Source organism: Pseudonocardia kongjuensis (assembly GCF_039526905.1).
GTDB lineage: Bacteria > Actinomycetota > Actinomycetes > Mycobacteriales > Pseudonocardiaceae > Pseudonocardia > Pseudonocardia kongjuensis.
Genome location: NZ_BAAAJK010000001.1, coordinates 276,902 through 332,190 on the forward strand (window position 1 = coordinate 276,902; position 55,289 = coordinate 332,190).

58 protein-coding genes (2 of these 58 running past the window's edge) are annotated in these 55,289 nt (G+C 75.9%); 34 read left to right on the forward strand and 24 right to left on the reverse strand.

Features of this window, described 5'->3' with window-relative positions; all coding sequences use genetic code 11:
• Positions 1–942, forward strand: the 3' portion of a protein-coding gene (locus ABD160_RS01290; RefSeq protein WP_425563562.1) for an FAD-dependent oxidoreductase. 663 nt of this gene lie to the left of the window's left edge; only the last 942 of its 1,605 coding nucleotides appear in the window; the start codon falls outside the window, past its left edge; it ends in the stop codon at positions 940–942.
• A gap of 20 nt (positions 943–962) precedes the next feature.
• Positions 963–1,985: a Rieske (2Fe-2S) protein gene (locus tag ABD160_RS01295; RefSeq protein ID WP_344017661.1), complete on the forward strand. Its 1,023-nt coding sequence runs from the start codon at positions 963–965 to the stop codon at positions 1,983–1,985.
• Between the two features lie 7 nt (positions 1,986–1,992).
• Here ABD160_RS01295 and ABD160_RS01300 read toward each other — a convergent pair whose 3' ends face one another.
• On the reverse strand, positions 1,993–3,006 hold the full coding sequence (locus tag ABD160_RS01300) for an AraC family transcriptional regulator (protein WP_344017662.1): 1,014 nt from the start codon (positions 3,004–3,006) through the stop codon (positions 1,993–1,995).
• 119 nt (positions 3,007–3,125) lie between these two features.
• Here ABD160_RS01300 and ABD160_RS01305 point away from each other — a divergent pair, with 119 nt between their 5' ends.
• From ABD160_RS01305 to ABD160_RS01315, 3 genes are read left to right on the forward strand one after another with little or no spacing between them, the layout of a single operon-like run.
• Complete coding sequence (locus ABD160_RS01305) at positions 3,126–4,688, forward strand: flavin-containing monooxygenase (protein WP_344017663.1); 1,563 nt, start codon at positions 3,126–3,128, stop codon at positions 4,686–4,688.
• Positions 4,685–5,548, forward strand: coding sequence for an SDR family NAD(P)-dependent oxidoreductase (locus ABD160_RS01310; protein ID WP_344017664.1), 864 nt, complete (start codon positions 4,685–4,687; stop codon positions 5,546–5,548). Before ABD160_RS01305 ends, ABD160_RS01310 begins: the two co-directional genes overlap by 4 nt.
• Positions 5,545–6,423, forward strand: a complete 879-nt coding sequence (locus ABD160_RS01315; RefSeq protein ID WP_344017665.1) for an alpha/beta fold hydrolase — start codon at positions 5,545–5,547, stop codon at positions 6,421–6,423. Before ABD160_RS01310 ends, ABD160_RS01315 begins: the two co-directional genes overlap by 4 nt.
• Here ABD160_RS01315 and ABD160_RS01320 read toward each other — a convergent pair.
• Complete coding sequence (locus tag ABD160_RS01320) at positions 6,369–6,761, reverse strand: SRPBCC family protein (RefSeq protein WP_344017666.1); 393 nt, start codon at positions 6,759–6,761, stop codon at positions 6,369–6,371. The two genes, ABD160_RS01315 and ABD160_RS01320, sit on opposite strands and share 55 nt — an antisense overlap.
• Positions 6,762–6,826: 65 nt before the next feature.
• On the opposite strand from ABD160_RS01320, the gene ABD160_RS01325 reads away from it, so the two are divergent.
• Both ABD160_RS01325 and mtnA read left to right on the forward strand, forming a co-directional pair.
• Positions 6,827–8,188: a PQQ-dependent sugar dehydrogenase gene (locus tag ABD160_RS01325; RefSeq protein ID WP_344017667.1), complete on the forward strand. Its 1,362-nt coding sequence runs from the start codon at positions 6,827–6,829 to the stop codon at positions 8,186–8,188.
• Positions 8,189–8,292: 104 nt separating this feature from the next.
• On the forward strand, positions 8,293–9,396 hold the full coding sequence (gene mtnA / locus ABD160_RS01330; protein ID WP_344017668.1) for an S-methyl-5-thioribose-1-phosphate isomerase: 1,104 nt from the start codon (positions 8,293–8,295) through the stop codon (positions 9,394–9,396).
• Here the strand turns inward: mtnA and ABD160_RS01335 are convergent.
• Positions 9,326–9,985, reverse strand: a complete 660-nt coding sequence (locus ABD160_RS01335; protein ID WP_344017669.1) for a class II aldolase/adducin family protein — start codon at positions 9,983–9,985, stop codon at positions 9,326–9,328. The two genes, mtnA and ABD160_RS01335, sit on opposite strands and share 71 nt — an antisense overlap.
• A 48-nt stretch (positions 9,986–10,033) precedes the next feature.
• Here ABD160_RS01335 and ABD160_RS01340 point away from each other — a divergent pair, with 48 nt between their 5' ends.
• Together ABD160_RS01340 and ABD160_RS01345 are read left to right on the forward strand one after the other, a co-directional pair.
• A complete protein-coding gene (locus ABD160_RS01340) occupies positions 10,034–11,701 on the forward strand; it encodes an FAD-binding dehydrogenase (RefSeq protein ID WP_344017670.1) in 1,668 nt (555 codons plus the stop codon).
• Between the two features lie 180 nt (positions 11,702–11,881).
• Positions 11,882–12,196, forward strand: a complete 315-nt coding sequence (locus tag ABD160_RS01345; RefSeq protein WP_344017671.1) for a hypothetical protein — start codon at positions 11,882–11,884, stop codon at positions 12,194–12,196.
• Between the two features lies 1 nt (position 12,197).
• On the opposite strand, the gene ABD160_RS01350 is transcribed toward ABD160_RS01345, so the two are convergent.
• The gene (locus ABD160_RS01350; RefSeq protein WP_344017672.1) at positions 12,198–13,046 is read right to left on the reverse strand and encodes a CBS domain-containing protein; all 849 of its coding nucleotides are present in this window, start codon (positions 13,044–13,046) and stop codon (positions 12,198–12,200) included.
• 47 nt (positions 13,047–13,093) lie between these two features.
• Positions 13,094–13,771: a maleylpyruvate isomerase N-terminal domain-containing protein gene (locus tag ABD160_RS01355; protein ID WP_344017673.1), complete on the reverse strand. Its 678-nt coding sequence runs from the start codon at positions 13,769–13,771 to the stop codon at positions 13,094–13,096.
• Between the two features lie 173 nt (positions 13,772–13,944).
• Between ABD160_RS01355 and ABD160_RS01360 the strand changes: the two genes are divergently transcribed.
• Complete coding sequence (locus tag ABD160_RS01360; protein WP_344017674.1) at positions 13,945–14,673, forward strand: DUF4190 domain-containing protein; 729 nt, start codon at positions 13,945–13,947, stop codon at positions 14,671–14,673.
• A 55-nt stretch (positions 14,674–14,728) separates the two neighbouring features.
• Positions 14,729–15,463, forward strand: a complete 735-nt coding sequence (locus tag ABD160_RS01365; protein WP_344017676.1) for a PIG-L deacetylase family protein — start codon at positions 14,729–14,731, stop codon at positions 15,461–15,463.
• A gap of 42 nt (positions 15,464–15,505) precedes the next feature.
• Here ABD160_RS01365 and ABD160_RS01370 read toward each other — a convergent pair whose 3' ends face one another.
• Positions 15,506–16,417: an MEDS domain-containing protein gene (locus ABD160_RS01370; protein WP_344017677.1), complete on the reverse strand. Its 912-nt coding sequence runs from the start codon at positions 16,415–16,417 to the stop codon at positions 15,506–15,508.
• Between the two features lie 237 nt (positions 16,418–16,654).
• Here ABD160_RS01370 and ABD160_RS01375 point away from each other — a divergent pair, with 237 nt between their 5' ends.
• Entirely contained in the window at positions 16,655–16,879 is a 225-nt protein-coding gene (locus ABD160_RS01375; protein WP_344017678.1) for a hypothetical protein, read from the forward strand.
• A 34-nt stretch (positions 16,880–16,913) separates the two neighbouring features.
• On the opposite strand, the gene ABD160_RS01380 is transcribed toward ABD160_RS01375, so the two are convergent.
• The gene (locus tag ABD160_RS01380; RefSeq protein ID WP_344017679.1) at positions 16,914–17,153 is read right to left on the reverse strand and encodes a hypothetical protein; all 240 of its coding nucleotides are present in this window, start codon (positions 17,151–17,153) and stop codon (positions 16,914–16,916) included.
• Between the two features lie 79 nt (positions 17,154–17,232).
• On the opposite strand from ABD160_RS01380, the gene ABD160_RS01385 reads away from it, so the two are divergent.
• A complete protein-coding gene (locus ABD160_RS01385; RefSeq protein WP_344017681.1) occupies positions 17,233–17,856 on the forward strand; it encodes a PadR family transcriptional regulator in 624 nt (207 codons plus the stop codon).
• A 12-nt stretch (positions 17,857–17,868) separates the two neighbouring features.
• Here the strand turns inward: ABD160_RS01385 and ABD160_RS01390 are convergent, their stop codons facing one another.
• Genes ABD160_RS01390 through ABD160_RS01400 form a run of 3 tightly spaced genes read right to left on the reverse strand, consistent with a single transcriptional unit; the run spans position 17,869 to position 22,762 of the window.
• Complete coding sequence (locus ABD160_RS01390; RefSeq protein ID WP_344017682.1) at positions 17,869–20,601, reverse strand: molybdopterin-dependent oxidoreductase; 2,733 nt, start codon at positions 20,599–20,601, stop codon at positions 17,869–17,871.
• Positions 20,598–21,404, reverse strand: coding sequence for an FAD binding domain-containing protein (locus ABD160_RS01395; RefSeq protein ID WP_344017683.1), 807 nt, complete (start codon positions 21,402–21,404; stop codon positions 20,598–20,600). The genes ABD160_RS01390 and ABD160_RS01395 overlap by 4 nt, the downstream gene beginning before the upstream one ends.
• A 5-nt stretch (positions 21,405–21,409) precedes the next feature.
• Positions 21,410–22,762 (reverse strand): 8-oxoguanine deaminase, encoded by a 1,353-nt coding sequence (locus ABD160_RS01400; protein ID WP_344017684.1) that lies wholly within the window; start codon positions 22,760–22,762, stop codon positions 21,410–21,412.
• A gap of 93 nt (positions 22,763–22,855) precedes the next feature.
• Between ABD160_RS01400 and ABD160_RS01405 the strand changes: the two genes are divergently transcribed.
• Entirely contained in the window at positions 22,856–24,496 is a 1,641-nt protein-coding gene (locus tag ABD160_RS01405) for a PucR family transcriptional regulator (RefSeq protein WP_344017686.1), read from the forward strand.
• Here ABD160_RS01405 and yidC read toward each other — a convergent pair.
• Complete coding sequence (gene yidC / locus ABD160_RS01410; RefSeq protein ID WP_344017687.1) at positions 24,429–25,367, reverse strand: membrane protein insertase YidC; 939 nt, start codon at positions 25,365–25,367, stop codon at positions 24,429–24,431. The genes ABD160_RS01405 and yidC overlap by 68 nt on opposite strands.
• A gap of 71 nt (positions 25,368–25,438) precedes the next feature.
• A complete protein-coding gene (locus tag ABD160_RS01415; RefSeq protein WP_344017688.1) occupies positions 25,439–25,768 on the reverse strand; it encodes a DUF6412 domain-containing protein in 330 nt (109 codons plus the stop codon).
• Between the two features lie 120 nt (positions 25,769–25,888).
• Between ABD160_RS01415 and ABD160_RS01420 the strand changes: the two genes are divergently transcribed.
• Genes ABD160_RS01420 through ABD160_RS01445 form a run of 6 tightly spaced genes read left to right on the forward strand, consistent with a single transcriptional unit; the run spans position 25,889 to position 30,506 of the window.
• A complete protein-coding gene (locus tag ABD160_RS01420) occupies positions 25,889–26,191 on the forward strand; it encodes an urease subunit gamma (RefSeq protein WP_344017690.1) in 303 nt (100 codons plus the stop codon).
• Positions 26,188–26,535: an urease subunit beta gene (locus ABD160_RS01425; RefSeq protein ID WP_344017692.1), complete on the forward strand. Its 348-nt coding sequence runs from the start codon at positions 26,188–26,190 to the stop codon at positions 26,533–26,535. The genes ABD160_RS01420 and ABD160_RS01425 overlap by 4 nt, the downstream gene beginning before the upstream one ends.
• Positions 26,532–28,250 (forward strand): urease subunit alpha, encoded by a 1,719-nt coding sequence (locus tag ABD160_RS01430; RefSeq protein WP_344017693.1) that lies wholly within the window; start codon positions 26,532–26,534, stop codon positions 28,248–28,250. Before ABD160_RS01425 ends, ABD160_RS01430 begins: the two co-directional genes overlap by 4 nt.
• Complete coding sequence (locus ABD160_RS01435; protein ID WP_344017694.1) at positions 28,250–28,978, forward strand: urease accessory protein UreF; 729 nt, start codon at positions 28,250–28,252, stop codon at positions 28,976–28,978. The genes ABD160_RS01430 and ABD160_RS01435 overlap by 1 nt, the downstream gene beginning before the upstream one ends.
• Complete coding sequence (gene ureG, locus ABD160_RS01440) at positions 28,968–29,696, forward strand: urease accessory protein UreG (RefSeq protein ID WP_344017695.1); 729 nt, start codon at positions 28,968–28,970, stop codon at positions 29,694–29,696. Before ABD160_RS01435 ends, ureG begins: the two co-directional genes overlap by 11 nt.
• Positions 29,697–30,506 (forward strand): urease accessory protein UreD, encoded by an 810-nt coding sequence (locus ABD160_RS01445; RefSeq protein ID WP_344017697.1) that lies wholly within the window; start codon positions 29,697–29,699, stop codon positions 30,504–30,506.
• On the opposite strand, the gene ABD160_RS01450 is transcribed toward ABD160_RS01445, so the two are convergent.
• Positions 30,443–31,219, reverse strand: a complete 777-nt coding sequence (locus ABD160_RS01450) for a GNAT family N-acetyltransferase (RefSeq protein WP_344017698.1) — start codon at positions 31,217–31,219, stop codon at positions 30,443–30,445. The two genes, ABD160_RS01445 and ABD160_RS01450, sit on opposite strands and share 64 nt — an antisense overlap.
• A 151-nt stretch (positions 31,220–31,370) precedes the next feature.
• Between ABD160_RS01450 and uraD the strand changes: the two genes are divergently transcribed.
• Genes uraD through pucL form a run of 3 tightly spaced genes read left to right on the forward strand, consistent with a single transcriptional unit; the run spans position 31,371 to position 33,089 of the window.
• A complete protein-coding gene (gene uraD, locus ABD160_RS01455) occupies positions 31,371–31,883 on the forward strand; it encodes a 2-oxo-4-hydroxy-4-carboxy-5-ureidoimidazoline decarboxylase (protein WP_344017699.1) in 513 nt (170 codons plus the stop codon).
• Positions 31,880–32,200: a hydroxyisourate hydrolase gene (gene uraH, locus ABD160_RS01460; protein ID WP_344017700.1), complete on the forward strand. Its 321-nt coding sequence runs from the start codon at positions 31,880–31,882 to the stop codon at positions 32,198–32,200. The genes uraD and uraH overlap by 4 nt, the downstream gene beginning before the upstream one ends.
• Before the next feature lie 4 nt (positions 32,201–32,204).
• Complete coding sequence (pucL, locus tag ABD160_RS01465) at positions 32,205–33,089, forward strand: factor-independent urate hydroxylase (RefSeq protein WP_344017702.1); 885 nt, start codon at positions 32,205–32,207, stop codon at positions 33,087–33,089.
• Positions 33,090–33,147: 58 nt separating this feature from the next.
• Here the strand turns inward: pucL and ABD160_RS01470 are convergent, their stop codons facing one another.
• A complete protein-coding gene (locus ABD160_RS01470) occupies positions 33,148–33,936 on the reverse strand; it encodes an IclR family transcriptional regulator (protein WP_344017703.1) in 789 nt (262 codons plus the stop codon).
• Between the two features lie 10 nt (positions 33,937–33,946).
• Complete coding sequence (gene allB, locus ABD160_RS01475) at positions 33,947–35,293, reverse strand: allantoinase AllB (RefSeq protein WP_344017704.1); 1,347 nt, start codon at positions 35,291–35,293, stop codon at positions 33,947–33,949.
• Positions 35,294–35,461: 168 nt separating this feature from the next.
• Here allB and ABD160_RS01480 point away from each other — a divergent pair, with 168 nt between their 5' ends.
• The 3 genes from ABD160_RS01480 to alc are packed head-to-tail and all read left to right on the forward strand — an operon-like array spanning position 35,462 to position 37,695.
• Complete coding sequence (locus ABD160_RS01480; protein WP_344017705.1) at positions 35,462–35,854, forward strand: allophanate hydrolase-related protein; 393 nt, start codon at positions 35,462–35,464, stop codon at positions 35,852–35,854.
• 3 nt (positions 35,855–35,857) lie between these two features.
• Positions 35,858–36,691, forward strand: coding sequence for a hydroxypyruvate isomerase family protein (locus ABD160_RS01485; protein ID WP_344017706.1), 834 nt, complete (start codon positions 35,858–35,860; stop codon positions 36,689–36,691).
• Positions 36,688–37,695: an allantoicase gene (alc, locus tag ABD160_RS01490; RefSeq protein WP_344017707.1), complete on the forward strand. Its 1,008-nt coding sequence runs from the start codon at positions 36,688–36,690 to the stop codon at positions 37,693–37,695. The genes ABD160_RS01485 and alc overlap by 4 nt, the downstream gene beginning before the upstream one ends.
• 33 nt (positions 37,696–37,728) lie before the next feature.
• Here the strand turns inward: alc and ABD160_RS01495 are convergent, their stop codons facing one another.
• The 3 genes from ABD160_RS01495 to ABD160_RS01505 all read right to left on the reverse strand — a co-directional run bounded on the left by ABD160_RS01495 (position 37,729) and on the right by ABD160_RS01505 (position 40,079).
• Positions 37,729–38,205: an STAS domain-containing protein gene (locus tag ABD160_RS01495; RefSeq protein WP_344017708.1), complete on the reverse strand. Its 477-nt coding sequence runs from the start codon at positions 38,203–38,205 to the stop codon at positions 37,729–37,731.
• A gap of 351 nt (positions 38,206–38,556) precedes the next feature.
• Complete coding sequence (locus tag ABD160_RS01500) at positions 38,557–39,006, reverse strand: DUF2795 domain-containing protein (protein WP_344017709.1); 450 nt, start codon at positions 39,004–39,006, stop codon at positions 38,557–38,559.
• Positions 39,007–39,188: 182 nt separating this feature from the next.
• Positions 39,189–40,079 (reverse strand): isocitrate lyase/PEP mutase family protein, encoded by an 891-nt coding sequence (locus tag ABD160_RS01505; RefSeq protein WP_344017711.1) that lies wholly within the window; start codon positions 40,077–40,079, stop codon positions 39,189–39,191.
• Positions 40,080–40,204: 125 nt separating this feature from the next.
• On the opposite strand from ABD160_RS01505, the gene ABD160_RS01510 reads away from it, so the two are divergent.
• Positions 40,205–40,909, forward strand: coding sequence for a GntR family transcriptional regulator (locus ABD160_RS01510; RefSeq protein WP_344017712.1), 705 nt, complete (start codon positions 40,205–40,207; stop codon positions 40,907–40,909).
• Positions 40,906–41,856, forward strand: a complete 951-nt coding sequence (locus ABD160_RS01515) for an acyl-CoA desaturase (protein WP_425563563.1) — start codon at positions 40,906–40,908, stop codon at positions 41,854–41,856. Before ABD160_RS01510 ends, ABD160_RS01515 begins: the two co-directional genes overlap by 4 nt.
• 64 nt (positions 41,857–41,920) lie before the next feature.
• Here ABD160_RS01515 and ABD160_RS01520 read toward each other — a convergent pair whose 3' ends face one another.
• From ABD160_RS01520 to ABD160_RS01530, 3 genes are all read right to left on the reverse strand, one after another.
• Positions 41,921–42,979: an ABC transporter ATP-binding protein gene (locus tag ABD160_RS01520; protein WP_344017713.1), complete on the reverse strand. Its 1,059-nt coding sequence runs from the start codon at positions 42,977–42,979 to the stop codon at positions 41,921–41,923.
• A gap of 13 nt (positions 42,980–42,992) precedes the next feature.
• Positions 42,993–44,543, reverse strand: coding sequence for an ABC transporter permease (locus ABD160_RS01525; protein ID WP_344017715.1), 1,551 nt, complete (start codon positions 44,541–44,543; stop codon positions 42,993–42,995).
• A gap of 185 nt (positions 44,544–44,728) precedes the next feature.
• A complete protein-coding gene (locus ABD160_RS01530) occupies positions 44,729–45,760 on the reverse strand; it encodes an iron ABC transporter substrate-binding protein (protein WP_344017716.1) in 1,032 nt (343 codons plus the stop codon).
• A 134-nt stretch (positions 45,761–45,894) separates the two neighbouring features.
• Between ABD160_RS01530 and ABD160_RS01535 the strand changes: the two genes are divergently transcribed.
• The 4 genes from ABD160_RS01535 (at position 45,895) to ABD160_RS01550 (ending at position 50,352) form a co-directional block, all read left to right on the forward strand.
• The gene (locus tag ABD160_RS01535; protein WP_344017717.1) at positions 45,895–46,527 is read left to right on the forward strand and encodes a response regulator transcription factor; all 633 of its coding nucleotides are present in this window, start codon (positions 45,895–45,897) and stop codon (positions 46,525–46,527) included.
• Complete coding sequence (locus ABD160_RS01540) at positions 46,524–47,774, forward strand: sensor histidine kinase (protein ID WP_344017718.1); 1,251 nt, start codon at positions 46,524–46,526, stop codon at positions 47,772–47,774. Before ABD160_RS01535 ends, ABD160_RS01540 begins: the two co-directional genes overlap by 4 nt.
• A gap of 75 nt (positions 47,775–47,849) precedes the next feature.
• Positions 47,850–49,736: an MDR family MFS transporter gene (locus ABD160_RS01545; RefSeq protein WP_344017719.1), complete on the forward strand. Its 1,887-nt coding sequence runs from the start codon at positions 47,850–47,852 to the stop codon at positions 49,734–49,736.
• Positions 49,729–50,352: a TetR/AcrR family transcriptional regulator gene (locus ABD160_RS01550; RefSeq protein WP_344017720.1), complete on the forward strand. Its 624-nt coding sequence runs from the start codon at positions 49,729–49,731 to the stop codon at positions 50,350–50,352. The genes ABD160_RS01545 and ABD160_RS01550 overlap by 8 nt, the downstream gene beginning before the upstream one ends.
• Positions 50,353–50,417: 65 nt before the next feature.
• Here the strand turns inward: ABD160_RS01550 and ABD160_RS01555 are convergent, their stop codons facing one another.
• Together ABD160_RS01555 and ABD160_RS01560 are read right to left on the reverse strand one after the other, a co-directional pair.
• Positions 50,418–52,448, reverse strand: a complete 2,031-nt coding sequence (locus ABD160_RS01555; protein WP_344017721.1) for a serine/threonine-protein kinase — start codon at positions 52,446–52,448, stop codon at positions 50,418–50,420.
• A gap of 138 nt (positions 52,449–52,586) precedes the next feature.
• Entirely contained in the window at positions 52,587–53,093 is a 507-nt protein-coding gene (locus ABD160_RS01560) for a MarR family winged helix-turn-helix transcriptional regulator (RefSeq protein ID WP_344017722.1), read from the reverse strand.
• 219 nt (positions 53,094–53,312) lie between these two features.
• On the opposite strand from ABD160_RS01560, the gene ABD160_RS01565 reads away from it, so the two are divergent.
• Complete coding sequence (locus ABD160_RS01565) at positions 53,313–54,143, forward strand: DUF427 domain-containing protein (protein WP_344017723.1); 831 nt, start codon at positions 53,313–53,315, stop codon at positions 54,141–54,143.
• A 32-nt stretch (positions 54,144–54,175) separates the two neighbouring features.
• On the opposite strand, the gene ABD160_RS01570 is transcribed toward ABD160_RS01565, so the two are convergent.
• Positions 54,176–54,646 (reverse strand): MarR family winged helix-turn-helix transcriptional regulator, encoded by a 471-nt coding sequence (locus ABD160_RS01570; RefSeq protein ID WP_344017724.1) that lies wholly within the window; start codon positions 54,644–54,646, stop codon positions 54,176–54,178.
• 85 nt (positions 54,647–54,731) lie between these two features.
• Here ABD160_RS01570 and ABD160_RS01575 point away from each other — a divergent pair, with 85 nt between their 5' ends.
• On the forward strand, positions 54,732–55,289 hold the 5' portion of the coding sequence (locus ABD160_RS01575; protein ID WP_344017725.1) for a M20/M25/M40 family metallo-hydrolase. It continues 528 nt past the right edge of the window; the window shows 558 of its 1,086 coding nt (coding positions 1–558); its start codon is at positions 54,732–54,734; its stop codon lies beyond the right edge, outside the window.

Sequence of the window (55,289 nt, forward strand, 5' to 3'; positions counted from 1 at the left end):
ATGTTCCACATCTACTTCCTCGGCTCGTCCGAGGGGCTGATGTTCGACGTGCCCGACGACGGGTTCGACACCGCCCTGTGGGAGCCGCTGCGGCACTACCTGACCGCCCGCGGCGTCGGCTTCCGGACCGGCACCCGGGTGTCGTCGGTCCAGCGCGATGTCGCGAGTGGACGGTTCCACGTGAATCATTCGTCCGGCGGTACCGAGGTCGACGCGGTCGTCCTCGCCGCGGACGTGCCCGGGCTGCGGGACATCGTCGCCGGGTCCGATCTCGGCCCCGGCGACGGCCCGCCCGCCGTGCCCGCCGGGCCGGACGCGCTGCCCGCCTGGCGGGAGGACGTCGCCGCGCTGGGCAGCGCGCCGCCGTTCCTGGTGTACCGGCTGTGGCTGGACCGCCCGGTGCGCGAGGACCGGCCGCCGTTCCTGGGCACCGGCGGACTGGACCCGCTGGACAACATCTCGGTGCTGGACCGCTACGAGCGCGACGCGGCGACCTGGGCGGCCCGCACCGGCGGCTCGGTCGTCGAGCTGCACGCCTACTCCGCGGCCGTCCCCGCCGGGACCGACGAGGAGGCCTGGACCGCCGAGCTGCGCAGCCGCTGCCTGGCCCGGCTGCACGCGATCTACCCGGAGACCGCGGGCGCCCGCGCCGTCGGCGAGCTGGTGCAGTGGCGCCGGGACTGCCCGATGTTCGGGATCGGTGACTTCGCCCGCCGGCCGGGCGTCGTCACCCCGGTCGACGGCCTGGTGCTGGCCGGCGACGGCATCCGGATCGACCTGCCGGTCGCGCTGATGGAACGGGCCGCGAGCACCGGCTGGCTGGCCGCGAACCGGCTGCTCGCCGGCTGGGGGCTGGCCGGCCATCCGCTGGAGACCGTCCCCACCCGTGGCCGGTTCGGCCCGCTGCGCCGGGCCGCCGAGTACGCGATGCGTTCCCGCTGACCCGTGAGAAGGAAACCGTCATGAGCCTGCTGTCCCGGATCTCGAGCCGCTGGCCGGCGAGCTGGCCGCTGCAGCCGCTGCCGCCATCGGACTGGGCCCGCCAGCGCCCCACCTACGCCGGGGCGGACCCCAAGCTGATCTCCGCCGCGCTGGAGCGGGCCCAGGCCCGGCCGTCCGGGAACTGGTTCGTGCTCGCCTCCTCCCGGCAGGTCCGGGCGGACCGGCCGTTCGGCACCCGGGTCGGCGGGACCGAGCTGGTCGCCTGGCGGGACACCACCGGGACGGTGCGGGTCGGCCCGGGCGCCTGCCCGCACCTGGGTGCCCCGATGGCGCTCGCCGCCGTCGACTGCGGGGAGCTGGTGTGCCGCTGGCACGGGCTGCGCCTGGGCACCCGCTCCGGGCCGGGCTGGGTCCCGTTCCCGGCGCACGACGACGGCGTGCTGGTCTGGGTCCGGCTCGACGAGCTCGGCGGCGAGGACCCGACCGACGCGCCCGTCGTCCCGGCCCGCCCGGCCGGCCGCACCCTGGACGCGGTGACCACGCTGACCGGCGTCTGCGAGCCGGAGGACATCGTCGCCAACCGGCTCGACCCCTGGCACGGGGCCTGGTTCCACCCGTACTCCTTCCAGCGGCTCGACGTCGTGTCCGCGCCGCAGGTCACCGACGTCGGCGAGATCGAGGAGGACGACGACCGGTTCCTGGTGACGGTCACCTTCAAGGTCGGGCCGCGGGTCGGGGTGCCGGTGCAGGCCGAGTTCGTCTGCCCGGAGCCGCGCACCGTGGTCATGCGGATCGTGGACGGCGAGGGCGTCGGCAGCGTCGTCGAGACGCACGCGACGCCGCGCGGCCCGGGCCGCGACGGCCGGCCGCGGACGTCGGTGGTCGAGGCGGTCGTCGCCGGATCGGACCGGCCCGGGTTCGCGATCGCGTCCCGGCTCGCCCCGGCCATCCGGCCGGCGATGGCGGCCGCCGCGACGAAGCTGTGGCGCGACGACCTGGACTACGCCGAGCGGCGCTACGAGATGCGCACCCGGACCGGCTGAGCGCCGGTCACGCCCGCCGGCGCAGCTCCCGCGGCGGCGCGCCGAACCAGCGCCGCGCCGAGCGGGTCAGCGCCGACTGCTCCGCCAGCCCCACCATGCCCGCGACCTGGGTGAACGGCAGGTCCGTGCGGGTGATCAGGCGCTCGGCCAGGTCGCGGCGCGCCTGGTCGACGATCTGCTCGAAGGTGGTGCCCTCGCCCGCCAGGTGCCGTTGCAGGGTGCGCGGGTGCACCCGCAGCAGCCGGGCGACCGCGCCGACCCGGACCGGTCCGCTGCCCAGCGACCGGTCGACGGCGGTCCGGACCCGGTCGGCGACCGTCCGGCCGGGGCGGTCGAAGTGGGTCTCCAGGTAGTCGATCGCGATCGCCCGCACGATCTCGTCGCCGCCCCCGGCCAGCGGCCGCCGGACCAGGTCGGCCGGGACCCGCAGCACCGCCGCCGGCCGGTCGAACCGGACGTCGGCGTCGAAGAAGTCGCGGTAGCGGTCCAGCGCGGCCAGCGGCGGATGCGGCAGGTGCACCGACCGCAGGCCGTAGGCGCCGCCGGCGAGCAGCCGCACGATCCGGTGCAGCACCCCGATCCCCAGGTCGGCGACCTGCGGCGGCATCGGTTCGGTGCTGCCGTACTCCAGCCCGGTCACCCCCGGCGCGGCCTCCGGGTCCGGCACCGTGCCGACCGTCAGCACCGGGCTGTGCACGTACAGGTAGCGCGAGGCGCAGTCCAGCGCGTCGCCGAAGGTCGCCGAGCTCTGCACGGCGACCGCCAGCGGCCCGAGGATCTCCGGGCCCTGCCGCTCGGCCAGCCGCAGCCCCAGGTCCGGGCAGGACAGCTCGCCGGCGGCGGTCTCCAGCACCCGGCCCAGCGAGCGGGTCGGGACCAGCGCGTCCGGATCGGCCCCGTCCACGGCGGCGACCGGGATCCGGAACCGGGCGAACAGCGCGGGCCCGTCGCCCCCCAGCTCACCGACGAGCTCGGGCAGGCCGCGCAGCGCTCTCGCCCGGGTGAGGGATCCCGTCTCCATGGCGCCCGAGGTTAAGTTGTTGTCGCACGAGGTCAAGTTACCCGCGGTAGGTTTCAGGCAGTATCGACGTCGAACAGCACGGCCAGTCAGCGCAGACGACCACGACAGGGAGGCCGCCCGTGACTTCCGGGACACAGCCCAGCAACCCCGCCGGGACCGAGCACCGGGACGTGATCATCGTCGGTGCCGGCCTGTCCGGCATCGGCGCCGCGTGCCGCCTGCAGCAGGAGCTGCCCGGCAAGGACTACGCGATCCTGGAGGGCCGGGCCGACCTCGGCGGCACCTGGGACCTCTTCCGCTATCCGGGCATCCGCTCGGACTCGGACATGTTCACCCTCGCCTACCCGTTCCGGCCGTGGCGCGAGCCCAAGTCGATCGCCGACGGCGCCGACATCCGCCGCTACATCGGCGAGACCGCCGACCAGTACGGCGTCCGCGACCACATCCGGTTCGGCACCAAGGTCGTCGGCGCCTCCTGGGACTCGGCCACCGCCCGCTGGACCGTCGACACCGAGACCGCCGACGGGCCCCGCCGCTACACCTGCGCGTTCCTGTTCATGTGCTCCGGCTACTACGACTACGACCGCGGCTACCAGCCCGAGTTCCCCGGCCGGGAGGACTTCACCGGCACCTGGGTGCACCCGCAGTTCTGGCCCGAGGACCTCGACTGCACCGGCAAGCGGGTCGTCGTCATCGGGTCCGGGGCGACCGCCGTCACGCTGATCCCGTCGCTCGCAGAGCAGGCCGAGCACGTCACGATGCTGCAGCGCTCGCCGTCGTACCTGACCGTGCTGCCCAGCCGCGACCCGGTCGCCGACCGGCTCCGCCGGATCCTGCCCGCGAAGCTCGCGCACACCATCCTGCGCTACCAGTACGTCGCGCTCACCCAGAGCTTCTACCAGCTCGCCCGGCGCCGCCCGGAGCGGGTGAAGAAGGTGCTGCGCGGGCTCGCCCTGCGGTTCCTCAAGGACGAGTCCTACGTGGACCAGCACTTCACGCCGTCCTACGAGCCGTGGGACCAGCGGCTGTGCGTGGTCCCCGAGGGCGACTTCTTCCGGTCGATCCGCGCCGGTGACGCCTCGGTCGTCACCGACCACATCGACCGGATCACCGAGCGCGGCATCCGGCTGCGCTCCGGCGAGGAGCTCCCGGCCGACGTGATCGTCTCCGCCACCGGGCTGTCGCTCAAGCCGCTGGGCGGCATGACGATCCGGGTCGACGGCGAGCAGGTCGACATCGGCAAGACGGTCACCTACCGCGGCCTGATGCTCTCCGGCGTGCCGAACCTGGCGTTCTGCATCGGCTACGTCAACGCGTCCTGGACGCTGCGCGCCGACCTGGTCGCCCGCTACGTGCCGCGGCTGCTCGCGCACATGGACCGGCGGGGCATCGCAGTCGCGACGCCGGCGCCGACCGTGTCGCCGGACCGGCCGCTGCTCGATCTCGCCTCCGGCTACGTCAAGCGTTCCGAGCACCTGTTCCCGCGGCAGGGCCGCAAGGACCCGTGGCGGCTGCGGCAGAACTTCTTCCTCGACGCCATCGGCCTCGGCCGGGCCGACCTGGAGAAGGACATGCTGCTCACCCCGGCGTCCGCGGTCGGGCAGCGCTCGGCCGCCGTCACCGCGCCGTCCGAGGCCGGGATCGCCGCCGACACCCCGACCGAGAAGGAGCTCGCGTCATGAGCCGCACACCGTTCCGCTTCGCCGAGGGCACCGCCGTCGTCACCGGGGCGGCCGGCGGCATGGGCGCGCACATCGCCCGGCTGCTCGCCGAGCGCGGCAGCGATCTCGTGCTGGTCGACCGGGACGGCCCCGGGCTCGACGCGGTCGCCGGCACCGTCCGGGCCGCGCACCCCGGGCTGTCGGTGACCACCGAGACCGTCGACCTGGCCGACCGGGACGCGGTGGACGCGCTCGCCGGCCGGATCCGCGCCGGGCACCCGGAGATCCGGCTGCTGGTCAACAACGCCGGCGTCGCGCTGGGCGGCGACTTCGCCCGGCTCACCCTCGACGAGTTCGACTGGGTGCTGGACGTCAACTTCCGGGCCCCGGTGCGGCTCACGCACGCCCTGCTGCCCGCGCTGACCGCGCGCCCCGGCGGGCACGTCGTCAACGTCTCCAGCCTGTTCGGGCTGATCGCGCCGCCCGGCCAGTCGGCGTACTGCGCGTCGAAGTTCGCGCTGCGCGGCTTCTCCGAGGTGCTGCGCGGCGAGCTCGCCGCGTCCGGCACCACGGTGACCACCGTGCACCCGGGCGGCATCGCGACCGGGATCGCCGAGTCCGCCCGGGTCGGCGTCAACATCCCGGCCGACGAGGCCGCGAAGGGCAAGCGGGACTTCCAGAAGCTGCTGACGTTCCCGGCCGACCGGGCCGCCGAGCAGATCGTCGAGGCCATCGAGAAGCGCCGCCCGCGGCTGCTGATCGGGATCAGCGCGAAGGTCCCCGACGCGCTGGCCCGGCTCGCCCCGGTGAACGGCCTGAAGCTGCTCTCCCGGCTGCTCGGCTCGGCCGGGCGGGCACAGCGGACGGCGGCCGCCCGATGACCCGCTTCGTCGACGCCGGTGGCGCCCGGATCCGGGTCCGCGAGTCCGGCGACCCGGCGGGCGAGCCGGTGCTGCTGCTGCACGGCATCGGCCGCAGCCTGGAGGACTGGGACGACCAGCACGCCCTGCTGTCCGGCCATCGGGTGATCGCCGCGGACCTCGCCGGCTTCGGGTACTCCGGCCGCGCGGACGGGCCGGCCACCCTGGCCCGGCTCGCCGACACCGCGCTGGCCACCCTGGACGCGCTCGGCGAGACCCGGCCGGCGCACGTGATGGGCAACTCGCTCGGCGGCGCCGTCGCGCTGCTGCTCTCCACCCGGGCGCCGGACCGGGTCGCCACCCTGGTGCTGGCCGACCCGGCCGGGTTCGGCACCGAGGTGACGCCCGCGCTGCGGGTGCTCGGCGTGCCGCTGCTGGGCCGGTTCCTGCTCGGCCGGATGGACGAGCGCGCGATCCGGCGCACCGAGCGGTCGCTGTTCGTCGATCCGGCGCTGGTCACCGACGAGCGGGTCGCGCGGGCCATGGAGATCGCCGCCCGGCCCGAGTTCGCGCAGACCTTCCTGGAGATGATCACCGAGCTCGGCACCGTGCGCGGGGTGCGGGCCGGCTGGCGGTCCGCGCTGCTCGCCGCCGCGGCGAAGGCCCCGAAGCCGACCCTGGTCGTCTGGGGCGAGCGGGACCTGATCCTGCCGGTCTCCCAGCTGCGGACCGCCGCCCGCGCGCTGCCGCAGGTCACCACGCACGTGTTCGGCCGGGTCGGGCACATGCCGCAGATCGAGGTGCCGGAGCGGTTCGCCGCGCTCGCCCTGGAGCACATCGGTCAGGCCGGGCGCCGCACCAGCATCTCCAGCGACGCCCGCGCCGGCAGCGCGTAGCCCAGTACGGCGGCGGCCGGGCCCTCGATCGTCAGCCAGGTCCGGGTGCCGCCGCCGGACGGGCGCACGCCGTGGTCCAGCGACAGCCGGACCGGGCCGAGCGCCACGTCCCACGCCCAGGTGCCGAGCCGCTCGTCCAGCTCGGTCACCGTGAACCGCACCTGCGGCACCCCGAACGGGCCGCGCACCGCGCCGGTGGAGCCGGTGCGGATCCGGTCGTCGCGGCAGTCGACCCCGGTGATCAGCGGCGCCCACTCCGGCCAGCGGGCGGGGACCGCGTAGCGCTCCCACACCTCGTCGGCGGGCTGCGGGCCGCGGGCGTGCAGGGTCAGGCGCATCCACCGATCCTGCGCCCCCGCGGGCCGTCGCGCAGCCGGGCCGGGCGGCCCGTACCGTCCGGGTGATGCGGAGTGCACCGTTGCGTGGGGCGTGGATCGCCGCGCTGACCGTCCTGCCCCTGCTGGCGGCCTGCGGGGCCGGCCCGAACCCGGTGACGAACGCGGTCTCCGGGAACGAGGCGCCGGTCGCCGCGGCGGCCGCCGAGCTGGTGCCGGTCCCGCTGGACGTCCCGCCCGGGCTGGGGGACGCCCCGCTGGACCAGCCGCGGGAGGCGCTCGTCCCGCCGGGCTGGACGCTGTCGGTGTTCGCCAGGGTCCCGAACGCCCGGCTCGCCGTGTGGACGCCGGACCGGAACCTGCTCGTCTCGGTCCCGGACGACGGGCGGGTGCTCCTCCTGACCCCGGACGGCGCGCAGCGCAGCCTGCTCGACGGGCTCACCCAGCCGCACGGCCTGGCGTTCTCCCCGGACGGCTCGACGCTGCACGTCGCCGAGAGCAACCGGGTCGTGTCCTACGACTACGCCGGCGGTGCCGCGACCGGGCCGCGGGTCGTCGCCGACGGGCTGCCGGACGCCAACAGCCCGGACCTGCGCGGCGCCTACGGCCACGAGCTGAAGTCGGTCGCCGCCGGACCGGACGGCGCGCTCTACGTCTCGATCGGCTCCACCGGCAACATCTCGGTCGAGGATCTCGCCGCGACGCCACCGCGGGCCTCGATCCTGCGGATCCCGCCGGGCGGCGGGCCTGCCGAACCGTTCGCGGTCGGGGTCCGCAACGGCACCGGGCTGGCGGTCGCCCCGGACGGCGCCGTCTGGACCGCGGTGAACGGCCGCGACAACGTCCCCTATCCCTACGACCGGCCCTACGGCGACGCGTCCGGCTCGTCGTTCGGCGACGTGATCAACCAGTACGTGACCGCGCATCCCGCGGAACCCCTGGCCCGGCTCACCGCGGGCCGGAACCTGGGCTGGCCCTACTGCAATCCCGACCCGGACACCCAGCCCGGCGTGCAGGGCAGCCCGCAGGACCTCACCGACGTGCCGATGGTGCCCGACGCCGAGCTCAATCCCGGCGGGAGCGAGCTCGACTGCGCGACGCTCGCGCCGATGGAACAGGCGTTCCCGGCGCACTCCGCCCCGCTCGGCCTGGCGTTCACCGACGGGGAGCTGCCCGCCCCGTACACCGGTGGTGCGCTCGCCGGGGTGCACGGCTCGTGGAACGCCGATCCGCCGCGTGCCCCCGAGGTCTCCTACTTCCCCTACGCCGAGGGCCGGATGGGCCCGCAGCAGACGCTGGTCGGCGGGTTCCAGGACCCGTCCGGGGCGCGCTGGGGGCGGCCGGTCGCCGCGGTCCCCGGTCCGGACGGGGCCGTCTACATCACCGACGACGACGCCGGCGCCGTCTACCGCCTCGCCCCGCCCGCCTGAGCCCCGCTCGTCCGGCCGATGATCCACGATCGGGAACCGGGACGTCCGGCCGGCGACCGTTCCGGTTCCCGATCGTGGATCATCCGGCGGGTACCGTCGCCGGAATGCGGATCGTGGACTGGGCCGACGAGACCGAGGGCGGCCCGGCCGTCGTCCTGCTGGACCAGCGGGCGCTGCCGCAGCGCACCGAGCACCTGCACCTGACCACCGTCGACGGGGTGATCGACGCCGTCCGGTCGCTCGCCGTGCGCGGGGCGCCCTCACTCGGGATCACCGGCGCCTTCGGCGTCGCGCTCGCCGCGCACCGGCACGGCACCGGCACCCCCGGCGCCCGGGCCGCGGTGCGCGCGGACGCGGAGCGGATCGCGACCGCCCGGCCCACCGCGGTGCCGCTGTCGATCGGGGTCCGGCGCGCACTCGCGGTCCTCGACGGCAGCGCCGACAGCACCGCCAGCACCGCCAGCACCGACAGCGCACCCACCGGCAGCGCGCCCACCCCGGCCGCGGTGCTCGCCGTGGCCCGCGCCGTCGCCGCCGAGGCCGCCGCGGTCAACGCCGCGGCCACCCGGCGGGCCGCCGACCTGGTCCGCGCCCGCTGCCCGGAGCGGCCGCTGCGCGCGCTGACCGTCTGCAACACCGGCCCGCTGGCCGCCGGCCCGGGCGGCACCGCGCTCGGCGCGATCCTCACCCTGCACGCCGACGGGGCACTGGCCGAGGTGCTCGCCTGCGAGACCCGCCCGCTGCTGCAGGGGGCGCGGCTGACCGTGTGGGAGCTGGAGCGGGCCGGGGTGCCGCACCGGCTGTGCGTCGACTCGGCGGGCCCCGCGGCGATCGCCACCGGACTGGTCGACGTGGTGTTCGCCGGGGCCGACCGGATCGCCGCGAACGGCGACGTCGCCAACAAGATCGGCACCTACATGCTGGCCTGCGCGGCGGCCCGCTCCGGGATCCCGTTCGTGGTGGTCGCCCCGGAGGAGACGATCGACCCGCACACGCCGACCGGCGGCGACATCGTCGTCGAGCAGCGCGGTGCCGACGAGGTCCGCGAGCACGGCGGCACCCTCATGACGCTGCCCGGGACGCCCGTCTACAACCCGGCGTTCGACGTCACCCCGCACGAGCTGGTGACCGCGATCGTCACCGAGCACCGGGCGTGGAGTCCCGCACCGTCCGCTTCTGCGCCGCGAAGCGCTGCCCCGCCACGCTGATCTGCGCCTCCGTCAGCAGCCGCGGCTCGCCGACGGCGCGGGCCCGCAGCCACACGTCGCACAGCCATTCGAGCTGCCGGGCGCCGTCGTAGGCGGCGCCGAGGTGCTCGCCGAGCACCAGCGTCCCGTGGTTGCCGAGCACCACCGCGCTGCGGTCGCCGAGCGCGGCGACCGCGTTCGCGACCAGCTCGTCGCTGCCGAACGGGGCGTACCCGGCGACGCGCACCGAGCCGCCGAACATCGCGATCTGGTAGTGCACCGGCGGGACGTCGTCGCGCAGCAACGACAGCGCCACTGCCGCGGGCGAGTGCGTGTGCACCACCGCGGACGTGCCGGGGCGGGCCTGCGCGGCCAGGTGCAGGGCGAGCTCGCTGGTCGGGGCCCGGACCCCGTCGGCGACCGCACCGTCCGGGGTGACCAGCACGACGTCGTCGGCGGTCATCGTCTCGTAGTCCACACCGGACGGGGTGACCGCGATCAGCTCGCCGCAGCGCAGCGAGAGGTTCCCGGAGGTGCCGACGACCAGGCCGTCGCGCACCATCCGGCGGGACCAGGTGCAGAGCGTCTCGCGCGCGGCGTCCGGGTGCATGCGCAGCGACCCTACCCGTCGGTAGCGATGTCCGGCAGGATCGCCGCCATGGACGCCGATGTCATCGTGATCGGGGCCGGTCTCGCCGGGCTCGTCGCCGCAGCCGAGCTCGCCGACGCCGGACGCTCGGTGCTGGTGCTCGACCAGGAACCGGAGCAGAACCTGGGCGGGCAGGCGTTCTGGTCGCTCGGCGGGCTGTTCCTGGTCGACACCCCCGAGCAGCGGCGGACCGGGATCCGCGACTCGCCGGAGCTGGCGCTGTCGGACTGGCTGGGCTCGGCGGCCTTCGACCGGGGTGTCGACGACCCGGCGGGCGAGGACTTCTGGGCCCGCCAGTGGGCGACCGCGTACGTGCACTTCGCCGCCGGGGAGAAGCGGTCCTGGCTGCACGGGCAGGGGGTGCGCTGGCTGCCGGTGGTCGGCTGGGCCGAGCGCGGCGGGCACCTGGCCGACGGGCACGGCAACTCGGTGCCCCGCTTCCACCTCACCTGGGGCACCGGGCCGGGCGTGCTGGAGCCGTTCGTCCGCCGGGTCCGGGAGCACGCCGCCACCGGTGCGATCACGCTGCGCTTCCGGCACCGGGTGGACGGGCTCGCGGTCACCGGCGGCACCGTCGACGGCGTGCACGGCGCCGTGCTCGCCCCGGACACCGCCGAGCGCGGCGCACCGACCAACCGCCACGTCGTCGGCGACTTCACCTTCCGGGCCGGCGCGGTGCTGGTGACCTCCGGCGGGATCGGCGGCGACCACGACCTGGTCCGTGCGAACTGGCCGGACCGGCTCGGGACGCCGCCGCAGCACATGGTCACCGGTGTCCCCGCGTACGTCGACGGCCGGATGCTCGGCATCACCGGTGCGGCGGGCGGGCGGATCGTCAACCGGGACCGGATGTGGCACTACACCGAGGGCGTGCAGAACCACGCCCCGATCTGGCCGGGGCACGGCATCCGGATCATCCCGGGGCCGTCGTCGCTCTGGCTCGACGCCACCGGCCGGCGGCTGCCCGCGCCGAACTTCCCCGGCTTCGACACCCTCGGCACGCTCGCCGCGCTGCGCGCGACCGGGCACGAGCACTCCTGGTTCGTGCTCACCCAGAAGATCATCGAGAAGGAGTTCGCGCTCTCCGGGTCCGAGCAGAACCCGGACGTCACCGGCAAGGACGTCCGGGCCACCCTCGGCCGGGTCCGGCCCGGCGCGACCGCCCCGGTGGAGGCGTTCAAGGAACGCGGCGCGGACTTCGTCGTCGCCGACACCCTCGACGAGCTGGTCGCCGGGATGAACCGGCTGACCGGCGGCACCCCCGAGCTGGACGTCGAGGCGATCCGCCGCCAGGTCGTCGCCCGGGACCGGCAGCTCGGGAACGCCTTCGCGAAGGACCTGCAGGTGGTGGCGATCCACAACGCCCGGCGCACGCTCGGCGAGAAGCTGGCCCGCACCGCGCCGCCGCACGCGCTGCTCGATCCCGCGGCCGGTCCGCTGATCGCGGTCCGGCTGCACGTGCTGACCCGCAAGACCCTCGGCGGCCTGCAGACCGACCTGTCCGGCCGGGTGCTCGACGCCGGCGGCTCGCCGGTGCCCGGCCTGTTCGCCGCCGGCGAGGTGGCCGGGTTCGGCGGCGGGGGCGTGCACGGCTACCGCGCGCTGGAGGGGACGTTCCTCGGCGGCTGCCTGTTCTCCGGCCGGCAGGCGGGGCGGGCGATCGCGCTGGCCACCTGATCCGTCCCGGCGTCCAACCGGCCCCGGCCGGGTGTCACGCGTCCGGGGCACACCGCGCGCCGGCACCGGCCCGGCCGGTCAGGATCCGGGCACCGCGGACGACGCGGACGCCGGGGCACCGCTCCCCCGCGATGCGGCACATCCACGACCGCGCCGGACGGCGCAGGAAGCAGGATCATCGTGAGGACACTCGTGCGCGCCGCAGCCGTCGCCGCGGCCGGTCTCGTCGTCGTCGCGGCGGCGACCGGCACGGCCGCCGCCCAGCCCGCCCCGCCGCCGGAGCCGACCCCGGCCGACCAGGCCGCGCAGCTCGCCTGCGTGCAGGAGCACCTCGATCTCACGACGCTGCCGCAGCAGGCGTTGCAGGACCCGGTGGTGTTCTCCGCGCTGGTGGCCGACGCGGCGCAGAAGTGCGAGGACGTCCGGGCCCCCGCGGTCCCGGCGGCGCCGGCGGTACCCGCGGCACCGGCCGTGCCGGCCGTGCCCGCGGGCTGACCTACAGCAGGTCGCTGCGGCTGAGCACGCCGACCAGGACGTCGTCGGAGTCGACCACCGGCACCACCCGGAAGCCGCGCTCGGACAGCAGCTGCTCGGCGTCGGTGAGCGGATCGTCCGGGTGCACGCCCTCGACGTCGCGGGTCATCACGTTGTCGACGGTCCGGGCCCTGGTGCGGCGGCCGCCGTCCAGCGAGCCGTGCATCAGGTCGGCCTCGGAGAGGATCCCGAGCAGCCGGTCCCGGTCGTCGACCACCGGGACCGCGGTGAACCGGTAGGACAGCAGCACCTCGGCCGCCTCGTCGAGCGCCAGCGTCGGCGGGATCGCGACCAGCCCGCCGTCGGTCATCACGTCGGCGACCCGCAGCGAGGCGAGCGGCCGCCCGCCGACCCGGCCCGCTCCGCGCGGCATCATCGCCTCGGGGAGCGGGCCGATCAGGCCGGCGCCGCCGAACCGGCGGGCGGTCCGGCGGAGCAGGCCGCCGGCCAGCCGGTGCCGCAGCAGGTCGCTGCGGGTGATCACGCCGACCAGCACCCCGCGGTCGACGACCGGGACCAGCCGCAGCTCGCCGTAGACCCGCATCCGGTGCGCGATGATCGAGACGTTGGTGGTCGGCAGCATCGTGACGACCTGCTCGGTCATCGCGTCGCCGACGGTCGCCTCCGGATCGCCGCGGTGCCGCAGCACGTCGACCAGGCTGATGATCCCGACCAGCGAGAACCGCCGGTCCACCACCGGCAGCGCGGAGTAGCGGGACTCGGCCATCCGCTCCTGGGCCCGGGCGAGCGGCGCGTCCGCCCACACGGTGACGACGCGTTCGGTCATGACATCCCGCGCTCGCAGCACCATGCCCCGACGGTAGCCGCGCGACCGTACCGGTGTGGAACGGCCGGGGATCAGGACTCCGACAGCGGCGCGTCCGGCAACGGCCCGAGCAGGGCGAACCCGTCCAGGTAGGGCCCGATGTCGCCGCGCTCGGTCCAGGACCGGAGCTGGTCCGCCGAGCGCCGGGTCACCAGCGCCCTGGCCAGCTCGAAGTCGGTGGTCCGGACGACCACCGCGGCGCCGGCCTCGTCCCCGGAGGACACCCACCGCCAGCCGTCGCCGATCAGTGCGACCGGCGCCAGCCCGGCGACCCGGCCGGCGAAGCGGCCCGCGAACCGGTCCCGCAGCGCGTGCAGGCCCGGGGTGTGCTGGGCGCCCGGTGCGCCGAGCGCGCCGCGCAGGTCCTGCTCGTGGATCAGCACGTCGGCGAGCGGGCGGGTGGTGTGCGCGGCCATCCAGTCGCGCACCGGGCCGGTCAGCGACTCCCACTCGGCGACCAGGGTGGCGATGTCGTCGGCACGCCGCCGCTCGACCTGGCGCCCGGTCCACCCGGCGTCGTGGTCGTCCGGCTCGTCGCCGGCGACGACGTCCGCGCCGAGGCCGACCATGTGCGAGAACAGGTCGCGCACCGTCCAGTCCGGACAGGCGGGCACCCGGCGTCCCGACCGCTCCGCCGGGAGGTCCCGGACCAGGTCGATCACCCGGCGCTGGGCCCTGGCCCACTCCTCGATCTCGTCGATTCCGCTCACGGGCACCGATCCCACCACGCCCGGGCGCGGCCCGCAGTCGGGCGTCACACCTGCACCGACGGGCGTTTCACCTGGACCGGCGGCGGGCACGCCGGGATCATCGACGACGACAGCGTCAGCAGCACCATCCGCACCGGCCGGTCCCGGCCGGTGCGGATCGGGGAAGGACCAGCGTGAGCAGCCCACCGCCGTACCCGGGCCAGCCGGGGGACCCGCAGGACCCGGACCAGCAGGGCCGCCAGGCCCCGTATCCCGGGCAGCCCGGCAACGAGCAGCCCTACGGCGGCCAGCAGCCCGGGTACGGCCAGCAGCCCGGCTACGGTGAACAGCCCTACGGCGGGCAGCAGCCCGGGTACGGCCAGCAGCCCGGCTACGGTGAACAGCCCTACGGCGGGCAGCAGCCCGGGTACGGCCAGCAGCCGGGCTACGGCCAGCAGCCGGGCTACGGCGAGCAGCCCTACGGCGGCTACCCGCAGCGGCCCGACCAGTTCCCGGGCGGCCAGCCCGGCTACGGCGGACCGGGCGGAGCGCCGCCGCGCAACGGCGTCGGGATCGCCGCGCTGGTACTCGGCATCCTCGGGATCCTGACGTTCTGGCTGCTGATCGGCGGCCTGTTCGGCCTGGTCGCGATCGCGCTCGGGATCATCGGCATCGTCCGGGTCCGCAAGCGGATCGCGACCAACCAGGGCGTGGCGATCACCGGTCTGGTGCTGGGCGTGCTGTCCGTGCTCGCGGCGGTGGCGGCCGCGGTCTTCGCGATCGGGCTGTTCACCACGATCGGCGGGGCCGATCTCTACGAGTGCGTCGAGCAGGCGGGCGGCGACCAGGCGGCGATCCAGCAGTGCCAGCAGGACTGGCAGGACCGGCTGGAGGAGCAGGTCGGCACGCCGGACGCGAACTGAGCGCCGGGGCCCGGTGCCGGTCCGGCCGCGCGGACCGGCGGGAGATGATGTCGGCGTGACCGACGACGAGCACTCCCGCATCGAACGCGCGCTGGTGATCGCCGCGCATCCCGACGACATCGACTTCTCCTGCGCGGGCACGGTCGCGGTCTGGACCGACGCCGGGGTGGCGGTGACCTACTGCCTGGTCACCGACGGCGACGCCGGCGGCTTCGACCCGGCCGTGCCGCGCTCGGAGATCGGCGGCATCCGGCAGGCCGAGCAGCGGGCCGCGGCGGCCGTCGCCGGGGTCGAGGACCTGATCTTCCTGGGCCACCCGGACGGACGGCTGACGGTCACCCTGGAGCTGCGCCGCGATCTCGCCAGGGTGATCCGGCAGGTGCGCCCGGACCGGGTCGTCGTGCCGTCGCCGGTGCGCGACCTGGACAGCATGTACGGCAGCCATCCCGACCACACCGCCACCGGCGAGGCGGCGCTGTGCGCGGTCTACCCGGACGCGCGCAACCCGTGGGCGCATCCCGAGCTCGCCGAGGCCGGGTTCGCCGCGCACACCGTCGCCGAGGTCTGGGTGACCGGCGGCGCGCCGGGTGCCCCGGACACCGCCCGGCACGTCGACATCACCGGCACGTTCGACCGCAAGATCGCCGCGCTGCGGGCGCACCGCAGCCAGACCGCGCACATGACGGACCTGGACGGGCTGATCCGGGACTGGGCGCGGTCCCGGGCGAAGCTGGCCGGGCTGCCGGACGGGCGGCTCGCCGAGTCGTTCCGGGCGCTCGACACCCGCTGACCGGGTGCCGGCGCACGGCCGGACGGGCCCGCCGCGGCCCGGTCAGGACGGCCGTTCACCGGCGAGCGCGACCGCGTCGGCCACGCGCAGCGCCCGCGGTTCGCGCACCCGCACCTCCAGCTGCCCGGCGAACGGCGCACCGCAGCGGTCCAGCAGCCGGGCCACCGACGGCCGGACGTGGTCGAGCCGCAGCCGGAGGGTGACCGGCAGCGCGTCGGCGGCGTGGATGACGCTGACCGCGGCGGCGACGTCGCAGAACCGGAGCGACGCGAGATCGGCGACCACGGTGTCGGTGTCGGTGTCGCCGTGCGCGACCCGCTCCAGGAACCGCTCGACGGCCCGGCGGACCTGCGGCCGGTTGCCGTGGTCGACCTGGCCGGCGAGCCGGATGTGCGCCGGGCCGGTCCGGGTGATCCGGAGCAGGCTGTCGTCGTAGAGCGGGGAGCTCTGCTCCTCGTCCCGGTGCAGGGTGCGCATCACGTCGATGACGTCGTCCGGGTAGCGGAGGTGGTCGTAGACGCACAGGGCGTGCACCGGGCGCCCGCGGACCGCCCGGGCGAGGGTCCGGTCGTACTCCTCGAGCAGGTGCCCGCCGGGGCGGGTCAGGCCGTGGTTCATCTGCCCGGTGAACCGCAGCCCGGCCCAGCCGTCGTCCACTGCGGAGCGGACGGTGTGCTCGAGCAGCCCGTCCAGCTCGTCGAGCGGGGCGAGCAGCGCGGCGCGGGTGAACTCGCCGGGCACCAGCTGGAACTGGCCGGTGCGCAGCGGCCCGGTGACGTCGATGCCGTCGTCGTCGAGCCGGGCGAGCACCGCGTCGGCGGTGTCGTCGTCGAAGTAGGCGACCCGCTCCCCCGCGGCCAGGCCGCCGGCCAGGAAGGCGGCGACCGACTCGCAGAGCTGCTCGTCGCCGACCGGGACGGTGAGCACGTGGGTCGACGGATCGGGACCGGTCACCCGGTCGCCCCACACGTCACCGGTGCCGGTGGGCTCACTGGCTGCACGCGGACCCCCGTTCGGGTGGGCGTCACTCCACCCGTCGTGACGTATCGGACACGATATGTGTCCGGACGGCGGCAGGCGAGCCGGGCCCGGCGACCCTTTGCCCCCAGTCGCGCCGAGGAGTAGAGTTAGCCGGACCGAACTCGGGTGTTCGGGACGCGCTCATCGCGCGTCGATCTGGAGGTGGTCACCATGTTCCGAGCCGCCCCGGCACCGCGCCCGGTCGCACTCCGGCCGCTCGTCCTGGCCGGCCTGCTCATGGTGCTGCTCTCCGCCGCGACGATCGTCTCGGTGTCCGTCGCGCCGACCGCGGTGACCCTCCTGCTGGCCGCCGCCGCGCTGTCGGTCCGCCCGCTGGTCGTCCTGCACCACCGCCGCTCGATCGCCGCCGAGCGGTCCACCGCCGCGCGGAGCTGATCCCGGACGGTCCGGGCAGCCCGCGCGGCCCGGCTCAGCGGTCCTCCGCGCAGACCAGCCCGAACAGCGCCCCGGACGACCCGTTGGCGCAGCCCGCCTCCGCGGGCACCGGCTGCTGCCCGGACGCGGGATCGGCCGGGCTCATCGTCAGCAGCAGCGCGGCGCCCGCCACGAGCACGAACAGCAGCAGCGCGGCCAGCCCGAGGGTGCCCCCACCTCCGTCGGTGTCCCTGTCCCTGTCGCCGTCGCCGTCCCCGTCGTCACGCTCGCGCACCGCGCATCCCCCTCGCCCCCCGGAGCGTCCCATGCTCCCATGGGGAGCACTCCCCTGGGGAGTATGAAATGGTCCGGGCATGGTTCGAGGCCGATCGACGACCACGACGTCGTTCGCGATGCTGGGGATGCTCGCCGTGCAGCCGTGGAGCAGCTACGAGCTGACCACCCAGATCCGGCGCAGCCTGTCCCGGTTCTGGCCGCGGGCGGCCAGCAAGCTCTACGAGGAGCCGCGCAAGCTGGTCGAGCTCGGCCTGGCGACCGCCGAGACCCGGCTGCACGGCCGCAGGCGGCGCACCGTCTACACGATCACGCCGGAGGGCAGGCGGGTGCTGGCCCGCTGGCTGGCCGAGCCGGCCGCGCCGCCGGTGCTGGAGTCCGAGCAGCTGCTCAAGGTGTTCCTGGCCGATCACGGATCGCGCGCCGACCTGCTCGCCACCATCGCCTCGACCCGGGCCTGGGCCCGGGAGATGGCCGAGTTCGACGGCGGGATCGCCGAGGGCTACCTCGGCGACGAGCCGCCGTTCCCGCAGCGTGCGGCGCTGAACACGCTGGTCGGGCGGTACCTGTCGGACATCTCCGAGGCCACCGAGCGATGGGCCGACTGGGCGACGTCGGTGGTGGAGTCGTGGCCGGAGGACATGGCCGTCGCCGGGCCGGACCGGGAGGCGCTGCGGGTGGTCGCCGAGCGCGCCCGCCGCTGATCCCGGGCCGGCTCAGTCCCCGTCCACCAGCCGCCACACCCGGTCCCGGGAGAACGGCTGGTGGTAGGGCCGGACCCCGACGGCGCGCCGGATCGCGTTGCCGATCGCCGGCGCCACCGGGTTGTACGGGGCCTCGCTCATCGACTTCGCGCCGAACGGGCCGAGCGCGTCCGAGGTCGCCGCGAAGTGCACCTCCACCGGCGGCACGTCGGCCATCTGCGGCACCCGGTAGGTGCGGAACGCGGCGTTGAGCACCTCCCCGGACTCCCCGACGTGGACCTCCTCCAGCAGCGCGCTGCCGGTGCCCATCGCGACACCGCCCTCGATCTGGCCGCGCAGCTGCTCCGGGTTCAGCACGGTGCCCGCGTCGGCGGCGTGCACCGCGCGCAGCACCCGCACCTCGCCGGTGCCGACGTCCACCGCGACCCGCACGCCGTGCACGTTCGCGGTGATCGCCCGCTCCTCCCCCGGTTCGCTGCCCTCGCAGGTCAGCCCGTCCGGCAGGCCGGCGAGCAGCTCGGCGAAGGTGCGGTCGCCGTCCGGGGTGCGGACGCCGTCGGCGTGCAGCTCGGCGCCCGGCCCGGCCAGCGCGAGCAGCCGGTCGCGCAGCGCGAGCGCCGCCCGGTACAGCGCCTTGCCGGCCACCGTCGTCCCGGCCGAGGCGAACGCGCCGGTGTCGTAGCCGCAGGCGTCGGTGTCGCCGTGGTGCAGCACGATCCGGTCCGGGACCGTGCGCAGCACGGTCGCGACGATCTGCCGGTGTGTGGTGGTGGTGCCGTTGCCGAACTCGACGGTCCCGACGCCGAGCCGGTAGCGGCCGTCGGGCAGCGCGGTGACGGTGGCGGTGGCGGCGTGCCCGAACGGCGCCATCGTCGTCATCATGCTCAGCGCCATGCCCTCGCCGACCCGCCAGCGCGGCCCCGGTGGCGGGGGCGGGCCGGGATCGCGGGCCAGCGCGTCGCGCACCAGGTCCAGGCACTGGTCCATGCCGTAGCTGGTCCAGTGCAGGTCGTGCTCGGGCTCCGGGTGGTGTGCGACGTGCAGCGGGTCGCCGGGCCGGACCATGTTGATCCGGCGCAGCTCGTAGGGATCGACGCCGAGTACGAGCGCGAGCTCGTCCATGGCGGACTCGACGCCGAGCACGACCTGCCCGAGCCCGTACCCGCGGAACGCGCCGCTGGGCACGTTGTGGGTGTAGACGACCTCGGCGTCGAGGTGCTTGACCGGGCAGTTGTAGACGCTGACCGACTCGGCGACGGCGTGGAACAGCACCCCGCGGGAGTGGTTGCCGTAGGCGCCGGTGTCGGACAGCACGTCGAGCTTCATCGCGGTGAGCCGGCCGTCGGCGCCGGCGCCGAGGGTGACGCCGACCCGCATCGGGTGCCGCAGCGCGGTCCGGGTGAACTCGTCGGCCCGGGTGAACTCGTGCACGACGGTCCGCCCGGTGCGCAGCACCGCGAGCCCGACCAGGTCCTCGGCGAACATCTCCTGCTTGCCGCCGAAGCCGCCGCCGAGCCGCGCGGTGCGCACCCGCACCCGGCCGGGATCGAGGCCGAGCACCCGGGCGAGCTCGTCGCGGGTGAGGAACGGGACCTGGGTGCCGGAGCGGATGTCCAGCCGGCCGTCGTCGTCCAACCGGCCGATCGCGCCGTGGCACTCCAGCTGGGCGTGCGCGACGCGGGAGGTGCGCCAGGTGCCGGAGACCGTGACGTGCGAGGCGGCCAGCGCCGCGTCGACGTCGCCGCCGTGCCCGCCGTGCAGGGCCAGCACCACGTTGCGGGACGCGTCGTCGACCCGGTCGGCCGGGGTGCGGTCCGGGTGCACCAGCGGCGCGCCGGGGGCCCGGGCGGCCTCCGGGTCGAGGACGGCGGGCAGCACCTGGTAGTCGACCTCGATCAGCCGGCAGGCCGCCTCGGCCTGCGCCGGGGTCCCGGCGACGACGGCGGCGACCCGCTGGCCGACGTGCCGCACGACGTCGTCGAGCATCCGGGTGTCGTCCGGGTCGTCGGTGCGGTGCTCGTGCCGGGCGGTGGAGTAGCGGACGTCCGGCACGTCCCGGTGGGTGAGGACGAGTGCCACCCCGGGTGCCGCGAGCGCGGCGGCGGTGTCGATCGACCGGATCCGGGCGTGCGCGTGCGGGGAGGTGAGCACCCGCAGGTGCAGCGCCCCGGTCAGGTCGGTGTCGAAGGTGAACGGCTCGGCCCCGGTGACGATCCGCCCGGCGGCCGGTGCGGGCGCCGGCTCGCCGACCCAGCCGGTGCCGGCCGCGACAGGCCCGGCCGGCCCGGCGCAGGCCGGCCCGGTCCCGGCGGCCGCCCGGACGCCGGCCTCGATCGACTCGCGCACCGAGCGGTAGCCGGTGCACCGGCACAGGTTGCCCTTCATCCGGCGGGGCAGGTCGTCGAGATCGTCCGGGGTCAGCGCGGCGGCGGTGACGATCTGCCCGGCCGTGCAGAACCCGCACTGGAACCCGGCGTGCTCGACGAACGCGCGCTGCACCGGGTGCAGCACGTCGCCGTCGGCGAGCCCGGCGACGGTGGTGATCCGGGCGCCGTCCAGCCGCTGCGCGGGGATCAGGCAGGAGTGCACCGGGCGGTCGTCGAGCAGCACCGTGCAGGCACCGCAGTCGCCTGCGTCGCAGCCCTTCCGGACCTCCAGGTGGCCGTGCTCGCGCAGGAAGGTGCGGGTGCACTGGCCGGGCCGCGGCTCGCCCTCCAGCTCACGGTCGTTGATCCGGACCTTCATGCGGCGAGCTCGTCGTGGATCTCGGTGAGCAGCAGCGCGCTCACCTGCCGCCGCCAGTCGGCGCTGCCCAGCGGATCGGTGTAGTAGCCGGGCGCGGCGAGCACGTCGGCGCGCAGCCGGTCGGGCCCGGGCGGTCCGGGGTAGCGCAGCACGGTGGGCGCCGCGGTCGCCGCGGTCACCGTGAACACCGCGGCGCCGCCGTCGGCCTCGGTGTCGATCCGCCCGGTGAGCACCGCCCCGGAGCGGCCGAGATCGGCCAGCGCGATCTTCCGGAACGCGGTGCGGGCGCGCAGCGCGGGCCCGGGCAGCTCCAGCGCGCGCAGCACCTCGCCGGGGCGCAGCGCGTTCGTCCCGTTCCCGGTGACCAGCCGGGCCACCGGGATGCGGTACCGGCCGCCGTCCGGGGTCCACACCAGCGCCGTCCCGTCCAGCGCCGCGCACAGCGCGACCATCCCGGCGGCGGCGAAGGAGCGGCACACGTTCCCGCCGACGGTCGCGGTGTGCCAGATCTTCCAGGACGCGAGCAGCGCGTGCGCGCACTGCGCGAACAGCGGCCGCCCGGTCCGCTCGCCGAACTCCGCGAGATCGGCGATCGGGCAGGTCGCGGCGATCTCCAGGCCGCCGCCGGGGGTGCCGGTGATCGGCTCCCAGCCCATCGTCGTGAGATCGACCAGGCCGGTGACGTCCGGCTGCGGCTCGGAGAACAGCCAGGTGCCGCCGCCGAGCAGCCGCTCCCCCGGTGCCAGTGCCAGGTCGGCGCGCCGGCGCGCCCGGCGGAAGGTGCCGACGGTCTCGAGGTCCACCGGTCTCACCCTGCCTTCGCGACGAGATCGCGGTGCACCTCGGCGCAGCGGGCGGCGACCTCGTCGGTGTCGACGGTGCACATCCGCCCGTCCTCGACGACCGGGCGCCCGTCGACCAGCAGCAGCCGCAGCGGCGGCGGCGCGCCCAGGACGAGCGCGGCGACCGGATCGGCGACGTCGCCGTGGCCGAGCCCGTCGATCCGCCACAGCGCCAGATCGGCGAGCTTGCCCGGCTCGATCGACCCGATCTCGGCGTCCCGGCCGAGCACCCGGGCGCCGCCGAGGGTGCCCAGCCGGAGCGCCTCGCGGACGCCGAGCGCGCGCGGCCCGCCGACCGCGCGGGCGAACAGCACGGCGTGCTTGACCTCCTCGACCAGGCTGGTGCCCTCGTTGGAGGCGGCGCCGTCCACGCCGAGCCCGACCACGGCGCCGGCGTCGACGAGATCGCGCACCCGGGCGATCCCGGCGCCGAGCCGGCCGTTGGAGGTGGGGCAGTGCGCGATCCCGGTGCCGGTCGAGCCGATCGTCGCGACGGCGTCGTCGTCGAGGTGCACGGTGTGCGCGAACCAGACGTCCGGCCCGGTCCAGCCGAGGTCCGCGGCGTAGCGGGTCGGCGTGCAGCCGAACCGCTCGCGGCAGAAGTCCTCCTCGTCGGCGGTCTCGGCGAGGTGGGTGTGCAGCCGCACCCCGAGCTCCCGGGCCAGCCCGGCGGAGTCCCGCATGAGCTCGCCGGTGACCGAGAACGGCGAGCACGGGGCGAGCGCGATCCGGACCATCGCGTCCGGCGCCGGATCGTGCCAGTCCGCGACGGCCTTCGCGGACGCGGTGAGCACCGCGTCGTGGTCCTCGACGACCTCGTCCGGTGGCAGCCCGCCCGCGCTGCGGCCCAGGTTCATCGAGCCGCGGGTCGGGTGGAACCGCAGGCCCACCCGGGCCGCGGCCCGGATCTCGGCGCCGAGCAGGTCTCCACCCGCCCGCGGGAAGACGTAGTGGTGGTCGGTGGAGGTGGTGGCACCGGACAGCGCGAGGGTGGCGAGCGCGCCGGTCGCGCCGGTGTGCACGGCGTCCTCGTCGATCCCGGCCCACACCGGGTAGAGCGTGGTGAGCCACTCGAACAGGGTCGCGTCGACGGCCAGCCCGCGGGTGACCCACTGGTACAGGTGATGGTGGGTGTTGACCAGGCCCGGGGTGAGCAGGCAGCCGGCGGCGTCGATCCGGCGGTGCGGGCCGTCCTCGCGGGGCGCCGGGCCGGGCCCGACCGACGTGATCCGGTTCCCCTCGACGACGACGTGCCCGCCCGGGTGCTCCTGCCCGCTGACGGTGACGACATGGGCGCCGTCGATCACGATCCGATCCATGCCGCCCAGCGAACCCCGCCGGGATCACGGCGGGAAGGCGACGCCGTGACGAATCGCCGTCACACCCGGGTGAACGGGTTGTAGGTTCCTCCAATGCTGCTCGCAGAGCTGGTCGCCCACCGGGAGCTGCGGCTCCGCGTGCTGCACGAGGGCGACGGCCTGGACCGCCCGGTGCGCTGGACCTACACCACCGACCTGCCGGACCCGTCGCGCTATCTGGGCGGCGGCGAGCTCGTGCTGTCCGGGCTGGTGTGGCGGCGCGGCCCGGCGGACAGCGAGCGGTTCGTCGGCGCGGTCGCCCGCTCCGGCGCGGTGGCGCTCGCCGCGGGCGAGGCGGTGTTCGGCGAGATCCCGGCCGACGTCGTGGACGCCTGCCTGCGGCACGGGCTGACGCTGCTCGCCGTCCCGGTGGACGTGTCGTTCGGGACGCTCACCGAGACCGTCGTCGGCGCGCTGTCGGCGGCCCGCGGGGACCGGCTGGCGAACACCCTGGGCCGGCAGCGTCGGCTGCTCGCCGCCTTCGCCGACGGCGCCACGCTCACCGACCTGGCGGCGACGGTGTCCGCCGGGACCGGTCTGACCTGCCGGGTGCTGACGGCGGGCGGACTGCTCGTGGCCGGCCCGGCCCCCGGCGACGCCGAACGGGACGCCGTCGTCACCGCTTTCCTGACCGCCGGACGGCTGCCGGTGACCGCCGGCGGGCATCTGGTCGTGCCCGCGTCCCCCGGCTCGGCACGGGCGACCGGGCGGCTGGTGGCGGCCCGGCTGCCGGACGGGTGCGAGCCGGACACCGGCACCGTGGACGCGATCGGCGAGCTCGCCGCGATCGCCGCGCTGGACCGCTCCCGGGAACGGGAGGGCACCGCGGTGACCCGGCCGATCGCCGACGACGCGCTCGCCCGGGTCGCGGCCGGTGCCGGCGACCGGCCGGAGACCCTGGTGCGGCTGCGCCAGGCCGGGATGGAGCCGGACGGGACGGTGGTCGTGCTCGTGCTGCGCGCCGACGGGCCGCCCGATCCGGCCGGGACGGCGCACGCCCTGCTGACCGACGCCCTGGTCGGGGCGGGCCCGGCGGCGGTCGGGGTACACGACGGCGCGGCGGTCGCGGTGCTGGCGGTCCCGGGCGACCGCGACGGCGGCGCCCGGACCGGCCCGGGTCCGGGGGCCGCGGCCGGCACCGGCGCCACGGGTGCCGTGGGTGTCTCCGGTGCCGTGGGTGTCTCCGGTGCAGTGGGTGACGTCGGTGCCGACGGGCCGGTCACCGGGGTGCTGGCCGCGCTGCACCGGCTCGGGCCCGGACTGGGCGGATGGCGGCTGCACGGCGGCGTCTCCCGCCCGGCGTCGGCGGAGGCACTGTCCGGGGCGTTCGCCGAGGCCGTGCACGCGGCCGGGCCTGCCGCGAACCGCCCGGGCCCGGTGACGGTGCTCCGGTCCGCCGAGGTGACCTCGCACGTGCTGCTGCTGGCCGGGGTCCCCGACGACGTGCGGCGCGGGTTCGCCGACCGGGTGCTCGGCCCGGTGCACGAGCACGACGCCCGGTCCGGGTCCCGGCTGGCCGAGACCCTCGGCGTGTTCCTCGACGAGTCCGGATCGTGGAGCCGGACCGCGGCCCGGCTGCACCTGCACGTCAACACCGTCCGGTACCGGATCGGCCGGGTCGGGGAGCTCACCGGCCGCGATCTTTCCCGGTTCGCCGACCGCGTCGACCTCTACCTCGCCCTGCGGAGCGGGTGACAGGCCGTGCCCCCGGCCGCGGCGCCCGCACCGGCGGCGCGACCGGGACCGGCTCGGGCACCGACGGCGGCCGCCGGTCCAGCATCCGGCCCAGCACGACCTGCTGGACGAGGGTCGCCACGCCACCGGTCGTCCAGTACAGCAGCAGCGCGACCGGCACCGGGAACAGCAGCCCTCCGGCCAGCACCGCGGCCGGGGCGACCCAGGGCAGCACGGCCGTCACCCGCGCCACCCCGGCGGGCTGCCCGGTGACCTCGGCCCGGGCGAACCGCATGCTCAGGTGGGTGGCCAGCGCCGCGAGCACCGCCAGCGGCACGACGACGGCGGCCACCGCACCCGGGGTGACCACCGTCCCGCCGAACGACGCGAGCTGCTCGGCCGGCATCGCCGTCCAGGCCGACAGCGGCGCGCCGAACAGCCGCGCCTGCAGGAACGACGCGACCTGGTCGGGATCGAACGCGTAGTTGGCGATCATCGCGTTCTGCTCGAAGCTCAGGCCGGGCCGGTTGAACGAGCGCAGCACGTGCAGCAGCGCCACGAACACCGGGATCTGCAGCAGCGCGGTGCCCAGCCCGGCGACCGGGGACGAGCCGTGCCTGCGGTGCAGGTCGGTGGTCGCCGCGGCCAGTGCGCGCGGGTCGCTGCGGTGCCGCTCGCGCAGCGCGCTCAGCTGCGGGGCGAGGGCGCGGGTGATCCGGGCCGCCCGCATCCGGGTCCAGGCCGGGCGCAGCAGCAGCGCCCGGACGGTGAGCACCAGGAACACCACCGACAGCGCCCAGGCGACGCCGGAGGTGGGTCCGAGGAGGGCGGCGAACAGGTCGTGCCACAGCCGCATGACCAGGGACACGGGGTAGTACAGGACGTCGAGCATCGACGGGCTCCAGGGGTCGTCCGGACCGGGGCGGGCGGACGCCGGAGCAGGCGCGGCGGTGGAGCGGGGCCTCAGCCGCCGGCGGGCTCCGGCCGGAGCGCACCGGGGGCCCTGGAGCGGGGGCGGCCGTCGGCGTCCGGATCGCGCTGGCGGAGCACGCCGGCCCGGTGCGCGACCCGGCCGGCCTCGCGGGCCGGGGTCGTGGCGGCGCTGAGCACGGCCCGGACCGTGCCGGGATGGCCGCGCCCGGCCCAGGCCAGCACGACCAGCGCGACGACGGCGCCGAACAGCCCGGCGTCGCCGTCCGGCGGGAACAGCACCGGGGCCAGGACCGCGGCGAGCAGGAGCAGCGACGCGAGCAGGGCTGCGCCGCGGTACGGCCGCCGTGCTCCACCGGTCACCGTCGTCACGGTACCCGCGGGCACCGGTATCCGGTGGTCGGCGCGTCACCCACCGGCGGCGTCATCGTTCGCAACCCGGTGGAAACCGGGCGGAAACCCGGCTCCGGAGAGAATGCGGCCATGCACCTCAGCCCTCAGGAGCGGGACAAGCTGCTCGTCCACGTGGCGGCCGACGTCGCGCGCCGCCGTCGTGACCGGGGGCTACGGCTCAACCACCCGGAGGCGGTCGCCCTGATCACCGAGCACGTCCTGGAGGGTGCCCGCGACGGGCGGCCCGTGCACGAGCTGATGTCCAGCGGGCGCGAGGTGCTGGCCCGCGCCGACGTGCTCGACGGCGTCCCCGAGATGCTGGACTCGGTGCAGGTCGAGGCGACCTTCCCGGACGGCACCAAGCTGGTCACCGTGCACGGGCCGATCGCATGAGCGGCGGGACGGGCGCCGGCGGGCCCGGCGAGATCCTGCTCGGCGACGGACCGGTCGAGCTCAACCCCGGCCGGGAGCGGACCACGCTGGTCGTCGTCAACGCCGCCGACCGGCCGGTCCAGGTCGGCTCGCACTACCATTTCGCCGCCGCCAACCCGGGCCTGGAGTTCGACCGGGACGCCGCCTGGGGGCTGCGGCTGGACATCCCGGCCGGGACGTCGGTCCGGTTCGAGCCCGGCGTGGAACGGGAGGTGACGCTGGTGCCGCTGCAGGGCGCCCGCCGCGTCCCCGGCCTGCGCCCGGAACGGTCCGGCGCGCTCGACGAGCGGCGGTACGACCGGTGACCGGCATCGACCGCGCCCGCTACGCCGACCTCTACGGCCCCACCACCGGCGACCGCATCCGGCTCGCCGACACCAACCTGCTGATCGAGGTCACCGAGGACCGCAGCCGCGGCCCGGCGTCCGGCGACGAGGTGATGTTCGGCGGCGGGAAGGTCATCCGCGAGTCCATGGGGCAGGCCGCGGTGACCGCGGCGCAGTGCCCCGACCTGGTGATCACCGGCGCGGTGATCCTGGACCACTGGGGCGTGGTGAAGGCCGACGTCGGGGTGTCCGACGGCCGGATCGTCGGGATCGGCAAGGCCGGCAACCCGGACACGATGGACGGCGTCGATCCGGCGCTGGTGATCGGCCCGGGCACCGAGATCCTCTCCGGCAACGGCAAGATCCTCACCGCCGGCGGGATCGACGCGCACGTGCACTTCATCTGCCCGCAGCTGGTCGAGACCGCGCTCGCGTCCGGGGTGACCACCCTGATGGGCGGCGGCACCGGCCCGGTCGACGGGTCGAAGGCCACCACCGTCACCCCGGGCCCGTGGAACATCGGCCGGATGCTCGCCGCGATGGACCACCAGCCGGTGAACGTGCTGCTCATGGGCAAGGGCAACACCACCTCCGCCGAGGCGCTGCACGAGCAGCTGCGGGCCGGGGCCGGCGGGTTCAAGCTGCACGAGGACTGGGGCACCACCCCGGCCGCGATCGACGCCTGCCTGCGGGTCTGCGAGGAGACCGGCGTGCAGGCCGCGATCCACACCGACACGCTCAACGAGGCGGGCTTCCTGCAGTCCACCCTGGACGCGATCGCCGGCCGCTCGATCAACGCCTTCCACACCGAGGGGGCCGGCGGCGGGCACGCGCCGGACATCATCGAGGTCGTCTCCACCGGCCACGTCCTGCCGTCGTCGACGAACCCGACCCGGCCGCACACCGTCAACACCCTCGACGAGCACCTCGACATGCTCATGGTCTGCCACCACCTGAACCCCTCGGTGCCCGAGGACCTGGCGTTCGCCGAGTCCCGGATCCGGCCGACCACGATCGCCGCCGAGGACGTCCTGCACGACCTGGGCGCCATCTCGATGATGTCGAGCGACTCGCAGGCGATGGGCCGGATCGGCGAGGTGATCATCCGGACCTGGCAGACCGCGCACGTGATGAAGGCCGCCCGCGGGCCGCTGCCCGGCGACTCCGAGCGCGCCGACAACGCCCGCGCGCAGCGCTACGTCGCCAAGTACACGATCAACCCGGCGCTGGCGCACGGCGCCGCCGAGCACGTCGGCTCGGTGGAGGTCGGCAAGCTCGCCGACCTGGTGCTGTGGGAGCCGAAGTTCTTCGGGGTGCGCCCGGCCGTGGTGCTCAAGGGCGGGTTCGCCGCGTGGGCCCAGATGGGCGACGCGAACGCCTCCATCCCGACGCCCGGCCCGGTCTACGGTCGGCCGATGTTCGGCTACGCGCACACCCCGGCCGCGCTCGGCTCGCTGACCTTCCTGGCGCCGTCCGCGCTCGCCGAGGGGACACCGGAGCGGCTCGGGCTGGCCACGCCGTGCGTGCCGGTCGCCGACACCCGGTCGGTGCGCAAGTCGTCGATGCTGCTCAACGACGCGACGCCGGCGGTGCGGGTCGATCCCGACTCGTTCCAGGTGACGATCGACGGCGCCGTCGTCGAGCCGGCGCCGGTCGACGAGCTGCCGATGGCGCAGCGGTACTTCCTGTTCTGATGACCGGGCTCGCCTCGCTGGTCCTCGCCGACGCCCGCTTCCCCGGCGGCGGGCACGTGCACTCCGGCGGCCTGGAGGAGGCCGTCTCCCGCGATCTGGTGTCCGACGTGGACACCCTCGCCGGGTTCCTGCGCGGCCGGTTGCGCACCGCGGGCCGGGTCGCCGCCTGCTTCGCCGCCGCCGCGGCCGACCGGGCCGCCCGGGCCGTCCCGGTCCCGGCGGCGGAGTCCGGCGACCGGTCGTTCGTGGCGACCGCCGACTGGGTCGTGCTGGACCGCGAGCTCGACGCGCGCACCCCGTCCGCCGCCCAGCGCGAGGCGTCCCGGACCCAGGGCAGGGCGGCGCTGCGGGCGGTCCGGACCGCCTGGCCGTCACCGGTGCTCGGCGCGCTGCTCGCCGCCGATCCGCGGCCGCACCATCCGCTGCTCGTCGGGGCGGTGATCGGCCGGTCCGGCGAGGACCCCGCGGCGGCCGCCCGCTGCACCGGCTACCTGGCCGTCTCCGGGCCCGCCTCGGCGGCGGTGCGGCTGCTCGGCCTGGACCCGTTCGCCGTCAACGCCGCGCTGGTCGCGCTCGGCGCCGAGCTCGACGCGATCGTGCTCGAGGCGGCCGCGCTCGCGCCCGGTCCGGTCGCCGACCTCCCGGCGCCCGGCGCGCCGGTGCTCGACCTGATGGCCGAGTCCCACGTCCGACACCACCGCGAGAGGGTGCGTCTCTTTGCCTCCTGAGGACAGCAGCACACAGACCGGTCACGGCCACGGCCACGGCCACCTGATCAGCTTCGACCCGACCGAGACCGACCACGACCACCACCTCCCCGCGCCGACCCCCGGCCGGGCGGTCCGGATCGGCATCGGCGGGCCGGTCGGATCCGGCAAGACGGCGCTGGTCGCGGCGCTGGCCCGCAGCCTCGCCGGGCGGGTGCGGCTGGCCGTCGTCACCAACGACATCTACACCACCGAGGACGCCGACTTCCTGCGCCGGGCCGGGGTGCTCGCCCCGGACCGGATCGAGGCCGTGCAGACCGGCTGCTGCCCGCACACCGCGATCCGCGACGACATCACCGCCAACCTGGACGCGATCGACCTGCTGGAGGACCGGTTCGGCGATCTGGACCTGGTGCTCGTCGAGTCCGGTGGGGACAACCTGACCGCGGTGTTCTCCCGCGGCCTGGTCGACCGGCAGATCTTCGTCGTCGACGTGGCGGGCGGCGACAAGGTGCCCCGCAAGGGCGGGCCGGGGGTCACCACCGCCGACCTGCTGGTGATCAACAAGACCGATCTGGCACCGCTGGTCGGCGCCGATCTCGACGTGATGCGCGGCGACGCGGCCCGGATCCGCGGCGAGCTCCCGGTGATCGCCCAGTCGCTGGTCGAGGACCCGGGCGCCGGCGACGTCGGGGCCTGGGTGCTGGAGCAGGTCGCCGCCGTCCGCGCGGTGGTGTGAGTGCGGGCCCGGGCGGCGCTGGCCGTGCAGCGGCGGGACGGCCGCAGCGTGGTGACGACGCTGCGGGCCCAGGCCCCGCTCGCACTGGTCCCGCGGCGCGGTGCGGCCGGCGCCGCCGGGCCCGGCGCGCAGGTGCACCTGGTCGGTTCGGCGGCCGGTCCGCTGGCCGGTGACCGGGTCGAGATCGACGTGACCGTGGGCCCCGGCGCCGAGCTGCTGCTGACCGGGATCGCCGCGGCGGTCGCGCTGCCGGGGACCGGCTCGCCGAGCCGGACGGTGCTGCGCTGCCGGATCGCCGACGGCGCCTCGCTGACCTACCTGCCGGAGCCGACCGTGGTGACCGGGCGCGCCGACCACCACACGGTGTTCGAGGCCGAGCTGGCCCCGACCGCGTCGCTGCGGGCCCGGGACGTGCTCGTCGCCGGGCGGACCGGGGAGCGGCCGGGCCGCTACCGCGGCACCGTCCGGATCGGCTGCGACGGCCGCCCGCTGCTGGTGCAGACCCAGGAGATCGGCGATCCGCTGCTCGACGGCTCCGCCGCGCACCTGGCCGGGCACCGGGTGCTCGGCACCGAGGTGGTGATCGGCACCGGCCCGGCACCGGAGCCGCTGGCCGGTGACGGCTGGAGCCTGTCCCCGCTCCCGGTGCGCGGCGCGCTCGCGACGGCCGTCGCGCACGACGCGGTGACCGCGCAGCGGCGGCTCGCCGAGGCACTCGCCGGCCTGGCCGGTCGGGCTCAGGCTGCTCAGGAGGGCGGATGCTCCCACATGGTGGTCCGGAACAGGTCCCAGAACCCGAGCCGGGTGTAGACCGGATGCCCGTCGTCGCTGGAGATCAGCAGGGTCGGCAGGTCGGGTGCGACGGCGCAGGCCGCGGCCGTCACCGCCGTGCCGTAGCCGCGGCGCCGGTGCCGCTGCGGCACCGCGACCCAGTCGATCTCGACGATGCCGTGCCGCACCGAGGCTCCCGCCGTCGCCACCGGCTCACCGCCGGCGTACCCGACGACCAGGTGCAGCAGGTCCCCGGTGAGCCGGGGATCGGCGATCGCCGATCCGCCGGTGGCGTCCAGGCCGTAGCCCTCGACCAGCACCCGGTCGAAGTCGGCCGGATCGGCGTCGGGCACGGTCCGGACCTCGATGCCGGGACGCACCGGCAGCGGCCCCGGCGGGCGCAGCATCAGTGGCGGGTGCCCGACCGGCACCAGGCCCCGGCCGCGCAGGTCGGGCAGCGCGAACACCGACAGCAGCACCCACCACCGGTCGGCCGGGAACAGCCCGGCCGCCGCGTCCAGCACCCGGTCCAGCCCGGCGGCGTCCGGCGGCCCGGTCAGCACGACGGCGTTGTCGTAGCCGTACGGCGAGCCCAGGTCGGCGAGCACGGCGCCGTCGACGCGCAGCGAACGCCCGCCCGTCCGGTCGGCCATCGCGATGATCCGGTCGGCGTAGGAGTGCACGAACCGCCGGGCCAGGGTGTCCCCGACCGGCAGCTCCGGCTCCCATCCGGTGGTGAGCTGCTCGTCCATGCCGGTGGATGGTCCTCCGGCCGCGGCGCTCGCGGCAGGGCCGGTCGGGCGGCCTCGACACGCCGACCGCCCGCTCCGGAGCCTCCGGCACCCTGATCCCACGACCGCCCCGCCCCCCACGACCGCCCGCCCCGCCCCGGAAGAAGGACGCATGCCCGATCCGCTCACCCTCGACCGGCTCAACACCGCCGCACCGGACGAGCTGCACCCGGTGCTGCGCGCCTGCAACACCTCGCCGGCCTGGGCCGACCGGCTGCTCGCCGGGCGCCCGTACCCCGACGTCGGGCAGGCCGTCGAGGCGGCCGGGCGCGCCGTGCTGGACCTGGGCGAGGCCGACACCGCGGCGGCGCTCGCCGGGCATCCCCGGATCGGCGAGCGCCCCGGCGGGGCGCACGCCGACGGGGCCGCGTTCTCCCGGCGCGAGCAGTCCGGGGTGGACGGCTCCGGCGACGACGTCCGGGAGCGGCTCGCGGCCGGCAATGCCGCCTACGAGCGCCGGTTCGGGCACGTGTTCCTGATCCGCGCCGCCGGGCGGGACGCCGCGGAGATCCTCGCCGAGCTGCAGCGGCGGCTCGGCAACGACCCGGACACCGAGCGGGCCGAGGCGGCCGGGCAGCTCGCCGAGATCACCGCGCTGCGGATGCGGGAGGTGCTCACCCGATGAGCAGCTTCTCCACCCACGTCCTGGACACCGCCCGCGGCGCGCCCGCCGCGGGCGTCCCGGTCGGGCTGCAGGTGCGGTCCGGGACCGGCTGGTCCCCGCTCGCGTCCGGCCGGACCGACGACGACGGCCGCTGGCGGGCCCCGGACGACGCCGCGCTCGTCGCGGGCACCGACCACCGGGTCGTGTTCGACCTCGCCGGGTACGGCGGGTTCTTCCCGGAGGCCGCGATCGTCTTCCGCCCGGCGACGACCGACCGGCACCACCACGTCCCGCTGCTGCTGTCGCCGTACTCCTACTCCACCTACCTCGGGAGCTGACACGATGCCGGTACTCGGCCACACCCAGTACGGCAAGGCGGAGGTCCGGGTGGTCCGGGTCTTCCGGGACACCGATCCGCACCGGATCGCCGATCACAACGTCTCGGTGGCGCTGTCCGGCGACTTCGCCGACACCCACCTGACCGGCGACAACAGCGGGGTGCTCACCACCGACGCGATCCGGAACACGGTGAACGCCTTCGCCAGGGAGGCCGGGGACGCCGTCGGTGCGCCGGAGGCGTTCGGCCGGGCGCTGGCCCGGCACTTCACCGCGGTCCCCCAGGTGTCCCGGGCCCGGGTGCGGATCGAGACCTATCCGTGGCGTCGGCTGGAGCACGACGGGCAGCCGCACCCGCACGCCTTCACCCGCGACGGCGGGCACACCCGCACGACCACGGTGACCGCGACCGACGACGGCGGCGGCTGGACCGTCTCCGGGGTGGCCGGGCTGGTCGTGCTCAAGACCACCGGCTCGGAGTTCCACGGATTCCACGTCGACCGCTACACCACCCTCGCCCCGACCACCGACCGGATGCTGGCCACCGAGGTGAGCGCGCAGTGGTGGCACGCCGACGACCCGGCGGACTGGAACGACTCGCACCGGACCGTGCTGGGCGCCCTGACCTCGGCGTTCGCCGGGCACCACAGCCTGTCCCTGCAGCAGACGCTGCACCACGTGGGGGTGGCGGTGCTGACCGCCGGGCCGGGGATCGGCGAGATCCGGCTCTCGCTGCCGAACAAGCACCATCTGCTGGTCGACCTGTCCCCGTTCGGCCTGGACAACCCGGGCGAGGTCTTCCACGCCGACGACCGCCCCTACGGCCTGATCGAGGGCGCCGTACGGCGCGACGACCTGCCCGATCCCGGCCCCGCCTTCGCCGGCTGGTGATCGCGGTCCGGTGCAGGAACGGTGCCTCCGACGGCACCGGACCTCCACCGGACGGTGATCAGGTCTCCAGCGCCACCCGGTCGGCGGCGGCGCGGAGCAGCGGCACCGCGGACTCCAGCAGCGTGTCGGTCATCCGGGTGGTCGGCCCGGAGATGGAGATGGCGGCGGGCAGCGGCCCGTCCAGCGCGACGGCCACGCAGCGCACCCCGAGCTCCTGCTCGCCCTCGTCCAGCGCGTAGCCGGCGGCCCGGACCCGGTCCAGCTCGGCGGCGAAGGTGTCCCGGTCGGTGATGGTGTTGTCGGTGTGCGCCACCAGCTCGGTGTGCCGCATGATCTCCCGGACCCGGTCCGGCGCCATCCGGGCGAGCATCGCCTTGCCGACGGCCGTGCAGTGCGGCGAGACCCGCCTGCCCACCTCGGTGAACATCCGCATCGAGTGCCGGCCGGGCTCCTGGGCGACGTAGACGACCTGGTTGCCCTCCAGCAGCGCCAGGTTGGCGCTCTCGCCGAGCGCGTCGACCAGCTCGGCCAGCCGCGGCCGCGCCCACACCCCGACCAGCCGGCCCGCGGTGTCGCCGAGGCGCACCAGCCGGGGGCCGAGCGCGTACTCGCGGGAGGACTGCTGGCGCACGTAGCCGCGCCCGGCCAGGGTGCGGACCAGCCGGTGGATCGTGGGCAGCGGCAGCCCGGAGGACGCGGCCAGGTGGGACAGGCTGACCGTCCCCCCGGCGTCGGCCATCGCCTCCAGCAGATCGACCGCGCGCTCCACCGACTGCACGGTGCCGGAACGGACCGGGGCGGCGGTCCCGCCGGCGGCGTCGTCGTCCCCGGTATCGCTGTTCCGCATGACGGAAACCCTAGCCGCTCCGCGATCCGCGGCGCAGCAACCGGCCGCGCGGGGTGCCCGTCGGGTCGACGTCGTGCCCGGCCAGCACGGTGCGGCGGACGACACCGGCCAGCGGACGCCCGGCGTAGGCGCTGACCGGGTTGCGGTGGTGCAGCCGGTGCGGATCGACGACGAACGCGGCGTCCGGGGCGAAGACGACCAGATCGGCGTCGTACCCGGGGGCGATCCGGCCCTTGCCGGTCAGGCCGACCAGCTCGGCGGGCGCCGCGGCCATCCACCGCACGACCCGGTCCAGCCCGATCCCGCGCCGGCGGGCCTCGGTCCACACCAGAGGGAGCCCGAGCTGCAGCGACGACACCCCGCCCCAGGCGAGCCCGAAGTCGCCGGTGTCGAGATGCTTCAGGTCGATCGTGGACGGTGAGTGGTCGGAGACGATGCAGTCGATCGTGCCGTCCAGCAGGCCCGCCCACAGCAGCTCCCGGTTCGCCGCCTCCCGGATCGGCGGGCAGCACTTGTGGGTGGTCGCGCCGTCCTGGATCTCCTCGGCGAACAGGGTCAGGTAGTGCGGGCAGGTCTCGGCGGTGATCCGGACGCCGTCCCGGCGCGCGCCGGCGAGCATCGGCAGCGCGTCCGACGACGACACGTGCAGCACGTGCGCCCGCGCGCCGGTCCACCGGGCACGCTCGATCACCTGGGCGATCGCCAGGTTCTCCGCGCCGCGCGGGCGGGACGCGAGGAACGCGGCGTACCGCGGGCCGTGCGCGGCGGGCGCCTCGTCGACCGCCCGCGCGTCCTCGGCGTGCACGATCAGCAGCCCGTCGAAGCCGGCCAGCTCGGCCAGGTAGCGCTCCATCCCGTCGACGTCCAGCGGCGGGAACTCGTCCACCCCGGAGTGCAGCAGGAAGCACTTCACGCCGAAGACGCCCTCGTCGTGCAGCCCGCGCAGGTCACCGAGGTTGCCGGGGACGGCGCCGCCCCAGAACCCGACGTCGACGAACGCCTGCGGGCCGGCCACCGCGCGCTTGACCTCCAGCGCCGCGACGTCGACGGTCGGCGGCACCGAGTTGAGCGGCATGTCGACCAGCGTGGTGACACCGCCCGCGGCGGCCGCGCGGGTGGCCGAGGCGAACCCCTCCCACTCGGTGCGGCCGGGTTCGTTGACGTGCACGTGCGTGTCGACCAGCCCGGGCAGCAGCACCTCGTCGTCGGCGAGCTCGATCACCCGGGTCCCGGCGAGCGCGGCACCGGCCGGCTCGACGGCGGCGATCCGGCCGTCCGCGACGCCGACCTCCCCCGGGCGCTCCCCCGCGGTCGTCATGATCCGCCGGCCGCGGACCACCAGGTCGTAGCTCGTCATCGGTCCTCCCGCACGTCCACCGGCGCCACCCCCGGCGGGGCCGCACCGCGTCGTGCTCGCCGGACCCCCGCAGGCTAGTGCAGCCTTGACAGCCTCCGGGCGTCGTGTTCGGATCATGTTCTTCCGCCGGAACCCGCTTTCCGGATCGTGGAACGGCTGGAGGCCACCGTGACCGCTCTGTTCTGTTCCGGCGACGCGATGCGCGGCGGGCGCCTGCACCACAACGTCTCCGCCCACCCGTTCCGCGGGGCCGTCCGCACCGCGCCGCACTACCGGATGTACTCGGTGCGCGACGAGTTCCCGGCGCTGGTCGAGGACCCGTCCGGCGGCGTGCCGCTGGCCGGCGAGATCTACGACGTCCCGCTGTCGGCGATCCGCACCGACTTCCTGCCGGACGAGCCGCCCGAGCTGGAGCTCACCGTGATCGAGCTCGACGACGGCCGGGACGTACTCGCCGTCGGGCTGCGGCCGGGCGTCCTGGAACGCCAGGCCGGCGAGCTGACCGACATCACCGGGCACGGCGGCTGGCGGGCCTACCGCGGCCTGCCCGAACCGGGCTGAGCCGTGACCGCCCCGGTCACCCTGCCGCTGCCGCTCACCGCCAACTGCTCGATCCTGTTCCCGGCCCTGCCGATCACCGCGCGGCCCGCCGCCGCGGCCGCCGCCGGGTTCGACGCGGTCGAGTTCTGGTGGCCGTTCGACGACCCGGTGCCCCGCGACGCCGAGATCGACACGTTCGTCACCGCGGTGTCCGACGCCGGCGTCGTCCTGTCCGGACTGAACCTCGCCGCCGGGGACATGGCCGCCGGTGAGCGCGGCATCCTGTCCGACCCGGCCCGGCGCGCCGAGTTCGCCGACAACCTCGACGTCGCGGTCGGCATCGGGGCGCAGCTCGGCAGCACCGGGTTCAACGCGCTGTACGGCAACCGGCTCGACGGCGCCGACCCGGCCGCGCAGGACGAGACCGCTGCGGAGAACCTGGCACTGGCCGGCCGGGCCGCGGCCCGGATCGGCGCCGTCGCGCTGCTGGAGCCGATCAGCGGGATCGACCGCTACCCGCTGCGGACCGCCGCCGACGCCGTCGCCGTGCTCGACCGGACCGGCTCCGGCGACGTGCGGCTGCTGCTCGACGTCTTCCATCTCGCCGTCAACGGTGACGACCCGGCCGCCGCGATCGACCGGTACGCCGGCCGGATCGGGCACGTCCAGATCGCCGACGCACCCGGCCGCGGCGAGCCGGGCACCGGGAACCTGCCGATCGCGGCGCTGGTCGACCGGGTCGCCGCCGCCGGCTACCGCGGCCGGATCAGCCTGGAGTACCGGCCGGTGACCGCCGACCCGTTCGGCTGGCTGACCCTGCCCGCGCCCCGCCCGACCCACCGTGAGGACCGTCCGTGACATCTCCCGACCCGTCCCTGGTCGATCTCGCCTCCCGCGCGCTCGGCGGCTCCGTCGTCGCCGCCAACGACGAGTTCTTCGCCCACCGCGAGAACCTGGTCACCGTCGCGCCGCCCCGGTTCGACCCGGACGAGTTCGGCCTCAAGGGCAAGGTCTACGACGGCTGGGAGACCCGGCGGCGGCGCGAGCCCGGGCACGACTGGGCGATCGTCCGGCTCGGCGTCCCCGGGGTGCTCGATCACGTCGTCGTCGACACCGCGTTCTTCACCGGGAACTACCCGCCGGAGATCGCCGTCGAGGCCGCCGCCGTCGCGGGCCATCCCTCCCCCGACGAGCTGGCCGCGGCCCGCTGGCACGAGATCGTGCCGCGCTCGGCCTGCGCCGGCGACACCGCGAACACCTACCCGGTGCACGACCCGCACCGCTTCACGCACCTGCGGCTGATCATGCACCCGGACGGCGGGATCGCCCGGTTCCGGGCCCGCGGCCGGGCGCTGCCCGATCCGCGGTTCCTGGCGGGCACCGTCGACCTGGTCGCCGCCGAGAACGGCGGCCGGGTCACCGGCTGCTCGGACGCGTTCTACTCCTCCCCCGGCAACCTGCTGCTGCCCGGATCGGCCCGGCACATGGGCGAGGGCTGGGAGAACGCCCGCCGCCGCGGCGGCGGCAACGACTGGGTGGAGTTCGCGCTGGGCGCCGCCGGGGTGCCGCGGTACGCCGAGATCGACACCACCTGGTTCGTCGGGAACGCGCCGGGCCGGGTCTCGGTCGCCACACGGGACGAGCGCGCGGGCGGCGGATGGACGACGCTGCTGGACCAGGAGCGGGTGCAGCCCGACACCCGGCACCGGTTCCCGCTGCCCGGCGCCGGGGCGGCGACGCACCTGCGGCTGGACGTCTTCCCGGACGGCGGCCTGTCCCGCCTGCGGCTGCCCGGGGAGCTCGACGACGCGGCGCTGGCCGCCGCGGCGGACGCCTGGGCGCGGACCGACCCGGACGCCTGAGCAGGCGGCGCGGGGCAGCACGACCCCCGGCGGTCACCCCGCGGGCGCGGCCCCGGCGAACCCGCCCCGCGCGGCCGCCCGCGGCCGCGGGACGGCGGCCCGGCCGGTGAGGTCGCGGACCGCGGCCTCCGCGGACGGGTAGGCGCTGCACCGCAGCAGCACCTCGTGGGCGCGCAGCGGCAGCAGCTCGGCCCGCCCGCCGCAGCCGGCGAGGTGCACCCGCACGCCACCGTCGCGGGAGCGCGCGGCCACCTCCCCGAGCGTCTCGGTCGCGGCGCCGTCGAACTCGCCGACCCCACCCAGGTCGAGCACGACGTGCGCCGGAGCGGTGCCGCAGGCGCGCTGGGCGTCGACCAGCCTGCCGATCGCCTCGGCGCCCCGGCGGTCCAGCCTGCCGGTCACCCGGACCAGCCGCACCCCCGGCGCGGCGGTCTCCACAGCGAGCCCGGTCACCTGGTCGTCGCGCACGTCGCCCTCCTCCTCGTCACGCGGCCCGCGCGGACCGCTCACCGGGAGCGTTCCCGGTCGGCCGCCGGTCACACCGGCGCTCGAGGCTGGATCGATCCGCCGGAACCGGTCCCCGGCGATTCACTGGCCGGATCGTCCGGTCGCGTGATATACATCACCGACTGTCGGCCTGGACACGGACGTCCCGGTCCGGAAGGGACCTTCGACCCTACTGACCGACCGGGCGCCGAGTCACCCTTGTCGGGCCGACCTCGGGATCGGCACCCCGCAGGACCACCACCCGTCGCTGGGGAGCGGGCGGGTGGCGCCCCATGGCCGGGGCCGGCGCGTTCGGGACCGCCGGCCCCGGCCATCAGGCCGGGCCGCCGATCCTGCGCGGGCGAGCCGCACCGGTCAGCCCGACGGCGACCGGCCCGGAGCCCGCCGCAGCGGGTGCGCGAGGTGCGGGCGGAATCCCGGCCGCACGGCGGGCGGCGGCGCGGACGGCCCGGGAGCGCTGCGGAGCCCGCCCCGGGCGACCGCGGCGAGCATCTCCAGGACCGCGTCGAGCGACGGATAGCGGCCGTCGGGCAGCGGCTGCAGCTGCCCGCGGGTCACCCCGCTCACCCCCCACGCCTCCGCCTCGGCCAGCACCTGCCAGCGGAACGCGGGCCAGCGCAGTCCGGCCAGCACCCGGGCGAGGTTCTGCCGCAGGCGCTCCGCCTCCGGCCGCTCGGCCGCCGGGCGGGCGACGGGCTCGGGGACGGGCGGCACGGCGACCAGCCCGGGCCGGGCGGGACGTACCGGGGGTGCGGCGGGGACCGGCCGGTCCGGACGGCCGGGCCGCGGGACGGGCCGGGTCACGCCGGACGCCCGCACGCGGTCCGCCGCCGGACACCGGCCGGGGAGCTGGGCTCGGGTTGCACGATTCACCGCCTGGGAACACCGCCGCCCGGCCGCCTCGGGTGACGGCCGCAGGTCAGCGGGACACGCACGATCGAGTGTGGGTCAGGACACACGGCCGCGCCACTCGTGGTGGCTGCCGTTCAGTCCCGGTAGCGCTGCTCCAGCTCCCGGATCTCGCCGAGCCCGACGAGCTCGGCGAACGGGTCGACGCCGCCGAGCCGGTCGAGCATCGCGGCGGGCGTGCCGTCGGTGCGCAGCACCCGCAGGAACTCGCCCATCGCCGCGGTGGCCGCCAGCAGGGTGCCGATCGGGAACAGCACCAGCGCGAAGCCGAGCTCGGCGAGCCGGTCCCGGGACAGCGGCGGGGTGCGTCCGCCCTCCGCCCAGTTGAACACCAGCTTGTGCCCCTGCAGCGCGGTGGCGACCTGCTCGATGTGCGCCTCCGAGGTGGGCGCCTCGACGAAGAGGAGATCGGCGCCGGCGTCGGCGAAGCGCCTCGCCCGGTCGATCGCGGCGTCCAGGCCGTCCACCGCCGCGGCGTCGGTGCGGGCGATGACCAGCAGGTCCGGGTCGCTGCGGGCGTCGACCGCGGCCCTGATCTTCGCCGCCATCTCGCCGGCCGGGACGACCTGCTTGCCCGCCATGTGCCCGCACCGCTTGGGCATCACCTGGTCCTCCAGGTGCAGCGCGGCGACCCCGGCCCGCTCGTAGTCGCGCACGGTGCGGATCACGTTGACCGGGTTGCCGTAGCCGGTGTCGGCGTCCGCGATCAACGGCAGGTCGACGGCGTCGGCCAGCCGGGCGGCGTGCGCGGCCATCTCGGCGCCGCCGAGCAGGCCGACGTCGGGGCGGCCGAGCAGGCCGGCGGTCGAGCCGAAGCCGGTCATGTACGCCGCGTCGAACCCGGCCTGCTCGACCAGCCGGGCGGACAGCGCGTCGTAGGCACCGGGGGCGAGCACCGGCTCGCCGGAGTCGAGCAGGGCGCGCAGGCGGGCCCGCCGGTCGCCGGGCTTGCTGAGCAGATCCCCCACGGCAATCCTTCCCTCGTTGTGTACAACTGCCCCCAGCCTGCCTGGGGAAGGCGGGCATGAACACCCCTTGGTCCCGCGTCGGTGACCTGACACACTCCCCGGTTGCATACAACGGGAGGTGCACGATGACCGAGGGCGCACCCCGCCGGGCGTCCGAGCGGGCCCAGGCGACGCTGCGCGAGGCGATCCTGTCCGGCGACCTGCCGGGTGGGGCGCATCTCGGCGAGGTCGAGCTCGCCGAGCGGCTCGGGCTGTCCCGCACCCCGGTGCGCGAGGCGCTGTCCCGGCTGGCCGCCGAGGGTCTGGTCGAGCTGCACGCACACCGCGGCGCCCGGGTCACCCGGTTCACCGAGGCCGACCTGGAGGACGTGTTCGACGTCCGCCGCGCCCTGGAGCCGCGCGCCACCGAGCGGGCCGCGGCCCGGGCGAGCGCCGCCGATCTCGACGAGCTCGACGCGCTCGCCCGGGACATGCTCGCGATCGGCTCGCCCGGCCCGGGCCGGGACCTCGACCGGCTGGTGGAGCGCAACCGGCTCTTCCACGCCCGGCTGCTGGAGATCGCCGGCGCACCGACGCTCACCGCCGCGCTGGCCGGCGTCGTGCACGCACCGGTCGTGCTGCGGACCTTCCACAGCTACGACGACGCGTCGCTGGCCCGCAGCCTCGCCCACCACGTGGAGATCGTCGCCGCGCTGCGGGCCGGTGACGGCGGCTGGGCGGCCGCGGTGATGGTGTGCCATCTCGCGAACGCCCGCGCCGTGATGACCGCGGCTCGGGGGGTTCTCCCCACTGCCCCGAGTGGTGTGAACCGGAACGATGACCGTTCGTGACCGAAACCCGGCCAGCGGCTCCCCGTGATCTCTCCGACCGGCTCCGCCATCCCGTCCCGCACCTGTTCGTCTACGCCTTCGCGATCGTCCCGGCGATCGCGCTCGTCGCCGCCGTGCCGCTGGCCTGGGGCTGGGGCCTCACCTGGCTGGACGCCGGTCTCGCGATCGGGATGTACGTGGTGTCGATGCTCGGCGTGACCGTCGGGTTCCACCGGTACTTCACGCACGGCTCGTTCAAGGCGAACCGGCCGCTGCGGATCGCGCTGGCGGTGGCCGGCAGCCTGGCCGTGCAGGGCCCGGTGCGGCACTGGGTCGCCGACCACCGCAGGCACCACGCGCACGCCGACGCCGAGGGCGACCCGCACTCGCCGTGGCGCTACGGCACCTCGCCGGCGGCGCTCGTCCGCGGGTTCTGGCACGCCCACATGGGCTGGATCTTCGACCGCTCGCTCACCGACCAGCGCCGGTTCACCCCCGATCTGCTCGACGACCGCGACATCGACCGGGTGCACCGCGCGTTCTCCGCGCTGACCGTCGCGTCGCTGCTGGTGCCCGCGCTGATCGGCGGGATCGTGACGGCCAGCTGGTGGGGCGCGCTCACCGCGTTCTTCTGGGCCGGTCTGGTCCGGATCGCCGTGTCGCACCACGTGGCGTGGTCGACGAACTCGATCTGCCACCTGGTCGGCGAGCGGCCGTGGCGGGCCCGGGACCGGTCCACCAACGTCTGGTTCCTGGCGATTCCGAGCATGGGCGAGTCCTGGCACAACCTGCACCACGCCGACCCGACCTCGGCCCGGCACGGCGTCGGTCGGTGGGAGATCGACATCTCGGCGGGCGTCATCCGGCTCTTCGAGCTGCTCGGCTGGGCGCACGACGTGCGCTGGCCGACCGAGAAGCGACTGGCGAGGCTGGCCGCCGACCGCCCGGAGCAGGCGCCCGCGGCGTGAACCGGACCGGTGCCCCGGCCGCCGGGGCACCGGATCGGCGCGCCCGAGATCAGCGCGCCGGAGATCAGCGGACCGGCACCACGTGCACCGGCCCGTCGGTGTGCACCCGGCAGACGTCCCCGGCCCGCCAGCCCTCCCCCGCCGCGGCCCGCACCCGGACCGCCGGACCGCCCTCCGGGCGCGCGGTCACCAGCAGCGCCTCGCCGAGGAACTCGACCTGCTCCACCGCGGCGAGCGCGCCCGCCGCGCCGGGGCCGGTCTGCGCGGTGAGCCGCAGCTGCTCGGGCCGCAGCACGGCGAGCACCTCACCGGCCGGGCAGCCGGGCCGCAGCGGCGCCGACCCGAGCGCGGTGCTGACCCGGTCGCCGGTGGCGGTCCCGGGCAGCAGCGCCGCGTCGCCGACGAAGCCCGCGACCCGGGCGGTCGCCGGGGTCGCGTAGAGCTCGCGCGGCGCGGCGGTCTGCTCGAGCCGCCCGTCGTGCAGGACGGCGACCCGGTCGCTCACCGACAGCGCCTCCCGCCGGTCGTGGGTGATCAGGACGGCGGTGGAGCCGGCGATCCGCAGCGCGGCGACGGCGTCCCCGCGCACCTGCTCGCGCAGGCCGGCGTCCAGCGCCGAGAACGGCTCGTCGAGCAGCACCACCTCCGGCCGCGGCGCCAGCGCGCGGGCCAGCGCGACCCGGCGGCGCTCGCCGCCGGAGAGCTGGTGCGGCATCCGGTCCGCCTTGCCGGCGAGCCCCACCAGGTCCAGCAGCTCGGCGACCCGGTCCCGGGCGGCGGCGCGGGCGGCCCGGTCCGGACGCAGCCGGGCCAGCCCGGTGGGCACCAGCCCGAACCCGACGTTGCCCCGCACGTCGAGGTGCGCGAACAGCGCGCCCTCCTGCGGCACCAGCCCGACCCGGCGGCGCTCCGGCGACACGTCGGTGACGTCCGCGCCGCCGACCAGCACCCGTCCGGCGTCCGGCCGGTGCAGACCGGCGGCCACCCGCAGCAGGGTCGTCTTCCCGCTGCCGCTGGCCCCCAGCACCGACACCAGCTCGCCGGCCCGCACGTCGAGGTCGACGCCGTGCAGCACGGGATCGCCCCCGTAGCCCGCGACGATCCCGCGCACCGTCAGAGTCATCGGTCCCCCGTCGTCATCGGTCCCCCGTCGTCATCGATCCCCGGCCGGCGTCGGCGTCCGCCGGGCGCCGGCGCCCGGGCCCGCCGGGCCGGTCCGGCCGCTCCGTGCCCGCCCGCACCAGCAGCGCCGCCGGCACGCAGGCCAGCAGCAACAGGGCCAGCGCGGCCGGGGCCGCGGCGCCGTAGGCGCCCAGCGACGTCTGCGCCCACAGCTGGGTGGCGAGCGTGTCCGTCCCGGTCGGGCGCAGCATCAGCGTCGCCGGGAGCTCCTTCATGGCGGTCACCATCACCAGCAGACCGCCGGCCGCCACCCCGGGCCAGGCCTGCCGGGCCGTCACCGCCCACCAGGTCGCCGGCCCGGACCGGCCGAGCGTCCTGGCCACCTCCTCGGCCTCCACCGGGACCCGTTCGACGGACGCCCGGGTCGCCCCCACCGCCTTCGGCAGGTAGAGCACGGCGTAGCCGAACACCAGCACCGCGGCGGTCTGGTAGAGCCCGGGCACCACGGCCAGCGAGAAGAACACCAGCGACAGCCCGACGACCACGCCGGGCAGCCCCTGGCCGAGATAGGCGGTCGACTCGACGCCGGCCACCAGCCGGCCCCGGTACCGGGCGGCCAGCATGCCGACCGGCAGCGCCATCAGCACCGCGAGCAACGCCGCCGCGCCGGCCAGCAGCAGCGTCGACCAGGCCGCCGACGCCAGCCGGGCCCAGTCCACCGACACCCCGCCCGCGGCGACGATCCGGCCGACGAGCACCACCGGCGGCCCGAGCAGGGTGACCGCCGCGACCGTCCCGAGCCCGGTGACGGCCAGCGCGGTGCCGCCCCGGCCGAGCCGGGCGGGCGGGATCCGGTGCACCGCGGTCGTCGCACCGGCCCGGGTCCAGCGGCGCCGGGCGGTCCGCTCGGCCACCACCAGCAGCAGGGTCAGCGCGGCCAGCACCAGCGCCGTCACCGCGGCCCCGGTGCGGTCGATCGTGCCCTCGTAGGCGGCCTGCACCGCCCAGGTGAACGACTCGTAGCGCAGCAGCGCGGGCGCGCCGAAGTCGGACAGCGTGTACAGCGCCGCGAGCAGGGTCCCGGCGAGTGCGGCGGGCAGCGCCTGCGGCAACGTCACCCGGCAGAACGCGGCGACCGGGCCGCGGCCCAGGGTGCGGGCGGCGTCCTCCGGGCCGGTGTCGGCGGCGCGCAGCGCGGCCGCCGCGGGCAGCGTCACGTACGGCGTGCAGGCCAGCACCAGTACCGCGACCAGCGGGACCAGGCCCCGCGACTCCGGCCGGACGGCGAGCACCGCGAACGCGAGCAGGTAGGACGGCACCGCCAGCGGCAGCGCGGCCAGCACCCACCACAGGCCCGGCCGGGGCAGCCGGACCCGGGCCAGCAGCGTCGCCGTCACCAGACCCAGTACCAGGCAGCCGGCGGACACCAGCGCCACCAGCAGCGCCGAGTTGACCGCGAGGGTGACGGTCCGGGACCGGGCGAGCAGCGCCAGCACCCGGTCCGGATCGGCCTCCGCGACCCGGACCAGCAGCCAGACCAGCGGCAACGCCGCCAGTCCCGCCACCACCAGTGCCGCGGCGACCAGCAGCCGGGGCGGCCGGGAACGCGCGGACGGGCCCGCCGGAACGGAGGGTTCCGGCGGGCCCGCGGGCCGGGGCGCCGGCCGTCCCGGAGTCCCGGAACGGCCGGCGCCCGCGGTGCCGGCACTGCCTGCAGTGCCGTGAATGCCTTCAGTGCGGTGGAGCACGGTCAGAGCAGACCGACCTCGGTGAGCAGCTGGGTGGTCGCGTCGAGGTCCTTCAGGTCGGCCAGGTCGACGTCCGGCGCACCCAGCTCGGCGAGCGCGGGCATGTCCGCCGGTCCGGCGACACCCTCGATCAGCGGGTACTCACCGGTCTCGGTCGCGAAGTACTCCTGGGCCGGCTGCGAGACCAGGAACGCCACGAGCTCCTGGGCCTCGGTCGACTCGGCCGCACCGGCGAGGATCGCGGCGCCGGTCACGTTGACCAGTGCGCTCGCGGTACCCGGCGCACCGAACTTCAGCGCCGTGTTCGCCGGCGGGGTCTCGGCCGCCGCCACGTAGTAGTGGTTGATCAGGCCCACGTCCACCGCTCCGCTGTCCACGGCCTCCAGGATGGCAGTGTTCCGCGGGAAGATCTGCGGGTCGTTGTCCCGGATGTCGGTCAGCCACTGACGGGTGGCGTCCTCGCCGTCGATCAGCCGCATGGCGGTGACGAACGCCTGGAACGACGCGTTGGTCGGCGCGATCCCGACCCGGCCGCTCCACTCCGGCCCGGTGAGCTCCTTGACGTCGGCCGGGACCTCGGCCTCGGGGACCCGGGTGTTGTACGCGATCACCCGTGCCCGGCCGGTCAGGCCGACCCAGGAACCGTCGGTCGAGGTGTACTCGGCTGGGACGGCACCGGTCACGTCGTCGGGCAGCGGGGCGAACGCGCCGCCCTCGGCGAGCGCACCGAGCGCACCGGACTCCTGGGAGAGGAAGACCTGCGCCGGGGTGTTCGCGCCCTCCTCGCCGAGCTGCGCGGCCATCTCGGTGGTCGAGCCGTACCGGGTGTCGACGGTGATGCCGGACTGCTCCTGGAACTGCTGGATCAGCGGTCCGATGAGCTCCTCGTCGCGCCCGGAGTAGAGCGTCAGGCTGCGCGGGCCGTCCTCCTCCGGTGCCGGCTCGGCCGGGGTGCCGCCGCCACAGGCGGCGACCAGCAGGGAGACGGTGAGGAACGCGCCGGCAAGCACGCCGCGTCTCGTCGATCGGGTCACGTGAGGGTCCTCCGAAGTTCGGTCGTACCAGCCCGGAAAGCCGGGAGTGTCCGATCACTCCCGTTCAGGGCGAGGGCAGGCTAACCTCTGGCCAGGTTCCCCGGATCTCCCGAGAATTGAGGGGGTGCTCAGGCATGGTGCGGGTACTCCTGGTGGACGACCACCGTTCGTTCACCGATCTGCTGGCGCTGGGCCTGTCCGCCGAGCCCGACCTGTCCGTCGCCGGTGTGGCGCACTCGGTCGCCGACGCCCGCCCGCTGCTCGCGGGCGGCGCGGTCGACGTCGTGCTGCTCGACGTCCGGCTGCCCGGTGGCGGCCTCACCCTGCTCCCCGACGTGCACGAGGCGGGTGCCAGGGCACTGGTGCTGACCGCGCATCCGCGGGCCGCGCCCGCCCGGGAGGCCGAGATCGCCGGGGCCGCCGGGTTCCTCGGCAAGGACACCCCGCTGGCCGGGATCCTCGCCGCGGTGCGCACGGTCGCGGCCGGCGGCACCGCACCGGCCGCGCCCGCCGCGGACGCGCCGCACCTCACCCCGCGCGAGGCGGACGTGCTGGCCGGGCTCGCGCACGGCCGGGACGTCACCCGGATCGCCGGCCAGCTCGGGCTCTCGCTGCACACCGTGCGCGACCACGTCCGCGCCCTGCTCGGCAAGCTCGGCGCCCGGTCCCAGCTGGAGGCCGTGGTGGAGGCCGAGCGGGTGGGCCTGGTCGCGTTCGACCCGGAGGGCGAACCGGCGGCCCCGGCCCGGCCGCCCGGACTGCCGTGACCGTCGTCCGCCGGACCCTGCTCCGGCACGCGCTCGCCACGCTGGCCGCGGTCCTGCTGGTCTGCGCGCTGGTCGTGGCCGGCGTGTGGTGGCTCGCGCACGACGAGGCGGAACGGCGGGCCGAGCAGGTCTCGCACCGGGTCGCGGCGGCCGTCGTCGTGCCGCTGGCGGACCGCGACCTGGCCGCCGCCGGACCGGAGGCGCGCAAGCGGCTGCTGGAGGACGTCGCCCCGTTCCGCACCGTCGGGATGGTCAGCCGGGTCAAGGTGTGGCTGGTCGAGGGGCCGTCGGCGCGGGTGGTGTTCTCCGACGAGCCGAAGGTCGAGGGCCTGACCCGGCGGTTCGATCCCGATCTCGCCGCCCGGCTGGACGGCGGCGCGGCCGTCGTGCTCGCCGTCCCGGCCGACGACGAGCACCGCTACGAGCAGGGCCCGAGCCAGCGCGAGGTGTTCCTCGGCTTCACCGACGCGGCCGGCCGGCCGGCCCGGCTGGAGGTCTACGTCCCGGTCGACGTCACCGGGGCCACCATCCGGGCGCTCGGCCTGCTGGTGCCGCCGGTGATCGCCGGCCTGCTGGCGGTGGCGCTGGCCGTGCTGCCGATGTCGGTCGCGCTGGCCCGCCGCCGGGACCGGGAGCGGGCCGAGCGCCGGGACGCGGCGCTCTACGGGCTGGCCGCGGGCGAGCTGGCCCGCCGCGACCTGGCCCGCCGGCTGCACGACGACGTCCTGCCCGGCCTCGCCTCGGCCGGGATGATGCTGGATCTCGCCCCGGCCCGCCCGGAGCTGCTGTCCCGGGCGCGGGAGAGCGTCGGCGACGGGATGACCCGGATCCGCTCGGTGCTCGACGAGCTGCTGCCCGACGAGATCGACGCGGCCGGGCTGCCCGCCGCGCTGCGGGCGCTCGCGACGGCCGGCGAGCCGGTCGCCGCGGTCGAGACCGGCGCCACCGACGGGCTGGGCGACCGGACCGCGGTGCTGCTGCACCGGATGGCGGGCGAGCTGCTGCGCAACGCGCGGACGCACGCCGCGGCGGACCGGATCACCGTGCAGCTGGCCGTGTCGGGCGGGCGGGCCCGGCTCACCGTGTCCGACGACGGCACCGGATTCGATCCCGACGCGCATCCCGCACCGGGCCACGTCGGCCTCCCGCTGGTCCGCCGGGCGGCCGAGGACGCGGGCGGCCGGGTCACCGTGCGCAGCTCGCCCGGGGCGGGCAGCACGGTCGTGGTGGAGCTGCCCGCGGCCTGAGCACCGGCCCGGTGTGCGCGGAAGCACGGTCGGCAAACTTGCACTCACTGCACGATTCTCGCGTAGGATCGTTGTGTGACGTCAACTACCCGCTCCCCGGAGGAGGCGGCCACCCACCGCCGGACCGTGGTGCTCCCGCTGACCGGCCTGCTCATGGCCCTGTTCGTCGGCGTGCTGTCCAGCACGATCGTCTCGAACGCGCTCCCCCGGATCCTCGGCGATCTCGGCGGCACCCAGGCCGAGTACACCTGGGTGGTCTCGGCGGCCCTGCTGGCGATGACGGCGTCCACCCCGATCTGGGGCAAGCTGGCCGACCTCTACTCCAAGAAGCTGCTGGTCCAGGCGGCGATCGGGATCTTCCTGATCGGCTCGCTGCTGTGCGGGCTGGCGGTCTCGACGTCCCAGCTGATCGGTTTCCGGGTGCTGCAGGGGCTCGGGATGGGCGGCCTGCAGGCGCTGACCCAGGTGGTCATCGCGGCGATCATCACCCCGCGCGAGCGCGGCCGGTACATGGGCTACCTCTCGGCGATCATGTCGCTGGCGGTCGTCGGCGGCCCGCTGCTGGGCGGGGTCATCGTCGACTCGCCGCTGGGCTGGCGCTGGTGCTTCTTCGTCGGCGTCCCGCTCGCCGCGATCGCGATGGTCGTGCTGCAGCGCACGCTGAACGTCCCCACCGAGAAGCGCGACGACGTCTCCATCGACTACCTCGGCGCGCTGCTCATCGCGGCAGGCGTCTCCGCGCTGCTGCTGTGGATGTCGCTGGCCGGCAAGCAGTTCGCCTGGACCTCGCCGATCTCGATCGGGCTGATCGCGGGCGGGATCGTGCTGCTGGCGCTGACCGTCGTCGTCGAGCGGCGGGCGAAGGAGCCGGTGGTGCCGCCGTTCCTGTTCCGGGAGCGCACCGTGGTCCTGGCGACCGTCGCGAGCCTGTTCGTCGGCGTCGCGATGTTCGGCTCCACGATCTTCCTGTCCCAGTACTTCCAGCTGGCGCGCGGCGCGACCGCCACCGAGGCCGGGTTCCTGACCCTGCCGATGATCGGCGGCATGTTCCTCGCCTCGACCGTCGCCGGGCAGCTGATCACCCGCTACGGCGCCTGGAAGCGCTACCTGGTCGGCGGCGGCGTGCTGCTGACGGCGGGCCTGGCGCTCGGCGGCGCGGTGATCTCCTCGACGGTGCCGTACTGGCAGGTGGCGCTCACGATGGCGCTGGTCGGCCTCGGCGTCGGCGCCACCCAGCAGAACCTCGTCCTCGCCGTGCAGAACACGGTGGCGCTGCGGCACATGGGCTCGGCCAGCTCCACGGTGACCTTCTTCCGGTCGCTCGGCGGCTCGGCAGGCGTCGCCGGGCTGGGCGCGCTGCTGGCGTCGGTGGTCGGCAGCCGGACCGCCGCCGGCCTGGCCGACGCCGGTCTCGCCGACGGGGCCGGGCCGGTGAGCGGCGGGCAGGTCCCGAACCTGGCCGAGCTGCCGGAGCCGGTGCGCGCGATCGTGATGGAGTCCTACGGCCACGCCACCGCGATGATCTTCCTGGTGGCCGCGCCGCTGGCCTTCCTGGCGCTGCTGGCGATCCTCGCCCTGCGCGAGGTGCCGCTGCGCGACACCCTCGACCTGCCCGCCGAGCCGACCCACGGCGACGCGCCGGGCCCGGTGCTGCACGGCGTGGTCCGGGCCGACGGCGCCCCGGCCGGCGGCGCCGTGCTGACCGTGCTCGACCGGCACGGCGCCGAGCTCGGCAGCACCCGCGCCGACGCCGACGGCCGCTACCGGCTCTGCGTGGCCACCGGCACGGTGTCCACCGTCTACCGGTGGGAGGGCAGGCCGGCCGCGCACCGGGTGACGGTGCCGCAGGAGGGGCTGCGCCTCGACGTCGACATCGAGCCCGGCGACGGCCGGGAACGGCCGGAGATCGTGTCCGTGATCGATCCGCCGGCCCGGGAGAACGTGGGGGCCGACCGTGGCTGACGCCGTCCCCGGTCGCCGGGAGCGCAAGAAGGCCGCCACCCGGACGGCGATCGCGTCGGCGGCGCTGCGCCTGTGCAGCGAACGCGGCCTGGAGCACGTCACGGTCGAGCAGATCGCCGACGCCGCCGACGTCGCCCCGCGCACCTTCTTCAACTACTTCACCTCGAAGGAGGAGGCGGTCGTCGCGGGCAACGCCGCCTCGACCGACGTGCTGGTCGAGGCGTTCACCGCCCGCCCGGCCGACGAGCCGGTCCCCGAGTCGCTGCGGCACGCCCTGCGCGCCGTCGTCGCCGATCCGGAGCACCGGCAGCGGGTGCTGCGGATGCGGGTGCTGCGCGGGCACCCCACGCTGCTGGCCCACCAGCTCGCCGCGTACGTGGCCCAGGAGCAGGCGCTGGCCGAGGCCGTCGTCGCCCGCACCGGGGCCGATCCGGCCCGCGATCTGTACCCGGTGCTGGTCGCCGCGGCGGCGGTGACCGGGCTGCGGGTGGCCGTGCAGCACTGGCTCGGCGACCACGGCGCCGACCCGCGGGACCCGGACCTCCCCGAGCTCGTCGACGAGGTCATGTCGCACTTCGACACCGGGCTGCGCGCCGTGACCGGGGCACCGGCCTGATCCGGCCGGCCACGGCGGTCCTGCCGGCCCGGGCGCGGGCCGGCACCGGCTGAGCGGGACCGCCCTCAGCGCCGGTCGAACACCGCGGTGACCGGCCCGTCCGAGCGGTACCCCTGCCGCTGCAGCCACCCGTCCAGCTTCGACCGGACCGTGCTCAGCTCCGGCCGCCGGTGCGGCTCGGTCCGCAGCGCCTGCTTGAGCAGCGACAGGTGGGCGGTGCGGCTGGGCAGGTGGGTCAGCTTGGCGCCGGCGGCGGCCGCCCGGAGCCCGGCGACGGCGTCGCCGGACTCGCCGCGCGGCGGCTGCCCGCTCAGCGCGAACGACACCGCGGCCGCCAGCTGCCAGCCGTCCGACGACGGCGACGCCGGCTTCCCGGCGGCCGTCTCCGGGGCGAGGTAGTCGGGCGTGCCGAGCACGTACCCGGTCTGGGTCAGCGTCGAGTCGCCCTGCTTGCGGGCGATCCCGAAGTCGATCAGGTGCGGGTGCCCCTGCGGGTCGACGACGATGTTGCCGGGCTTGATGTCGCGGTGCAGCACCCCGGAGCGGTGCGCGGTGTCCAGCGCCCCGGCGATGCCGGTCCAGATGCGGGCTGCGGAGATGTCGTCGAGCGTGCCGCGCTCGCCGACCAGCTGGCCCAGCGACATCCCGTCCACGTACTGCATCACGATCACCAGCCCGTCCATCCCGCGCAGGCCGGGATCCGACGACGCGTGCAGCAGGTCGTAGATCTCGACGCAGCAGGGATGGCGCATCGACCCGAGGGCGGCCGCCTCGCGGCGGATCCGTTCCTCGGTCTCCGGATCGGCGGCGTGCGCCGACTTGACGGCCACGGTGTGCCCGAGCTTGGCGTCGTGGGCCAGCCAGACGCCGCCGAAGCCGCCCGCGCCGAGCCGCTTGAGCAGCCGGAACCGCGGCGCCCGGGGCGGTCCGCCGGGGACCGGCGCGACCAGGGTCGGCCGGCGGGGCGGGCCGGGCGGCGGCGGCGGGTAGGGGCCGCCGGAGCGCGGACCGCGCAGCGGACCGGCCGCGGGATGCCCGGCGGGGCCGGACGGGGGATGCGCCGCCGGTGCGGACCGCGGCCGGCCGGCCGGGGGCGAGCCGGGGGCGAGCGCCCCGGGGGCCCGGCCGGACGGTGGACGCGCGCCGGTGGACGGTGCCCCGAAGCCGACGTAGGGCGCGGCCTGCTCCACCGACGGGGCGCCGGAGCGCGCCGGCACCTCGGCGGGGGCCTGCGGCTCCCGGCGGGAGAACCGCTCGGCCAGCCGCTCCGCGACGCTCGGCGTGGCGCTGACCTGCGGCGCCGCCGACGATCCGGGACCCCGCCCGGCCCGCGACGAGCCGGTCGGCACGGCCCGCGGCTCCGGCGGCGCGTCCCGGGCGGCCCGGATCCGGTCGATCCGGGCCCGGGACGGGGGCGGGAACATCGGGACGACCAGCACGCCGAGCAGGCTGCCGCCGAGGATGCCGACCCACAGGTGCTCGGCGGTCCCGGCCGGGACGGCCGCGGTCAGCACGATCAGCGAGAACAGCGGCAGCCAGAAGAACTTGGCGGGCCAGCGCGGCCCGCGGCGCAGCGCGGTGCGGGCCTGGACGGCGACCAGCATGACCGCCAGCAGCGGCACGATCCCGAGCAGCACGACGGCCGTCACCGAGGTGACGACGTCGCCGCCGCCGATCGCACCGGCGACGCTGCCCCGGCCCAGGTAGCTGCTCTGGGTGCCGACGATCTCGCAGGTCGTCACCCGGATCGAGTCGGTGGCCGAGGCGGACAGCCCGGGCACCACCGGGTCACCCGCGGTGGCCCGGGCGAACACCCCGCCGGCCCCGACGAACACGGCGAGCGGGAGCAGGCCAGCCGCCAGCACGCCGATCCCGCCGATCAGCACCGACTCGGCGACGCCGTACCCGGACGACGAGCCGGAGCCGATCCGGCGGCGGATCAGCGCGACGACCGCGGCCCCCGCGGTGGGCAGCAGGCCGGCCAGCACGCCGAGGGCGGTGACCGACCACGCCCAGTCGCCGGGACAGACGTCCGGGATGCCGAGACCCCGGATACCGTTCAGCACCCCGGCGACGAGCGCCACCAGCGCGTCCACGCCCGCACCTACCCCTCGTCACCGGTTCCGCCGACTCCGGACGGCGGACCGGCCGGACCCCCCACTATGGCATCACACGGGTGGCGGACGGTCCGCGCACCGCGCGCAGCAGTACGACCGGTGGAAACGGCGGGCGGATCAGCGCAGGAACAGGTCGAGATCGGTGTTGAAGCGGTCGAGCAGCCCGGCCAGCGACTCCCGGTCGGAGTCCGGCCAGTGCGCGATCACGTCGCGCAGCGGTGCCAGGCGCGCGGCCCGGACCTGCTCGCGGGCGGCCATCCCGGCCGGGGTGAGCTCGACGCTGACCGAGCGCGGGTCGCGCTCGTGCGGGGAGACCTCCACCAGGCCGGCCCGGGAGAGCCGGGACACCTGGCGGCTGGCGGTCGGCTTGCTGACGCCGAGCTTGCCGGTCAGGGCGGTGAGGGAGAGCGCGCCCTCGTCGTCGAGCAGCATCAGGACCGGGTAGGTGTAGCGGTCCACGGCCTCGTTGGAGCCGTAACCGTGTGCCCACACCGACTCCATGGTGCGCCGGACGAGCAGGGTGATCTGCTTCTCCAGCGACTGCAGCGAGTCCTCGGATCGGTTGGAGCGCTCGACGGCGTCGAGGTCGTCGCGCTCGGCCGTGGCGACACTGCCAACGGTCATGTCGTCGTCAATCGGGCCAATCGGACGTTCCGTCATGTTTCGAATGCTACACACGTTGCGGATCGCAATATTCGGGTTCGCAATCATGTAAGAGGATCGAAAGGTTCCTTGCATGCGTTGGGCTGTTCGGGCTAATCGCGATACCTGCTCGGTTTTCTCGCGTGGCCCCGGCAGCGGACCTCTGGTTCGGTGAGGGGACCCCCGACGAGAGGACCGCCGATGGGCCTCACCCGTTCCGACGGACCACTGTCGCCGCACGCGCCGGCGACGGTCAACTACGCCCTCGACGGTCCGGCGCACAAGCTGCTGATGCACCCGTTCCCGCGGCGGGTCCGGGCCGAGCTGGCCGGCCGGACCGTGCTCGACACCCGGCGCGGGTTCCTGCTGCACGAGTCGAACCTGCTGCCGGTGCTCTACGTCCCCGAGGCGGACCTGGACGCGTCGACGCTGGTGGCGAGCGCGCACACGACGCACTGCCCGTTCAAGGGCGACGCCGCCTACCGCTCACTGCGGGTGGGCGACCGGACCGTCCCCGACGCCGTCTGGCACTACCCGGAGCCAGTGCCTGCGGCGGACTGGCTGCGCGGGCTGGCCGCCCTCTACTGGAACGCCGCCGACGCCTGGTACGACGAGGACGAGCAGGTCTTCGCCCACCTCACCGACCCCTACACCCGGGTCGACGTCCGGCCGACCGGGCGGCACGTCGTGGTCGCGCACGTCGCGGCCGACGGCCTCCGCACCGTGCTCGCCGAGTCGCACCGCCCGCTGGTGCTCTCCGAGACGGGCCTGCCCAACCGCTGGTACCTGCCACCGTCGGACATCACGGTGGACCTCTCCCCCGCCGACACCCGGACCCGGTGCCCGTACAAGGGCGAGGCCGCCTACGAGCACGCGGAGCTGCCGTCCGGCGTCCGGCTGGCGGACGCGTTCTGGCACTACCCGGACCCGCTGCCGGAGTCCGCCCGGATCGCCGGACTGCGCTGCACCACCGGCGGCCGCCGGGACGACGGCTCGGAGATCACCGTGACGGTCGACGGCGAGCCGGCCTGATCCCGGTGCCGCCGGGCGGCGGACCCGGTGGGTCAGTCCTCGTCCGGCACGAGCAGCGCCTCCAGCGCGGGCAGCGCCGCGACCAGCGCCGCGCGCTGGGCGGAGTCGAGCCGGTCCAGCCGCCGCGCGATCAGCGCGGTGCGGTGGCTGCGGACCTCCTGCAGGCAGGCCCGGCCGGTGCCGGCGATGCTGATCAGCACGCCCCGCGCGTCGCCCGGATCGGCGGCCCGCTCCACCATGCCCTGCTCGTCGAGCGCGGACAGCACCCGGGACATGGTCGGCGCCGTGACGCCCTCGCGCCGGGCCAGCTCGGAGAGCCGCAGCGGCCCGTGCTGCTCGACGGTGACCAGGGTGGACAGCTGCAGCGGCGGCAGCGTCTCGCTGCCGTCGATCCTGATCCGCCGGTTGAGCCGCCCGACCACCAGCCGCAACCGGGCGGCGAGCTCGTCGTCCCGGGTCTCCACGCCGCCGGTCACGGTCCCGCCACCGGAGTCAGCTCCCATCCGGACATCCTGCCAGCCGGACACGGAGCGACGGCACCGGCCTCGCCACGTGTCACAGTCGGTGAACGGAACGAGAGGAGAGAGCGTGCACGATCCCGTCGATCTCGCCGGACGGCTGGTCGCCCTGGACACCCGCGGCGGAGGTGAGCGGGTCGCCGCCGACCTGCTCGCCGATCTCCTCGACGACGGCGGCTTCGCGGTGTGGGTGACCGAGCCCGAGCCGGGCCGGGCGAACCTGGTGGCCCGCCGCGGCGCCGGCCCGCCGACCACGCTGACCGGGCACCTGGACACCGTCCCGGCCGATCCCGCCGGCTGGTCGTTCGATCCGCACGCCGGCGACGTCGTCGACGGGCGGCTGCGCGGGCGCGGGTCCACCGACATGAAGGGCGGCGTCGCCGCGATCACCGTCGCCGCGCTGCGCAGCGGGCCGGACGTCGGGCTGCAGCTGGTGTTCACCTTCGGCGAGGAGACCGGTGGCGACGGCGCGCGCACCCTCACCGATCTCGAGCCGTCGCCGCTGCTGCTGGTCGCCGAACCGACGTCGAACCGGGTGCTGCACGGCCACAAGGGCGTGCTGTGGCTGCGGCTGACCGCCGCCGGGGTCTCCGCGCACGGCTCGCGCCCCGAGCTGGGCCGCAACGCG

Excerpts from the sequence above, each read along its gene's own strand:
- ABD160_RS01295 (WP_344017661.1), top strand. The coding sequence starts at position 963 with ATGAGCCTGCTGTCCCGGATCTCGAGCCGCTGGCCGGCGAGCTGGCCG.
- ABD160_RS01300 (WP_344017662.1), bottom strand. The coding sequence starts at position 3,006 with ATGGAGACGGGATCCCTCACCCGGGCGAGAGCGCTGCGCGGCCTGCCC.
- ABD160_RS01310 (WP_344017664.1), top strand. The coding sequence starts at position 4,685 with ATGAGCCGCACACCGTTCCGCTTCGCCGAGGGCACCGCCGTCGTCACC.
- ABD160_RS01315 (WP_344017665.1), top strand. The coding sequence starts at position 5,545 with ATGACCCGCTTCGTCGACGCCGGTGGCGCCCGGATCCGGGTCCGCGAG.
- ABD160_RS01320 (WP_344017666.1), bottom strand. The coding sequence starts at position 6,761 with ATGCGCCTGACCCTGCACGCCCGCGGCCCGCAGCCCGCCGACGAGGTG.
- ABD160_RS01325 (WP_344017667.1), top strand. The coding sequence starts at position 6,827 with ATGCGGAGTGCACCGTTGCGTGGGGCGTGGATCGCCGCGCTGACCGTC.
- mtnA (WP_344017668.1), top strand. The coding sequence starts at position 8,293 with ATGCGGATCGTGGACTGGGCCGACGAGACCGAGGGCGGCCCGGCCGTC.
- ABD160_RS01335 (WP_344017669.1), bottom strand. The coding sequence starts at position 9,985 with ATGCACCCGGACGCCGCGCGCGAGACGCTCTGCACCTGGTCCCGCCGG.
- ABD160_RS01340 (WP_344017670.1), top strand. The coding sequence starts at position 10,034 with ATGGACGCCGATGTCATCGTGATCGGGGCCGGTCTCGCCGGGCTCGTC.
- ABD160_RS01350 (WP_344017672.1), bottom strand. The coding sequence starts at position 13,046 with ATGGTGCTGCGAGCGCGGGATGTCATGACCGAACGCGTCGTCACCGTG.
- ABD160_RS01375 (WP_344017678.1), top strand. The coding sequence starts at position 16,655 with ATGTTCCGAGCCGCCCCGGCACCGCGCCCGGTCGCACTCCGGCCGCTC.
- ABD160_RS01385 (WP_344017681.1), top strand. The coding sequence starts at position 17,233 with ATGGTTCGAGGCCGATCGACGACCACGACGTCGTTCGCGATGCTGGGG.
- ABD160_RS01390 (WP_344017682.1), bottom strand. The coding sequence starts at position 20,601 with ATGAAGGTCCGGATCAACGACCGTGAGCTGGAGGGCGAGCCGCGGCCC.
- ABD160_RS01400 (WP_344017684.1), bottom strand. The coding sequence starts at position 22,762 with ATGGATCGGATCGTGATCGACGGCGCCCATGTCGTCACCGTCAGCGGG.
- ABD160_RS01405 (WP_344017686.1), top strand. The coding sequence starts at position 22,856 with ATGCTGCTCGCAGAGCTGGTCGCCCACCGGGAGCTGCGGCTCCGCGTG.
- yidC (WP_344017687.1), bottom strand. The coding sequence starts at position 25,367 with ATGCTCGACGTCCTGTACTACCCCGTGTCCCTGGTCATGCGGCTGTGG.
- ABD160_RS01420 (WP_344017690.1), top strand. The coding sequence starts at position 25,889 with ATGCACCTCAGCCCTCAGGAGCGGGACAAGCTGCTCGTCCACGTGGCG.
- ABD160_RS01425 (WP_344017692.1), top strand. The coding sequence starts at position 26,188 with ATGAGCGGCGGGACGGGCGCCGGCGGGCCCGGCGAGATCCTGCTCGGC.
- ABD160_RS01435 (WP_344017694.1), top strand. The coding sequence starts at position 28,250 with ATGACCGGGCTCGCCTCGCTGGTCCTCGCCGACGCCCGCTTCCCCGGC.
- ABD160_RS01450 (WP_344017698.1), bottom strand. The coding sequence starts at position 31,219 with ATGGACGAGCAGCTCACCACCGGATGGGAGCCGGAGCTGCCGGTCGGG.
- uraD (WP_344017699.1), top strand. The coding sequence starts at position 31,371 with ATGCCCGATCCGCTCACCCTCGACCGGCTCAACACCGCCGCACCGGAC.
- uraH (WP_344017700.1), top strand. The coding sequence starts at position 31,880 with ATGAGCAGCTTCTCCACCCACGTCCTGGACACCGCCCGCGGCGCGCCC.
- pucL (WP_344017702.1), top strand. The coding sequence starts at position 32,205 with ATGCCGGTACTCGGCCACACCCAGTACGGCAAGGCGGAGGTCCGGGTG.
- ABD160_RS01470 (WP_344017703.1), bottom strand. The coding sequence starts at position 33,936 with ATGCGGAACAGCGATACCGGGGACGACGACGCCGCCGGCGGGACCGCC.
- allB (WP_344017704.1), bottom strand. The coding sequence starts at position 35,293 with ATGACGAGCTACGACCTGGTGGTCCGCGGCCGGCGGATCATGACGACC.
- ABD160_RS01510 (WP_344017712.1), top strand. The coding sequence starts at position 40,205 with ATGACCGAGGGCGCACCCCGCCGGGCGTCCGAGCGGGCCCAGGCGACG.
- ABD160_RS01520 (WP_344017713.1), bottom strand. The coding sequence starts at position 42,979 with ATGACTCTGACGGTGCGCGGGATCGTCGCGGGCTACGGGGGCGATCCC.
- ABD160_RS01535 (WP_344017717.1), top strand. The coding sequence starts at position 45,895 with ATGGTGCGGGTACTCCTGGTGGACGACCACCGTTCGTTCACCGATCTG.
- ABD160_RS01560 (WP_344017722.1), bottom strand. The coding sequence starts at position 53,093 with ATGACCGTTGGCAGTGTCGCCACGGCCGAGCGCGACGACCTCGACGCC.
- ABD160_RS01565 (WP_344017723.1), top strand. The coding sequence starts at position 53,313 with ATGGGCCTCACCCGTTCCGACGGACCACTGTCGCCGCACGCGCCGGCG.
- ABD160_RS01570 (WP_344017724.1), bottom strand. The coding sequence starts at position 54,646 with ATGGGAGCTGACTCCGGTGGCGGGACCGTGACCGGCGGCGTGGAGACC.